39 protein-coding genes are annotated in these 45,851 nt (G+C 72.5%); 21 read left to right on the top strand and 18 right to left on the bottom strand.

Annotation, left to right across the window (positions count from 1 at the left end; genetic code table 11):
- Positions 1 to 255: 255 nt before the first annotated feature.
- Positions 256 to 1,401: a steroid 3-ketoacyl-CoA thiolase gene (locus tag LZ495_RS36930; RefSeq protein ID WP_235057539.1), complete on the top strand. Its 1,146-nt coding sequence runs from the start codon at positions 256 to 258 to the stop codon at positions 1,399 to 1,401.
- Between the two features lie 58 nt (positions 1,402 to 1,459).
- Here the strand turns inward: LZ495_RS36930 and LZ495_RS36925 are convergent, their stop codons facing one another.
- Positions 1,460 to 2,518: an MBL fold metallo-hydrolase gene (locus LZ495_RS36925; RefSeq protein WP_235057538.1), complete on the bottom strand. Its 1,059-nt coding sequence runs from the start codon at positions 2,516 to 2,518 to the stop codon at positions 1,460 to 1,462.
- A 276-nt stretch (positions 2,519 to 2,794) separates the two neighbouring features.
- On the opposite strand from LZ495_RS36925, the gene LZ495_RS36920 reads away from it, so the two are divergent.
- Together LZ495_RS36920 and LZ495_RS36915 are read left to right on the top strand one after the other, a co-directional pair.
- Positions 2,795 to 4,255, top strand: a complete 1,461-nt coding sequence (locus tag LZ495_RS36920; protein WP_235057537.1) for an aldehyde dehydrogenase — start codon at positions 2,795 to 2,797, stop codon at positions 4,253 to 4,255.
- Positions 4,256 to 4,359: 104 nt separating this feature from the next.
- The gene (locus LZ495_RS36915; RefSeq protein WP_235057536.1) at positions 4,360 to 4,590 is read left to right on the top strand and encodes a ferredoxin; all 231 of its coding nucleotides are present in this window, start codon (positions 4,360 to 4,362) and stop codon (positions 4,588 to 4,590) included.
- A 98-nt stretch (positions 4,591 to 4,688) separates the two neighbouring features.
- On the opposite strand, the gene LZ495_RS36910 is transcribed toward LZ495_RS36915, so the two are convergent.
- A complete protein-coding gene (locus LZ495_RS36910) occupies positions 4,689 to 5,363 on the bottom strand; it encodes a TetR family transcriptional regulator (protein ID WP_235057535.1) in 675 nt (224 codons plus the stop codon).
- A gap of 150 nt (positions 5,364 to 5,513) precedes the next feature.
- Between LZ495_RS36910 and LZ495_RS36905 the strand changes: the two genes are divergently transcribed.
- The 4 genes from LZ495_RS36905 to LZ495_RS36890 all read left to right on the top strand — a co-directional run bounded on the left by LZ495_RS36905 (position 5,514) and on the right by LZ495_RS36890 (position 9,826).
- Positions 5,514 to 6,860: a glycosyltransferase family 4 protein gene (locus LZ495_RS36905; RefSeq protein ID WP_235057534.1), complete on the top strand. Its 1,347-nt coding sequence runs from the start codon at positions 5,514 to 5,516 to the stop codon at positions 6,858 to 6,860.
- Between the two features lie 136 nt (positions 6,861 to 6,996).
- Positions 6,997 to 7,731 carry a class I SAM-dependent methyltransferase gene (locus tag LZ495_RS36900; protein ID WP_235057533.1) on the top strand — a complete coding sequence of 245 codons (735 nt, stop codon included), beginning with the start codon at positions 6,997 to 6,999 and terminating at the stop codon, positions 7,729 to 7,731.
- Complete coding sequence (locus LZ495_RS36895; protein WP_235057532.1) at positions 7,728 to 8,864, top strand: prenyltransferase/squalene oxidase repeat-containing protein; 1,137 nt, start codon at positions 7,728 to 7,730, stop codon at positions 8,862 to 8,864. The genes LZ495_RS36900 and LZ495_RS36895 overlap by 4 nt, the downstream gene beginning before the upstream one ends.
- A 179-nt stretch (positions 8,865 to 9,043) precedes the next feature.
- Complete coding sequence (locus tag LZ495_RS36890) at positions 9,044 to 9,826, top strand: maleylpyruvate isomerase family mycothiol-dependent enzyme (protein WP_235057531.1); 783 nt, start codon at positions 9,044 to 9,046, stop codon at positions 9,824 to 9,826.
- 179 nt (positions 9,827 to 10,005) lie between these two features.
- On the opposite strand, the gene LZ495_RS36885 is transcribed toward LZ495_RS36890, so the two are convergent.
- From LZ495_RS36885 to LZ495_RS36860, 6 genes are all read right to left on the bottom strand, one after another.
- Positions 10,006 to 11,022 carry an LLM class F420-dependent oxidoreductase gene (locus tag LZ495_RS36885; RefSeq protein WP_235057530.1) on the bottom strand — a complete coding sequence of 339 codons (1,017 nt, stop codon included), beginning with the start codon at positions 11,020 to 11,022 and terminating at the stop codon, positions 10,006 to 10,008.
- Positions 11,023 to 11,233: 211 nt separating this feature from the next.
- On the bottom strand, positions 11,234 to 12,010 hold the full coding sequence (locus LZ495_RS36880; RefSeq protein WP_235057529.1) for a DUF5336 domain-containing protein: 777 nt from the start codon (positions 12,008 to 12,010) through the stop codon (positions 11,234 to 11,236).
- A 219-nt stretch (positions 12,011 to 12,229) separates the two neighbouring features.
- On the bottom strand, positions 12,230 to 13,198 hold the full coding sequence (locus LZ495_RS36875; RefSeq protein WP_235057528.1) for a hypothetical protein: 969 nt from the start codon (positions 13,196 to 13,198) through the stop codon (positions 12,230 to 12,232).
- Positions 13,199 to 13,489: 291 nt separating this feature from the next.
- Positions 13,490 to 14,470: an N-acetylmuramoyl-L-alanine amidase gene (locus LZ495_RS36870; protein ID WP_235057527.1), complete on the bottom strand. Its 981-nt coding sequence runs from the start codon at positions 14,468 to 14,470 to the stop codon at positions 13,490 to 13,492.
- Between the two features lie 88 nt (positions 14,471 to 14,558).
- Positions 14,559 to 15,776 (bottom strand): hypothetical protein, encoded by a 1,218-nt coding sequence (locus LZ495_RS36865; RefSeq protein ID WP_235057526.1) that lies wholly within the window; start codon positions 15,774 to 15,776, stop codon positions 14,559 to 14,561.
- Positions 15,777 to 16,573: 797 nt separating this feature from the next.
- Complete coding sequence (locus LZ495_RS36860) at positions 16,574 to 17,230, bottom strand: class I SAM-dependent methyltransferase (RefSeq protein WP_235057525.1); 657 nt, start codon at positions 17,228 to 17,230, stop codon at positions 16,574 to 16,576.
- 231 nt (positions 17,231 to 17,461) lie between these two features.
- Between LZ495_RS36860 and LZ495_RS36855 the strand changes: the two genes are divergently transcribed.
- The 6 genes from LZ495_RS36855 to LZ495_RS36830 all read left to right on the top strand — a co-directional run bounded on the left by LZ495_RS36855 (position 17,462) and on the right by LZ495_RS36830 (position 24,119).
- Positions 17,462 to 19,663 (top strand): acyl-CoA dehydrogenase family protein, encoded by a 2,202-nt coding sequence (locus LZ495_RS36855; RefSeq protein WP_235057524.1) that lies wholly within the window; start codon positions 17,462 to 17,464, stop codon positions 19,661 to 19,663.
- Between the two features lie 47 nt (positions 19,664 to 19,710).
- Positions 19,711 to 20,910 (top strand): lipid-transfer protein, encoded by a 1,200-nt coding sequence (locus tag LZ495_RS36850; RefSeq protein WP_235057523.1) that lies wholly within the window; start codon positions 19,711 to 19,713, stop codon positions 20,908 to 20,910.
- A 301-nt stretch (positions 20,911 to 21,211) separates the two neighbouring features.
- Positions 21,212 to 21,667 (top strand): hypothetical protein, encoded by a 456-nt coding sequence (locus LZ495_RS36845; protein ID WP_235057522.1) that lies wholly within the window; start codon positions 21,212 to 21,214, stop codon positions 21,665 to 21,667.
- A 77-nt stretch (positions 21,668 to 21,744) separates the two neighbouring features.
- Positions 21,745 to 22,584: a pentapeptide repeat-containing protein gene (locus LZ495_RS36840; protein WP_308268697.1), complete on the top strand. Its 840-nt coding sequence runs from the start codon at positions 21,745 to 21,747 to the stop codon at positions 22,582 to 22,584.
- A 124-nt stretch (positions 22,585 to 22,708) separates the two neighbouring features.
- Complete coding sequence (locus LZ495_RS36835) at positions 22,709 to 23,179, top strand: hypothetical protein (protein ID WP_235057521.1); 471 nt, start codon at positions 22,709 to 22,711, stop codon at positions 23,177 to 23,179.
- A gap of 133 nt (positions 23,180 to 23,312) precedes the next feature.
- Positions 23,313 to 24,119: a DUF3592 domain-containing protein gene (locus LZ495_RS36830; protein WP_235057520.1), complete on the top strand. Its 807-nt coding sequence runs from the start codon at positions 23,313 to 23,315 to the stop codon at positions 24,117 to 24,119.
- Positions 24,120 to 24,123: 4 nt separating this feature from the next.
- Here LZ495_RS36830 and sigJ read toward each other — a convergent pair whose 3' ends face one another.
- Both sigJ and LZ495_RS36820 read right to left on the bottom strand, forming a co-directional pair.
- Entirely contained in the window at positions 24,124 to 25,008 is an 885-nt protein-coding gene (sigJ, locus tag LZ495_RS36825; protein WP_235057519.1) for an RNA polymerase sigma factor SigJ, read from the bottom strand.
- Positions 25,009 to 25,085: 77 nt separating this feature from the next.
- A complete protein-coding gene (locus LZ495_RS36820; RefSeq protein ID WP_235057518.1) occupies positions 25,086 to 25,631 on the bottom strand; it encodes a hypothetical protein in 546 nt (181 codons plus the stop codon).
- A 160-nt stretch (positions 25,632 to 25,791) separates the two neighbouring features.
- Between LZ495_RS36820 and LZ495_RS36815 the strand changes: the two genes are divergently transcribed.
- Positions 25,792 to 26,589, top strand: coding sequence for a ferritin-like domain-containing protein (locus LZ495_RS36815; protein WP_235057517.1), 798 nt, complete (start codon positions 25,792 to 25,794; stop codon positions 26,587 to 26,589).
- Between the two features lie 34 nt (positions 26,590 to 26,623).
- Here LZ495_RS36815 and LZ495_RS45120 read toward each other — a convergent pair whose 3' ends face one another.
- The gene (locus LZ495_RS45120) at positions 26,624 to 27,454 is read right to left on the bottom strand and encodes a GNAT family N-acetyltransferase (protein WP_235057516.1); all 831 of its coding nucleotides are present in this window, start codon (positions 27,452 to 27,454) and stop codon (positions 26,624 to 26,626) included.
- A 145-nt stretch (positions 27,455 to 27,599) separates the two neighbouring features.
- On the opposite strand from LZ495_RS45120, the gene LZ495_RS36805 reads away from it, so the two are divergent.
- Both LZ495_RS36805 and LZ495_RS36800 read left to right on the top strand, forming a co-directional pair.
- The gene (locus tag LZ495_RS36805; RefSeq protein WP_235057515.1) at positions 27,600 to 29,897 is read left to right on the top strand and encodes an outer membrane protein assembly factor BamB family protein; all 2,298 of its coding nucleotides are present in this window, start codon (positions 27,600 to 27,602) and stop codon (positions 29,895 to 29,897) included.
- Positions 29,898 to 29,986: 89 nt separating this feature from the next.
- A complete protein-coding gene (locus LZ495_RS36800; RefSeq protein WP_235057514.1) occupies positions 29,987 to 31,768 on the top strand; it encodes an arabinofuranosyltransferase AftB family protein in 1,782 nt (593 codons plus the stop codon).
- An 8-nt stretch (positions 31,769 to 31,776) separates the two neighbouring features.
- Here LZ495_RS36800 and LZ495_RS36795 read toward each other — a convergent pair whose 3' ends face one another.
- The 3 genes from LZ495_RS36795 to LZ495_RS36785 form a co-directional block, all read right to left on the bottom strand.
- On the bottom strand, positions 31,777 to 32,694 hold the full coding sequence (locus tag LZ495_RS36795) for an alpha/beta hydrolase (RefSeq protein ID WP_235057513.1): 918 nt from the start codon (positions 32,692 to 32,694) through the stop codon (positions 31,777 to 31,779).
- Between the two features lie 105 nt (positions 32,695 to 32,799).
- Positions 32,800 to 33,393: a hypothetical protein gene (locus LZ495_RS36790; protein WP_235057512.1), complete on the bottom strand. Its 594-nt coding sequence runs from the start codon at positions 33,391 to 33,393 to the stop codon at positions 32,800 to 32,802.
- Positions 33,394 to 33,629: 236 nt separating this feature from the next.
- Entirely contained in the window at positions 33,630 to 34,829 is a 1,200-nt protein-coding gene (locus tag LZ495_RS36785; RefSeq protein WP_235057511.1) for an MFS transporter, read from the bottom strand.
- 147 nt (positions 34,830 to 34,976) lie between these two features.
- Here LZ495_RS36785 and LZ495_RS36780 point away from each other — a divergent pair, with 147 nt between their 5' ends.
- Entirely contained in the window at positions 34,977 to 35,501 is a 525-nt protein-coding gene (locus LZ495_RS36780) for a hypothetical protein (RefSeq protein WP_235057510.1), read from the top strand.
- A 24-nt stretch (positions 35,502 to 35,525) separates the two neighbouring features.
- Here LZ495_RS36780 and LZ495_RS36775 read toward each other — a convergent pair whose 3' ends face one another.
- Both LZ495_RS36775 and LZ495_RS36770 read right to left on the bottom strand, forming a co-directional pair.
- Positions 35,526 to 36,182, bottom strand: a complete 657-nt coding sequence (locus LZ495_RS36775; RefSeq protein ID WP_235057509.1) for a response regulator transcription factor — start codon at positions 36,180 to 36,182, stop codon at positions 35,526 to 35,528.
- A 52-nt stretch (positions 36,183 to 36,234) separates the two neighbouring features.
- On the bottom strand, positions 36,235 to 37,581 hold the full coding sequence (locus LZ495_RS36770; protein WP_235057508.1) for a sensor histidine kinase: 1,347 nt from the start codon (positions 37,579 to 37,581) through the stop codon (positions 36,235 to 36,237).
- Positions 37,582 to 37,743: 162 nt separating this feature from the next.
- On the opposite strand from LZ495_RS36770, the gene LZ495_RS36765 reads away from it, so the two are divergent.
- Positions 37,744 to 39,438: a long-chain-fatty-acid--CoA ligase gene (locus LZ495_RS36765; RefSeq protein ID WP_235057507.1), complete on the top strand. Its 1,695-nt coding sequence runs from the start codon at positions 37,744 to 37,746 to the stop codon at positions 39,436 to 39,438.
- On the opposite strand, the gene rarD is transcribed toward LZ495_RS36765, so the two are convergent.
- Complete coding sequence (gene rarD, locus LZ495_RS36760) at positions 39,362 to 40,420, bottom strand: EamA family transporter RarD (protein ID WP_268823842.1); 1,059 nt, start codon at positions 40,418 to 40,420, stop codon at positions 39,362 to 39,364. The two genes, LZ495_RS36765 and rarD, sit on opposite strands and share 77 nt — an antisense overlap.
- 275 nt (positions 40,421 to 40,695) lie before the next feature.
- Between rarD and LZ495_RS36755 the strand changes: the two genes are divergently transcribed.
- Positions 40,696 to 41,895, top strand: coding sequence for a globin domain-containing protein (locus tag LZ495_RS36755; RefSeq protein WP_235057506.1), 1,200 nt, complete (start codon positions 40,696 to 40,698; stop codon positions 41,893 to 41,895).
- 203 nt (positions 41,896 to 42,098) lie between these two features.
- Positions 42,099 to 43,673 (top strand): ABC transporter substrate-binding protein, encoded by a 1,575-nt coding sequence (locus tag LZ495_RS36750; protein ID WP_235057505.1) that lies wholly within the window; start codon positions 42,099 to 42,101, stop codon positions 43,671 to 43,673.
- Positions 43,674 to 43,914: 241 nt separating this feature from the next.
- Here the strand turns inward: LZ495_RS36750 and LZ495_RS36745 are convergent, their stop codons facing one another.
- Entirely contained in the window at positions 43,915 to 44,646 is a 732-nt protein-coding gene (locus LZ495_RS36745) for a PaaI family thioesterase (RefSeq protein ID WP_235057504.1), read from the bottom strand.
- Between the two features lie 205 nt (positions 44,647 to 44,851).
- Here LZ495_RS36745 and chsH3 point away from each other — a divergent pair, with 205 nt between their 5' ends.
- A complete protein-coding gene (chsH3, locus tag LZ495_RS36740) occupies positions 44,852 to 45,712 on the top strand; it encodes an enoyl-CoA hydratase ChsH3 (protein WP_235057503.1) in 861 nt (286 codons plus the stop codon).
- Positions 45,713 to 45,851 lie beyond the last annotated feature (139 nt).

The raw sequence follows: 45,851 nt of genomic DNA, 5'->3' as shown, positions 1-45,851 counted from the left end.
GGCGGGGGCCCGCGGGCCGGGGGGCGGGGGGGCCCCCCCCCGGCCGCCCCCCCACCTCCGTGCGTTGCGGACTGCCTTGAGAGGCGGGGTTTCTGACGGATGGTCATTGACTCTGCCAAATGCCGCAAAGTGTGCGAATGGGGGAGTGGAATGCACTATTTGTGGTGATTTGGATATGACAGTTCGGAGCTTGTCAACCTCTTGTGCGGGTCGTCGGCGCGGAGTTAGAAACCCTCCACGAAGAAAGGACCTGTCATGGCCGAACCCGTCATCGTCGAGGCAGTACGCACCCCGGTGGGGAAGCGTGGGGGGACCCTTTCCCGGCTCCATCCGACCGAGCTGCTGGGGCAGACCCTGCGCGAGCTGCTGGACCGCTCCGGGGCCAAGGACGACATCGTCGAGCAGGTCGTCGGCGGCTGCGTGACGCAGGCCGGCGAGCAGAGCGCCAATGTGACGCGGAATGCGTGGTTGGCGGCCGGGCTGCCCTACGACACTGCGTCGACGACCGTCGACGCGCAGTGCGGGTCGGGGCAGCAGGCGGCGCACCTGGTGGCCGGGCTCATCGCGGGCGGCGTCATCGACGTGGGCGTGTCCTGCGGCGTGGAGTCGATGAGCCGCGTGCCGCTGGGGACCGCGAGCGGCGCGCAGGACGGCAGCCCGTACCCGGACGCGTGGGACATCGACCTGCCGAGCCAGTACGAGGCCGCCGAGCGCATCGCGCGGAAGTACGGGATCTCGCGGGAGGCCGCGGACGGCCTCGGGCTGCTCTCCCAGGAGCGCGCCCGGCAGGCCTGGAACAACCACCGCTTCAAGCACGAGACGTTCGGCGTGAAGGTCCCCGCGGGGGACGACGCCTGGCATCTGGTGGAGGAGGACGAGGGGGTCCGGGACACGTCGTTCGAGGCGCTCTCGGCACTGCGTCCGATCCTGCCGGGTGGTGTGCACACCGCGGGCACCGCGTCGCAGGTGTCGGATGGTGCGGCGGCGATCCTGTGGGCCTCGAAGAAGTCCGCGACCGCGCTGGGGATGCGCCCGCGGGCCAGGATCGCGGCGCAGGCGCTGGTGGGCTCGGACCCGTCGCTGAACCTGGACGGATCGATCGCCGCGACGCGCGCGGTGCTGGGGCGGTCCGGGCTGAGCCTGGACGACATCGACCTGGTCGAGGTCAACGAGGCGTTCGCCGCGGTGGTGCTGGCCTGGACGCGGACGTTCGCCGCCGACATGTCCAAGGTGAACGTGAACGGCGGCTCGATCGCCCTGGGGCACCCGGTGGGCGCCACCGGGGCCCGGCTGATCACCTCGGCGCTCCACGAACTGGAGCGGACCGACAAGGAGTTCGCTCTCATCGCGATGTGCGGGGGCGGCGGCCAGGCGTCCGCCACCATCATCCAGCGGATCTGATCGGCGGTGCGGTCCGGGGCGGGAGGGTTCGTGTGCCCTCCCGCCCCGGCCGTATGTGTCAGATTGCGCCGTAGCGGATCGGGTCGTCGGTGTTCACCGCGCCGGCCTGGCCGCGCTTGACGAGGTGGCGCAGGTGGGCGGCCGCCTCGCTCAGCGCGATCTGGCGGTTCTGCAGGCCGAGTTGCTCCCACGGGCGGTTCCAGTCCATGCCCACCGCGATCTCCCAGAGTGTCAGCGGCGTGGACAGGCGCGCGAGGAGCGTGCCGAGGCGCTGCTCGTGGAAGGCGACGATTTCGTCGACGCGCCCCGCGGCGTCGGTGAAGTTGTGCTTGTGGGCGGGCAGGACGCCGGTGACGGGGAGTGCCGCGACGCGGGCCAGGGAGGCGAGGAAGTCGCCCAGGGGGTCGGCTTCCTCGGTGTCGTCGTAGAGGCCGATATGCGGCGTGATGGACGGCAGCAGGTGGTCGCCGGAGAGGAGGCGGCCGGCGCGTCCGGGGCCGCTGCCGATGCCCTCTTCGAGGTGCAGGCAGACGTGCCCGGGGGTGTGGCCGGGCGTCCACACGATCCGCACGTCGCGGCCCGCCACGTCGGCCAGCTCGCCGTGCACCAGGAAGCGGTCCGGGGTGTGCAGGCGGAACTTGGGCTTGATGACCGCGGATTCCATGGACGGCTTGCGCATCTCGGCGAGGGCGTCGACGGCTTCCTGGGGGGCGCCCGCGGCGCGCAGTGCGCCGAGGTGGTGCTCGAGCCAGCGGGAGCGCGGCGCGGTGTTGATCAGGTGGACGTGGGCGGCGTCCGCCTCGTGCATGGCCACCCAGGCGCCGGACGCCTCGACCACGGCGTACGTCAGGCCGTGGTGGTCGGGGTGGTTGTGGGTGGCGATGACGCCGTGCACCGCGGAGAGCGAGCTGCCCATCGACTCCAGGCCCGAGGTGAGCGCGGCCAGCGAGGCCGGGTCGTCCCAGCCGGCGTCGACGAGGACCGGGCCCGCGGGGCTCTCCAGGGCGTAGACGTTGGTCCAGCCCAGCGGGTTGTCCGGGATCGGTACCGGGATGGTCCACACGCCGCCGCCGAGGTCGGTGGCCGCTACCGGGGTCGACGCCTGGTCAGAATCCATTGCCGTCATGGTCGTCCTCCCCGACTGGGTGCACGGTGCACGCTTCGCCTTCGCAATATAATTGACGCGGTCTAGCAATTTCGCCCGGGGCGAGCCGGGATCACCCGTACGAGGCGGGCGGGGCGCAGGGTCGGCGTGGGACTCCGGGTGAGACTCCAGTCTCATTCATGCGCCGATTCCGTTGTTACCGCCGCGTGCAACTGATATCTGTTCTACTCAGCAGACGCATGCACACGCGTCGGCGGACTACGAGGCCCGAGCCCTACGGAGAAGCAGGTGGCGGACGTGCTGGACTACGGTCAACTGTTCATCGGCGGGAACCTGGTCGACCCGCACGGGTCGGATGTCATCGAGGTCGTCTCGCCGCACACCGAGCAGGTCATCGGCCGCGTGCCGCACGCGTCCAAGGCCGACGTGGACGCCGCGGTCGCCGCGGCCCGCCGGGCCTTCGACGAGGGCCCGTGGCCGCGCATGGCCCTCGAGGAGCGCCTGGAGATAGTCGGGCGCATCAAGGACGCGTTCATGACGCGCTACGACGAGATCGCCAAGCTCATCAGCTCGGAGAACGGCTCGCCGTACTCCTGGAGCATCTTCGCCCAGTCGATGGGCGCCGGGATGCTGTACGACACGGCCATCAACACGGCCCGCGCCTACCAGTGGGAGGAGAGCCGGGCCGGCGTCCTCAACCCGCTGATCGTGCGCCGCGAGCCGGTCGGCGTCGTCGCGGCCGTGGTGCCGTGGAACGTCCCGCAGTTCGTCACCGCGGCCAAGCTCGGCCCGGCCTTCGCCGCGGGCTGCACGGTGGTCCTCAAGCCGTCCCCGGAGACCCCGCTCGACGCGTACATCCTCGCCGAGATCTGCAAGGACGCCGGGCTGCCGGACGGCGTGCTCAACATCGTCCCGGCGGACCGCGAGGTCAGCGAATACCTCGTCGGCCACCCGGACATCGACAAGGTCGCGTTCACCGGCTCGGTCAACGCCGGCAAGCGCATCATGGAGGTCGCGGCCCGCAACCTCACCCGCGTCACCCTCGAACTGGGCGGCAAGTCCGCGGCGATCATCCTGCCGGACGCCGACCTGGAGCACACGGTGCCCGGCCTGATGCCGAACGCCTTCATGAACAACGGCCAGGCGTGCGTCTCGCAGACCCGCATCCTGGTCCCGCGCAGCCGCTACGACGAGATCTCCGAGCGCATCGCCGCCTGGGTCTCCGAACTCGTGGTCGGCGACCCGCTGGACCCGGCCACCCAGGTCGGCCCGCTGGTCGCGGACCGGCAGCGGCAGCGCTCGCTGGACTACATCGCGATCGCCCAGGACGAGGGGGCCAAGCTGCTCGTCGGCGGCGGCCGCCCGGCGTCGCAGCCGACCGGCTGGTACGTCGAGCCCACACTGTTCGGCGACGTGGACAACTCCATGCGGGTGGCCCGCGAGGAGATCTTCGGCCCGGTCGTGTGCCTGCTGCCGTACGGCGACGAGTCCGAGGCCGTCAAGATCGCCAACGACTCGGAGTACGGCCTGTCCGGCAGCGTCTGGACCGAGGACGTCGAACGCGGTCTCGGCGTGGCCCGCCAGGTGCGCACCGGCACCTACTCGGTGAACACCTACGGGGTGGACTTCAACGGCCCGTTCGGCGGCTTCAAGAACTCCGGCATCGGCCGCGAGTTCGGCCTGGAGGGCCTGTCGGCGTACGTCGAGAGCAAGTCGATCGTCATGCCGAAGGGCTACGGCGAGGCCTGAGCCCGGCGCGCGGTCCGGCGCGGTCCGCGCCGGACCGCGAAGTGCCGTGCCGCAGCCGTGCAGTACAAGAACCGCGAACCGCGAACGAAGAGGTGACATCCCCCATGGGCGACAAGTGGCGCGTCGAGGTCGACCGCAGCGTCTGCATCGGCTCCGGCATGTGCATCGGCAGCGCGCCGGACGACTTCAAGCTCGACGCGGGCCGGCAGTCGCACCCGCGCCTGGAGATCCTGCCGTCCTCCGACGCGGTCATGGAGGCCGCGGAGAGCTGCCCGGTCGAGGCCATCTCCATCTTCGACGCGGAGACCGGCGCGACGCTGTTCCCGCCGGACTAGCCGGGCCGGCCGGACCGGCCGCAAACGCCGAGGGGCGGACCGCCGCGGGCCTCAGGCCCGGCGTTCCGCCCCTCGGCGCGCAGCCGATTCGACACGTGTCATGCGGAATGTTGCGTTTCGCCTGCTTCGTCCGCAGAGCCCGGCTCCTCGGGGATCAGCCGGGCGACCGTCTCGATGTCCAGGCGCACCTGGGCGATCGAGGCGCGGCCGTTCAGCCACGAGATCAGGGACGAGTGCCAGGTGTGCGTGATCACCCGGATCACCGCGAGCTCGGCCGGGCCGGGCTCGACCGTCAGGTCCTCGTGGATGGCCTCGTAGATCATCTGCGTGGTGATCCGGCTGACCCCGTCCACCTCGGCCGAGACCGAGCGGTCCGCGAACTGCAGGGCCCGCATCATGGCCTCGGTCAGGTGCGGCTCGCGCTGCATGCCGCGGAACGCGCGCAGCAGCGTGTCCACGACCCGGTCGCGCGGCGGCAGGCCCTTGTTGGGCTTGCGGCGCAGCTGCCCGCCCAGCTGCTCCAGCTGGTCGTACATGGTCGCGACCAGCAGGTGCACCTTGGACGGGAAGTAGCGGTACAGCGTGCCGAGCGCCACTTCGGACATCTCGGCCACCTCGCGCATCTGGACGGCGTCGTAGCCGCCCTGCGCGGCGAGCCGGGTCGTGGCCCGCAGGATCCTGCGTCTGCGGGCCTCCTGGCGCTCCGTGAGAGGCGCGCCGGCGCCCTTGGTGTACGTCGTCATCATCCGCCCGTCTGTCGTCGTCCTGGGCATGCCGGACACTGGAGTTCACCTGACTGCACTTCAGATACGGCCCCGGTGTGTGTTACGGGTCACGCGGGGGCCTGTGTGACCGGTGCCCGGCGGTATCTTGCAGTCTCCGACGGGCCAATATTGAAACTCGTTCTAGATTACGCGACTACTATGCTCCGCCAAGAGCGTCGAAGGGGGCCATTCGTGATACGGAAGACCGAGGAGGCCGCAGAAATCGGCGCCTCCGCCGCGCCTTCCTCTGCGGATCGGCCGCTCAGAATCGCCCTCCTGGCGTACCGCGGGGACCCGTTCTGCGGCGGCCAGGGCGTGTACGTCCGGCATCTGTCGCGTGAACTTGCCCGGCTCGGCCACCACGTCGAGGTCATCACCGGACCGCCCTACGCGGTCGTCGACGACGTCCCCGGCAACCCGGTGAAGCTCACCAAGCTTCCCAGCCTCGACCTGTACCGCGACCCGGACCCCTTCCGGCTGCCCCGGCCGCGCGAGTACCGCGACTGGATCGACGTGCTGGAGGTCGGCGGCATGCTGACCGCCGGCTTCCCCGAGCCCCTCACGTTCTCGCTGCGCGCCGCCCGGCACCTCAAGGCCCGCCGCGCCGAGTTCGACGTCGTGCACGACAACCAGACCCTGGGCTACGGCCAGCTCGCGCTGCCCCGCATGGGCTTCCCGCTGGTCACCACGATCCACCACCCGATCACCGTGGACCGGGCCCTGGAGATCGCCGAGGCCGCCACGCTGCGCCGCAAGCTCACGCTGCGCCGCTGGTACGGCTTCACCACCATGCAGAAGCGCGTCTCGGCCCGCCTCCCCGAGGTGGTCACCGTCTCCGGCTCCTCGAAGGCCGAGATCATCGAGCACCTCGGCGTCGCCCCGGACCGCATCAGCGTCATCCCGGTGGGCGCCGACACCGACCTGTTCTCGCCGAGCGACGCGATCGCCAAGGTGCCCGGCCGGATCGTCACCACGGCCAGCGCCGACGTCCCGCTCAAGGGCCTGATCTTCCTGGTCGAGGCGCTCGCCAAGCTGCGCACCGAGCGGGACGCCGAACTCGTGGTGGTCGGCAGGCCGCGCCCCGACGGGCCGGTCATGAAGGCCATCGACCGGCTCGGCCTGGCCGGTGCGGTCCGCTTCGTCAGCGACCTCACCGACGCCGAGCTCGTCGACCTGATCCGCAGCGCCGAAGTGGCCTGCGTCCCCTCGCTCTACGAGGGTTTCTCGCTGCCCGCCGCCGAGGCCATGGCCTGCGGCACCGCGCTGGTGGCCAGCACCGGCGGGGCCATACCCGAGGTGGCCGGCCCGGACGGGGAGACCTGCCTCGCGGTGCCGCCCGGCGACGCCGAGGCGCTGCGCAAGGCCATCGGACGGCTGCTCGACGAGCCCGCCCTGCGCGGCAGACTCGCCCGGAACGGCCGCGCCCGGGTGCTCGAACGCTTCACGTGGCGCAACGCGGCGGTGCAGACCGCCGAGCGCTACCGGGCGGCGATGCACGCCGGCTGACCCGGCGGCGCCCCGCACGGGCCCGCGGCCCGCACCCCGGGCCGCGCGCCGGAACCGCCGCACCGACCAGCTTTCCGCACCGCGTTTCGCACCGTGTTTCGCATCGCAGTACCGCACAGGAGACGGAGCCGCCGACTTGCTCACCGTGGATTTCTCACGCTTCCCGCTGGCGCCGGGAGACCGGGTCCTCGACCTGGGCGCCGGCGGCGGCCGTCACTCGTTCGAGGCCCTGCGGCGCGGTGCGCACGTGGTCGCGCTGGACCGCAGCGAGAAGGACATCGCCGAGGTCGGTGCGATGTTCGCGGCGATGGCCGAGGGCGGCGAGGTGCCGGCCGGTGCCACCGCGACCGCGCTGGTCGGCGATGCGCTCGCGCTGCCGTTCGAGGACGCCAGCTTCGACAAGGTGATCATCTCCGAGGTGCTGGAGCACATCCCGGACGACAAGGGCGTGCTCGCCGAGATCTTCCGGGTGCTCAAGCCGGGCGGCCTGGCCGCCATGACGGTGCCGCGCTACGGGCCCGAGAAGGTGTGCTGGGCGCTGTCCGACGCGTACCACGAGGTCGAGGGCGGGCACATCCGCATCTACAAGGGCCACGAGCTCGTGGAGCGCGTCGAGGCGGCCGGATTCGAGCCGTACGCGGACCACTTCACGCACGCGCTGCACTCGCCGTACTGGTGGATCAAGTGCGCGGTCGGCGTCGACAACGACAAGGCGCTGCCGGTGCGCATGTACCACAAGCTCCTGGTCTGGGACATCATGAAGGCGCCGCGCACCACGCGCTGGGCCGAGAAGGCGCTCAACCCGCTGATCGGCAAGAGCTTCGTGGTGTACGCGACCAAGCCCCGCGAGACCGCCGGGGCTGCGGCATGACGCGCCTTGGGGCCCACGGGGGCACAGGTCGGGAGTCGCTCGAACTCCTGGCACTGGACGGGGTCCTGACGGTCGATCAGATCGCCCGGACGATCGACGGCATCGCCTCGATCCAGCGTCCGGACGGGTCGATCCCGTGGTTCGTCGGCGGGCACCTGGACCCCTGGGACCACACCGAAGCCGCCATGGCCCTCGACCTCGCCGGCCGCCACGACCTGGCCGAACGCGCCTACCGCTGGCTGGCGTCCCGGCAGAACCCGGACGGGTCCTGGTACGCCGCGTACGTCGACGGCAAGGTCACCGACCACAACAAGGAGGCCAACTTCACCGCGTACCTCGCGGTCGGCCTCTGGCACCACCATCTGCTCACCGGCGACGAGGAGTTCCTCGTCCGCATGTGGCCGCACCTGAAGAGCGCCACGCAGTTCATCCTCGACCTGCAGGCGCCCGGCGGCGAGATCCGCTGGAAGCGCGAGGCGGACGGCACCGCGGTCCCCGACGCGCTGCTCACCGGCTCGTCCAGCATGTACCAGGCGCTGCGCTGCGCCCTCGCGGTCGCCGACCACCTCGGCGAACCGCAGCCGGACTGGGAGCTCGCCACCGGCCGCCTCGGCCACGCTGTCGTGTCGCACCCCGAGCGGTTCCTCGACAAGAACCGCTACTCGATGGACTGGTACTACCCGATACTCGGCACCGCGCTCCGCGGCGAGGCCGCCGAGCAGCGCATCGCCGACCACTGGGACACCTTCGTCGTCCCGGGGCTCGGCGCCCGCTGCGTCTCGGACCGCCCCTGGGTGACCGGTGCGGAGAGCTGCGAACTCGCCATCGCCCTGTGGGCGCTGGGGCAGAGCGACCGGGCCGTCGAGATCGTCTCGTGGGTGCAGCGGCTGCGCCACGATGACGGCCTCTACTGGACCGGCTACGTCTTCGAGGACGACGCGATCTGGCCCGAGGAGCGCACCGCGTGGACCGCGGGCGCGATGATCCTGGCCACCGCGGTGCTCGGCGGCGAGCCGGCCACCACCACGGTCTTCGGCGGCGAGAGCGGCTACGCGGAGACCGGCCTGCCGGTCGGCATGGCCCCCTCCGACGTCCGCTGCGGCTCCGACCTGTGCGTGGAGCCCCGCGGCTGAGCAGTGCGGGAAGAACGGCGGCGGGCGGTCCCGGTTTTCGGGCCCGCCCGCCGGTGCGTGCGGCCCCGTCCGAGCGTGTGGGGCGGCACATTGCGGCGCGTCCGACTGGCGGCCGCACGCCGCATGGGGTCGAATGCGGACGACGCAATCGCAGGCAGCACCCGGGACGGGGGAAGGCCATGGCAGAGCCGGACTACAGGTGGACGCACGACGAGTACTGCGAGCTGTTCGTCGCCGAGGCGGACCGGATCGCGGCGCTCCTGGCGGGGGCCGACCTCGGGACACCGGTGCCGACGTGCCCTGAATGGACGCTGGCCAAGCTGGCCAAGCACCTCGGGATCGCGCACGCCTGGTCGGCGGCGAACGTGAAGGCCGGGCCGGACGGCGGCCCGGTGGCGCCGCGTTCGCTCGACCTGGGGCTGCCCGCGGACCCGGCCGGGCTGCCGGAATGGCTGGCGGCCGGCGCGCGCCGCTCCGCGGACTTCCTGCGCGAGGCCGGACCCGACGCGCCCGCCTGGACGTTCGGGCCGGTGCCGCACGCCCGCTTCTGGGGCCGCCGCATGCTGCACGAGACGATGGTGCACCGGCTGGACACCGAAATCGCCCTCGGAATCGCTCCCGAGATCGCTCCGGAGACCGCGGTGGACGGCATCGACGAGCTGCTCACCATCCTCCCCGGGGTGGCCGGGCGCACGGTCGCGCCGGGCGGCGGCGAGACGCTGCACGTCCACACCTCGGGCGGCGACGTGCCCGGGGAGTGGACGGTCACGCTCGCCCCGGAGGGCTACCGCTGGGAGCGCGGCCACGCCAAGGGCGACGCGGCACTGCGCGGCCCGGCGGCGGACGTGTTGCTGGTGATGACCCGGCGCCGGGATGCGGGCGCTGCGCTGGCCGCGGGCGCGGTCGAACTCTTCGGCGACCGCGCCGTATTGGACAAGTGGCTGGCCGCCAGCGCGCTTTAGCGGGACGAGCAGAACGAGCAGCCGAGCAGGACGTGCAGCCGAGTGGGCGGAGCCGCCCGCCGGTCGCCCCTGGACGTGTCCCTGGTGTCCGGGGCGCACGGTGCCGCAGATGTGCCGAGGGCCCGCCCCTCCCGCCGTTCGGCGGGTGGGCGGGCCCTCGGGAAACCGCAGCGGCCGGCTCAGTCGTTCGCGAGGTCGGCGAGCAGCTTCAGCGCCGTCAGGTCGCGGGTCGTCACGATCATGTCGGTGACGTGCTCGTCGTCCTTCCAGGCCTGGAAGCGCTCGCGGATCCGGTCCGCCGGGCCGACCAGCGCGATCTCGTCGACGAACTCGCTCGGCACCGCGGCGATCGCCTCGTCGCGCTTGCCCTCGAAGAACAGGTCCTGGATGCGGTCCGCGGCCTCGGCGTAGCCGAAGCGCCGCATCAGGTCGGCGTGGAAGTTCTTGGACTTCGCGCCCATGCCGCCGACGTAGAAGCCCATCGCGGCCTTGATCGGGAACATCGCCTGCTCGACGTCGTCGCCCATCGCGACCTGCACCATCGGGGCGATCCGGAAGCCCTCGGGCTTGTCGCGCAGCGACTCGGCGTACACCGCGGGGTTGAACGGCGACCAGTGCAGCGGCAGCCAGCCGTCCGCGACCTGGGTGGTCAGGTGCACGTTCTTGGGGCCTTCGGCGCCCAGGAAGACCGGCAGGTCGGCGCGCAGCGGGTGGGTGATGGGCTTGAGCGGCTTGCCGAGCCCGGTGCCGTCCTCGCCGCGGTAGGGGTGCTGCGCGTAGCGGCCCTCCAGCGCGACCGGGCCCTCGCGGCGCAGGACCTGCCGGATGACGTCGACGTACTCGCGGGTGAAGGTCAGCGGGCTCTTCGGGAACGGCCGCCCGTACCAGCCCTCCACGACCTGCGGGCCGGACAGGCCCAGGCCGAGCAGCATGCGGCCGCCGGACAGGTGGTCCAGGGTCAGCGCGTGCATCGCGGTCGCGGTGGGCGTGCGCGCGGTCATCTGGGTGACCGCGGTGCCCAGGTTGATGCGCGAGGTGTTCGCGGCGATCCAGGTGAGCGGGGTGAACGCGTCCGAGCCCCAGGACTCCGCGGTCCACACCGAGTCGAAGCCGAGGCGCTCGGCCTCCTGGGCGAGTTCGACGAACCCGGCCGAAGGGCCGCGGCCCCAGTATCCGAACGTCAGACCGAGCCGCATCGCGTTTCTCCTCGAGGCCGGGGGACCGTCCTTGACAGGACGTCAGCTTCCGCCTGGCACTGTAGAACACGTTTTACTTTGCTGGCCATGGGGGCCGCACGGATCACACGCGGGACGCCGTCGCGCCGCACCGCGCGCAGCCGCCGGAACGCCGAGAGGGCGTCCACCGCCTTCGCGGTGGACGCCCTCTCGGGAGTGCTGCAGCGGAGCGTCAGGCGGACTTCTGGATGCCCGTGACGTTCCACAGGACGCCGCGGACGCCGTCGACCTCGACCATGATGCCCTGGCCGTGGTTCGCGACCGCGAGGTACCAGACGCCCGGGTTCAGCGACGCGGTCGGCGCGTTGGTGTTCGCGTCCACCAGCTGGCGCTGGTCCGGCACCGAGAACCAGTACGGCTGGAACGACGGGTCGCCGCCGGCCGGCGCAGCGGCCGGAGCGGCACCGCCGTACGGGGTCGGCTGCGGGGCCGCACCGTAACCGCCGGGCTGCGCCGGGGCACCGTACGCGCCGCCGGGCTGGCCGTAGCCGCCGACCTGCTGCGGCTGCCGGCCGGCGCCGCCGCCGATGCCCAGCGGGGCCTTCAGCGCGGGCACGAACTCGGCCGTGATGACGACCGCGGCCAGCAGGAACGCGAGCAGCACGAGGAAGATGCCGCCGACCGCCAGGTCGATGCCCTCCGGGCCGCCGATGAGGACCCAGAAGGCGTTCAGTGCGCCGATGGCGGACAGCGGGAGGCCCCACTGCTTGAGGTTCAGGCCGGCGAACTGGATGTGCGGCAGCAGGCTGCCCAGGACGTACAGGGCCGCACCGATGATCGGGGTCAGCACGAGCGCCGACGTGAGCGGCGCCCAGTCCGAGGCCCAGGCGTTCCACGAGTCACCGCCCGGCACGTCGACTTCGTAGTACTTCAAGAACGAGAAAATGAAGGTGAGCAGCGCGATGCCGGCCGCAGCCGCATCGACGCGGGTGATCTTGCTGATGTCCACTAGGGGTCTCCTCCCGAGGGGGTGGGCGCCGCCAGGGTACGGGGGCGACCCGAATTGCCGCGCCGACCGCGCCCCCGCGCGCTGCCGGTGCCTATGGGGTTGATGTCTTCCGGTCGGACACTGTGCCAGATCCGGTCGGGGGCGGGTGGACCGCCGGTCGGGGGGCGACGCGGCGGTACCCGGCTTACCAGGGAAAGTTCATCTTGTGTCGGTGCGCCATTACTCTCCGCGCTGGATGCCGGATGTGTTCCACAGCACACCCCGCACCCCGTCCACCTCCACCACGAGCCCGTCGCCGGCCGGTTCGACCGCCAGGTACCAGCTGCCCGGAACCAGGGTCGCCACCGGCGTCTTGTCCAGGCCGCCCAGCGGCAGCAGCGGGCGCTCTTCGGGGACGGCCAGCCAGAACTGCGCGAACTCGGCGGCCGGCGCCGGGGCGGGCGCCGCAGCGGGTGCGGCCACCGGGGTGCCCGACGCGGGGGTGACCGGCGGCGGCATCTGCGACACCGGGGTACCGGGCGGGACGCTCGGCTGCGCGTACGCACCCGTCCCGTAGCCGGGCAGGCCGGAGTTGCCGGGCTGCCCGGGCTGGCCGGGGCCGGGCTGGCCCGGCTGCGCCGGGATGTAGCCGGTCTGCGGGTACTGCGGCGGCGTCACGAACAGCGGGTACGCGAGGCCGGGCACCCGGTCGATGATGATCAGCAGCACCGCGAGGATCAGCGTGAACGGCAGGATGACGAACGCGCCGAACGCATGCTCGCTCTCGTAGCCCATCTGCTCCAGCGGGATGTCGGCGTTGCCGAACACATTGCCGCCGAGCGACCACAGGGCACTCCACGCGGCCACCACGCCGAGCGCCGTGGCCCACTGACGCAGCGTCAGGCCGCCGACCGGGCGCTGGTCGGCGTTGATCATGTAGCGGTACATGACCAGGAGCAGGAAGGAGAGCAGCGGCAGCAGGATCACCACGGCCATCAGAGGCCAGTGGTCCTGGGCCCAGGCGTTGACGGACAGCGTGTCCCCGTCGCTCGACGAGCGGCTGTCGCTGTCGCCGTCGCCGAAGCCGAAACCGCGGCCCCCGCCGTCGATCGGCTTGCCCTCGAAGTACGGGGCGAACGACATGCCGAAGATCAGAGCCACACAGACGAAGACCAGGCCGTCTCCCCGTGTCAGGCCTCTCTGGTTCACGATGCTCCTCTGGGTCGCGATGGGGACGTGGACGCGAACGGTTCCGGAAACACCCCGCGGCGGCCCGTACGGCGGTCGAACGCATGCCGTGCCGATACTGCGGAGCCGGGACGCGGCCGAAGTGCGGTCGGCCGTGTGCGGCGGGGCAGGTCCGGGCGCCCGGGATTGCGATGGTGCTGCGATGCCGTGTGCTGCGGTGCCGGGTGCTGTACCGCCGCGGTGCGGCGGGGCAGCGCCCCTGCGCGCGGTGCGCAGGGGCGGTGGTGCGCCGGACAAGGGAAGAAGTGGCGGTCAGGTCCCCTTCGTCAGGTGGTCGCGGATGCCGTTCGCGATGCCCTCGGCGGCCTTCTGGCGCCAGGCCGGGTCCGACATGCGGGCCGCGTCGACCGAGTTGCGCATGTTGCCGCACTCGATGAAGACCTTGGGCACCGTGGACAGATTGAGGCCGCCCAGGTCGCCCCGGACGTCGATGCCGTTCTGCCCGACGTAGTTCGCCGGACGGGCCCCGGTGGCCTGCGCGAACGCCTGGGCCAGCGCATCGCCCAGGGCCCGCGACGGAGCCATGATCGGCCGGGTGTCCGTGCCGCCGCTGCGCACCTCGGACGGGACGATCACGTGGAAGCCGGTGCCGCTCGCCGAGGCGCCGTCGCCGTGGATGGACACCACGGCATCGGCCTTGGCGGCGTTGCCGATCCGGGCCCGCTCGTCCACGCAGGGCCCGTAGGCCCGGTCGCCGTCCCAGGTGAAGAGCACCCGGGCGCCCATCGCGGTCAGCGCCTCGCGGGCCCGGGCCGCGACGTCCAGGGTGAACTTCGCCTCGCTGTACCCGGCGTTGGTCTCGGTCCCGGTCGTGTCGCATTCCTTCTTGAAGCCGCCCGCCTCGACCTGCCGGTTGATCTCGGCGGTGTGCCGGGTGTTGCCCGGGTTGTGCCCGGGGTCGATGACCACGGTCTTCCCGGTCAGCGGCTTGGTCCCCGTGCCCGGCGGTACGGCACGGGTCGTGGCGGTACCCGGTGTGGCCCCGCCGACGTCCGAACCGGGGCCGACCGCGGTGGCGGGCGGTCCGGGGAGCGGCGCGGTGGCGCCGCCGCCGGTGGGCAGGATCTCCGCGGTCGGGCCGGTGCCGGTCCCCGGGCCGGTGCCGGGACCGGCCGCGGACCCGTCCGCCGAACTGCTGCCTGCGGACGTGATGCTCGTCCCGCCGCCGTCCGGCCAGCCGACCGCGACCGCGGTGCCGGCGAGCAGCGCCAGGACGCCGAGCGCGACCGCCACGGTCGTGCGGGTACGCCGCCGGTCCGCGTCTTGCTGCGCGCGGTCCCGCCGCCTGGGGGCAGGCGGGCTGTCCCATGGCTCCCACGGATCAGATGGCAAGCTCGGTCCTCGTCGGCAGTGCGAAGTCGGTCGCGACCGGGTTCCAGGCCCGGACGAACGCCTGCTTGGCGGCCGTCGCCCGGCCGCTCGCGAGGTCGCCCGCGGCCTTGAACGAATCCCCGGCGCCGCAGCCGTCCGAGGCCTGCGCCGCGGCCCACTTGGCGTACTCGTCGTCCGCGCTTGCGGACTCCCGCCAGGCGGTCCGCAGTTGCTCGAGCGCGGGCGACAGGTTCGGCAGCGCGTCGAAGCGTAGCGTGTCCAGTTCGGTGAGCAACGCCCTACGGGCGTCTCCGGCACGCACCAGGGCGTCGTGTGCGGCGGTCAGCGAGCTGCAGCCTTCCGCCGCGTTGACCGCGTCGATGACCGACTGCCGCGAAGTGCCGCTGCGGCCCAGCAGGTTGCTGAGCGCACCGGCCTGGGTGGCCGGATCGGCACTGGGCGAGGCGGACGGGGAGGCGGTCGCGGATGCCGAACCGCCGGTGCCGGACGGTGTTCCGCCGCCCGGCGCGAGACCGGCGCTCGTCGGGTTCGCCCCTGGGGTGGTCCGGCCGGTCGGCCCGGGGACAGGCGGTGACGAGTCGGCGACCTTTGCGGTGTTGTCCTTGTGCCAGGGGCGCATCACGACGACGGTCGCGGCGGCGGCGAGCAGCACCACGATCGCGGTGATCAAGGCAAGGGTGCGGAGCCGCCCGTCGTCGGATTCGCCTGCCCCACGGGCGGGTTGGTGGATGCCGGGTCCGGCCGGGGGGATCGGCGCCCACACGCCGGGTGCCGCGGGCATCCGCGCGGCGGTCGCCTGGCCGGGGGCGGAGAACGCACCCGGGGTGCCGTGCGGGGGAGTGAAGGGGCCGGGTGTGCCGTGCGGCGGGGTGAACGGACCGGGCGTCCCGTGGGCGGGAGTTCCCGAGCGCGGCGGGCCGGTCGGCGCGCCGGGACCCGAGGGGGTGCCGCGCGGCGGGGTGCGCGGGCCTGCCGCGGCGTCCGCGAAGGTCGCCCCGCGCGGCATGCGCGGCGGCTCCTGGCTGCGCGCGAACCAGCCGGGCGCCATTTCGTCGCCGCTGCCGTCCGCGACATCGCCGGGTATGAGAGGACCGGGTGCCCCGCCTGCACCGGAGGGCAGCGCCAACGGCCCGGGGGCGCCGGGGCCGAGGGCGGGCTTGGCGGCGCGCTGGTCGATCGCGCGCGGTGCGGTGGGCCGGTCGTGCACGCCGGGAGCGCCGCCGGGTGGAGGCCCGGACTGCGGCTGCCGGGGCCCGTGCGGACCCTGCGGAGCCGCGGGACCCTGCGGACCCGAGGGGCGCAGCTCGGTGGGTTGCCCGTGCACTCCGGAAGGGCCGCCCGCGGGCGGTGCCGCGGATCCCGGACCGGGGCCGGTTTGCGGGGACCGGGGCGGGATCGGCGCCGGGGCGTTTGCCGGACGCGGGTTCTGCGGGGTGCCGCCGGCTGCCGGGGCGTGCGGCGTCAGGCGGGTGGGCGCGAGGTGCACGTCAGGGGCGTGCGCCGGGCGCGGAGGAGGACCGCCCGGGGCCCGCGGCCCGGCGGGCGGGGTGCCCGGGGCGGGCGGGCGGCCGGACCCGCCGGGGGCACCCGGGTTGCTCGGGTTGCTCGGCGGGCGCGGTGCAAAGGGGTTGGGCAGTTCGTCCGGATCACCGTGCGCGGCGCCCGGGACCGCCGGGTCCGCGGGGCCTGCCTGGGTCGGCGCTTCGGCCGTCGGCTGGTCCGCGGTCGGTCGGTCGGGAGCCGGACGGGTCACCCAGCGACGGGTCGCCGGGTCCCAGACCCGCTCGTTGTGTTCGCCCTCGGCCATTTCGGATCCCCGTCAGATACGGACCTCGTCGGGGCACATAGTTTCCCGCTTCCGACCGGGCCGTGTCACTGGCTTAGTTGATGTTTGCGGCACTTCCCTCGCCGCCCGTCGACATACCGCCAAGCGGCGGCAGGACGGAATGTCGACGTGGCGACGAGGCAGTGGTGGTGCAGTGGCGGTGCAGGGGTGACGCGGGCTCAGATCCCGTCGCCGGTGCGCCGCAGCACGCGCAGCGATCCGTGCCCGGCGGCCTCGGTGAAGGCACCGGACGCGAGTGCGCGCAGGTAGACGCGGTACGGCGCCTGGCCGCCGTCCGCCGGGTCGGGGAAGACGTCGTGGATCACCAGCAGACCGCCCTTGGCGACGTGCGGAGCCCAGCCCTCGTAGTCGCCGCTCGCGTGCTCGTCGGTGTGGCCGCCGTCGATGAACACCATGCCGACCGGGGTGTTCCACAGCGGCGCGACGGTGCGCGAGTGGCCGACGAGCGCGACCACGTGGTCTTCGAGGCCGGCCTTGTACAGCGTGCGCCGGAACGTCGGCAGGGTGTCCATCACGCCGACCTCGGCGTCGACCAGCGTCGGGTCGTGGTACTCCCAGCCCGGCTGCTGCTCCTCGGAGCCGCGGTGGTGGTCCAGCGTCACCACGACGGTCCCGGCGTCCCGGGCGACCGCGGCCAGCAGGATCGTCGAGCGGCCGCAGTACGTGCCCAGTTCGAGCAGCGGGCCGACCTTCGCGGCCTCCACGGCCGCCGCGTACAGCGCCGCGCCCTCGTCGGCGGGCATGAAGCCGACCGCGGAGTCGAAGGCGTCCAGTACCTGCGGGTCGATGGCGCCGTTCGTGGTGCGGTCCGTCATGCGCGTCCCCTGCTCTGAGCCCTCGGCGCCCCTGTCTTCTTCGGGGCGTGTGGGCGATCATCCTGCCGCAGCGGGGGAGCGGCTGCCGTGTCGAGGGCCACATCCGGCGTGCGGAGGACTTCCGGCACTCCCCAACAAGTGAAACGCGTTCTACTATCGCGACGACGGTCAGGCATTTTCAGGACGCCTCGCAGGTACGCACGTGCAGCGAGAGCAAGTGGAGAGGGCACCATGGCGATCGGTATCACGGAGGAGCACCGGGCACTCGAGGAGTCGGTGCGCGGGTGGGTGCAACGCGTTTCACCGATCGGCGAGGTACGCCGCGCCCTGGAGGCGGAGGCCGAGCAGCGTCCCGCGTACTGGGCGGGCCTGGCCGAGCAGGGCCTGCTGGGCATGCACATCGCCGAGGAGCACGGCGGCGCCGGCTACGGCCTGGTGGAGGCCGCGGTCGCGCTGGAGCAGGCCGGCCAGGGCATACTCCCCGGCCCGTTCCTGCCGACCGTGCTGGCCTCCGCGGTCATCGGCGCCTCGTCGTCCGCGGAGCTCGCCAAGGAACTGCTGCCCGGCATCGCGGAGGGCGCCGCCATCGCCGCCATCGCGCTGGAGCCCGGCAGCCTCACCGCGGCCGCCGCGGACGGCGGTTTCACCGTCTCCGGCGCCGCCAAGCCGGTGCTCGGCGCCACGAACGCCGACCTGCTGGTGCTGACGGCCCGCCAGGAAGACGGTCCGGACCTGTGGTTCGTGCTGGACGCCGCGGACGCGGCGATCGGCGAGCTCAAGAGCGTCGACCCGACGCGCCGCAGCGCGCAGGTCGCGCTGGAGGGCGTCACCGTCCCCGCCTCGCGCGTCCTGGCCGTGGACACCGCTCTGGTCCGCGACTACGCCTCCGTCCTGCTGTCCGCCGAGGCCGTCGGCGTGGCCACCTGGGCGCTCGAGTGCGCGACCGAGTACGCGAAGGTGCGCGAGCAGTTCGGCCGGCCGATCGGGCAGTTCCAGGCCGTCAAGCACATGTGCGCCGACATGCTGGTCCGCGTCGAGCAGTCCCGCGCGGTCACCTGGGACGCCGCCCGCGCGATCGGCGAGGACCCGGCCACCCGCGGGCTGGCCGCCGCCATCGCCGCGACGTACGCCATCGAGGCCGCGTTCACCACCACCAAGGACTGCGTGCAGATCCTCGGCGGCATCGGCTTCACCTGGGAACACGACGCGCACATCTACCTGCGCCGGGCCATGACGCTGCGCCAGTACGCCGGCCCGGGCAGCGCGCACAAGCTGCGGGTCACCGAACTGGCGGTCCAGGGGGCGCGCCGCGAGCTGGTCCTCGACCTGCCGGAAGGCGCCGACGCGCTGCGCGAGCGGATCCGCGAGGGCATCGCCCCCGCGGTCGGCAAGAACGCCGACGAGGCGCGCATCGCGCTGGCCCCGACCGGCTACGCGGCGCCGTACCTGCCCGCGCCGTACGGCCTGGGCGCCGGCCCCATCGAGCAGTTGGTCATCCAGCAGGAGATGAAGGCCGCCGGGGTGCGCCTGAAGGACATCACGATGGGCAACTGGGTGCTGCCCTCGGTCCTCGCGTACGGCACTCCCGAGCAGCAGGAGAAGTTCGCGCTCACCACGCTGCGCGGCGACTTCCAGTGGTGCCAGATGTTCTCCGAGCCGGGCGCCGGCTCCGACCTGGCGTCGCTGTCCACCCGGGCCACCAAGGTCGAGGGCGGCTGGCTGATCAACGGCCAGAAGGTGTGGACCTCGCGGGCCAAGGAGTCCGAGTGGGGCATCCTGCTGGCCCGCACCTCGCCGGAGAAGCCGAAGCACGACGGCCTGACCTACTTCATCGTCGACATGTCCTCGCCCGGCCTGGACATCCGCGGGCTGAAGGAGATCAGCGGCCTGGCGATGTTCAACGAGATCTTCATCGAGGACCTGTTCGTCCCGGACTCGATGGTGGTCGGCGAGGTCGACGGCGGCTGGCAGGTGGCCCGCAACACGCTGGGCAACGAGCGCGTGCACATGGGCGCCGACTCGTCGTTCGGCGCGGGCATCGAGAACCTGGTCGCGGCGGTGGCCGGCCCTGCGGGCGAGTTCGTGGACGGCGGCTACCGCGAGCGCCTCGGCGCGCTGATCGCGGAGGCGTCCTCGCTCGCGCTGATCGGGCTGCGCACCACGATGGCGCAGATCTCCGGCCTGGAGGCCGGCCCGGGCGCCTCGGTCCGCAAGCTGGTCGGCACGCCGCACCAGCAGCGCGAGTCGGAGCTCAGCCTGGAGATCCTCGGCGCGCTCGGCGCGGTGGACGAAGGGGCGGGCGCGAAGGCGTCGTTCGGCTTCCTGATGAGCCGCTGCCTGACCATCGCGGGGGGCACCACGCAGGTGCAGCTCAACGTCGTCGGCGAGCGGATTCTGGGGCTGCCCCGTGACCCTGCGCCGTCCGAGAAGTAACTTGATCGTGTCTAGGAATTTGACCATCGGTACCGGAGGGCAGCGCAGTGTCTGACAAGGTCTTCATCGTCGGCGTCGGCATGACCAAGTTCGAGAAGCCGGAAAGCAAGGACTGGCAGTACTACGACATGGCCAAGGAGGCCGGCGAGAAGGCGCTGGCCGACGCGGGCATCGCGTACGACCTGGTCGAGCAGGCTGCGGTCGGCTACTGCTTCGGGCCGTCCACCCAGGGCCAGCGCGCCGTGTACGAGCTGGGCCTGAGCGGCATCCCGGTCTACAACGTCAACAACAACTGCGCGACCGGCTCGTCGGCGCTGATGATGGCCCGTCAGTTCGTGCAGGGCGGCCTCAACGACTGCGTGCTCGCGCTTGGCTTCGAGAAGATGACCAAGGGCGCCATGGGCGGCGACGCGGGCGCCGGCGGCTTCGCCACCAGCCCGGTCGGCCGGCACTACGGCATCATGGCCGCGAAGTACCCCTTCGTGATGGCCCCGCCCACCGCGCAGATCTTCGGCAACGCGGGCCGCGAGCACATGGAGCGCTACGGCAGCACCGAGGAGCAGTTCGCGCTCGTCGCGGTCAAGAACCACAAGCACTCGGTGAACAACCCGTACGCGCAGTTCCAGGACGAGTACTCGCTCGAGGAGATCCTGGGCGCCCGCCAGATCCACGAGCCGCTCACCAAGTTCCAGTGCTCGCCCACCTCGGACGGCGCCGCCGCGGCCATCGTGTGCAGCGAGCGCTTCGTGATCGAGCACGGCCTGCAGGACCAGGCCGTCGAGATCGTCGCCCAGACGATGACCACCGACACCGCCGAGGCCTTCGACGGCTCGGTGATCAACGTGGTCGGCAAGCCGATGTCGCGCCTCGCCGGCGAGCAGGTCTTCGCCGCGTCCGGGCTGACCATCGACGACGTCGACGTCATCGAGCTGCACGACTGCTTCTCGGTCAACGAGATCCTCACCTACGAGGCGCTCGGCATGGCTCCGGACGGCGAGGGCGGCAAGCTCATCGCCGAAGGCGCCACCACCTACGGCGGCAAGTGGGTCGTCAACCCGTCCGGCGGCCTGATCTCCAAGGGCCACCCGCTGGGCGCCACCGGCCTCGCCCAGGCCGCCGAGATCAGCTGGCAGCTGCGCGGTCTCGCGGACGCCCGCCAGGTCGCGGACGCCAAGATCGGCCTGACCCACAACATCGGCCTCGGCGGCGCCGCGGTCGTGGGCCTGTACCGGCGCGGCCAGTTCTGATCCGGCCGTACCGCGGACAGTCCTCCACCCCGGCGGATGTGAGGGTCTCCCGGGGCGGATGCCGAGGGTTGTGAGGGCCTGAGGCGAGAAGGAAGGGGTGTGCGGCTCCGGCCGCGCACCCCTTTCTCTTGCCGATTTCCTGCTCTTCTCTTGCCTTCTCCGGTCTGTGTACCGGCCCTGTTCCGCCGGGACGCCCGGGGCGGATGTCCCGGCCCCGAGCCGGGTCGGTCGGCTCAGGACGGCGGGACATCCCGTGCGCAACAGTCGTCTGCGTCCACAGCCCGACGACCTTGGAGCCCTGATGTCCCGCAGGATCCGCCGTGCGCTGCTCGGCGCGCTGCTCTCGCTCTCCGCGACCTTCGGCCTGGTGGCCGGCACGGCCGCCCCCGCGCACGCCGAGGACGCGACCGTCTACGCCGTGCAGCTCAGGTGGTACATCGTGCTCGCCACCCAGGACAACAACGACGTCGACGAGGTCTACATCAAGGTCGACGGCACGACCGTGTGGGGTCCGTACGACTCGCACCGCAACCACTGGATCAACCTGGAGGTCCGCACCCCGGTCTTCTACTTCGACTCGGTCGGCGCACCGATGTACATCGAGATGTGGGACCGCGACCCGGGCCGCAACGACAAGGTCGGCGGCTTCCACGTCAACACCGCGACGTGGGGTCCGCCGCTCGGCGACCGCACCCAGCGGCTCAGCGGCAACGACGGCATCTACGACCTGGAGTACCGGGTCTGGCGGGTCAACTAAAGGTCCGGACCTTCGGTGACCGGGGTGTACGGTTTCGGCCGTACACCCCTCTCGTCCGGAACCGAGTACCCAGCACCGTGCCCCAGCAAGACCCCGCGCTTCCGCCCCGCCCCCTCCTCGCCGACCTGCGCGCCGACTGCGGCAACTGCTTCGCGCTCTGCTGCGTGGCCCTCCCGTTCGCCAGGTCCGCGGACTTCGCCGCCGACAAGCCCGCCGGGCGCCCCTGCACCAACCTGGCCGCCGACTACCTGTGCACGATCCACACGGACCTGCGCGGCAAGGGCTTCTCCGGCTGCACCGTCTTCGACTGCTTCGGGGCCGGCCAGAAGATCTCCCAGGACACTTTCGGCGGCCGCTCCTGGCGCGGCGATGCCGACACCGCCCGCCGCATGTTCGCCGCCTTCCCGGTCATGCGGCAGCTGCACGAGCTCCTCTGGTACCTGACCGAGGCGCTCACCCTCCCGGCGGCCCGCCGACTGCATCCCGAACTGCGCCGCGTACGCGACGAGATCGACGCCCTGACCCGCGGCGACGCCGAGGCGCTCACCGCCCTCGACGTCCCCTCCCGCCGGGCCGTCGTCGGCGAACTCCTCGGCCGCACCAGCGAACTCGTCCGCGCCACGCTCGGCCGCAAGACCCGCAACCACCGCGGTGCGGACCTCGCCGGCAAGAAGCTCAAGGGCGCCGACCTGCGCGGGGCCAATCTCCGCGGCGCCCTTCTGCTCGCCGCCGACCTCCGCGGCGCGGACCTCCGCCAAGCCGACCTGCTCGGCGCGGACTTCCGCGACGCGGACATCAGCGGCGCCGACCTCACCGGCGCCCTCTTCCTCACCCGGCCCCAGGCCAATGCCGCCCGCGGCGACGCCCGCACCCGCCTCCCGGCGGCCCTGGAGCGGCCGTCGCACTGGCCGTCCTGAACCGGACCTGCAAAACCGGCAAGCGGTATAGCCAAAGTTTGGCTATACCGCTTGCCGCTTTCCTGCGTGCTGGCTAACTTCGCTTTCAGGCAAGCAAGTTGGCTGCAACCGAACGGAGCCTTCGATGCTCTTCGACTCCGCGTTCGACAACCCCGACATCGCTCCGGACTTCGACCCCGACGATCTCGAAGGCTGCGTACCGAGCTACACGTGCGAGGGCGAACAGGTAGGCGACGCCTGGCACGTCACGGTGCGCGGACTTCCCGGCGGCGCCGAGGTCCACGTCCAGGGCAAGACCTGGCGCAAGGCGAAGCGGCACACCATCGACGCCGTGCAGAAGGCCCTCGGCCCGGACAGCGGCGTGTACGGCCTGCAGTTCGTCCCGGCCGACCCGGAGGCCGCCGAAGCCGTCGACGCGTACTACGAAGCCCGCCAAGCCCTCTGCTTCGCCGAGCAGAAACTGCGCGACACCGCCCGAGAGGCCGCCCGCACGCTCACCGCCCAGGGCTGGTCGAATCGCGACACTGGAAGCGTCCTCATGATGTCCCACCAGCGGATCTCCCAACTCGCCCCGCGGGACGCCCGGCAGGAGTGACAGACCGCCTTCCGGTAAGGGCGGCAACTTGTTGTTGTGCCAAGGCTGTTCGTCTGGGAATCCGGGTATGGCTCGGCTACCTTGAGGGCCCATGGTGGACCGGAATCGGGCTTCGGTGCCTCGTGAGGCATCAGTGGTTTTCCGGGGGCGGGGGACCGATGCGCGTCTGGATGGCGACGACCTGTTGCTGGTCGGGCGGCGCGAGACGATGCGGATCCCGCTCCCGGCGGTGGACTCGGTGGACCGGGACGAGGGATCGGTCGACGTCGTGCTGCGCGACGGGAGCCGCTTCCGGCTGCGGTCCGGAAACCCCTTGGCGGCCGACGCGTTCGTCCTGTCGTGCCGGCAGCGCATCCAGGCGGTACGCCGGCTTCCCGGCGTGCCGCGCCAGGTGACCGTCACCCCCAACCCGGTGCAGCCCGGCCGGGATTGGCGGGTCCGGGAGTGGAACTGGTGGGTGCTCGGCCTGCTCGCGGCCTACCTTGCGGCGTCGGTCACGCTCGGCATCCGGTACGGCACGCCCGCCGTGGTGACGGCGCTGCTCGGCTGGCTGCTGCCGGTGTTCGGGATCAAGGGCATCCACGACAGTCTGCGCAACCTGCGGCGGCGGCGCGTGCTGCGCCGCCGGGGCATCACAGTGCAGGCCGAACCGGTCCGGAACGACCGGGTCCGGCAGGACGACGGGCGCCGCGTCATCGTCCCCGTCTACCGCTTTCCACTGATGAACGGACAGATCCACGAAGCCCGTTCCGTCTTCGGTGCGGCGGCGGTGGCGATCGCTCCCGGACGGCCCGTCGACGTCACGTACGACCCGCAGAACCCCGATGTGGTGACCGGCCCGGTCAAGACCGGCGCCCTGGCCGCCACGGTGGCCGCGCTGATCGGCTCGGTCGGGTTGCTGGCGGCGTTCGCCGCGGTCTGGGCGGCCATCGTCACCTGATCCGTCAGGCGTCCAGGAATTCGAAGTCGAGGCGGGCCAGGCGGTCGGGGTCGGCGAGGATGTCCATCTCGGCGATGCGGCCGTCCACGATGGTGAATCCGGTGACGGAGACGGGCTTGCCCTCCGGGGCACTCACGCTGCCGATGCTGCCGTTCACCAGGACCAGGATGCCGGTGCTCGCGAAGCGCTGGAACATCAGCGCCTGCCGGGCCACGGCCTCGGCGCCGCGCAGCACCTGGTTGATGCCGAGCTTGCCCGCCCCCACGTCGGCGCGCAGCACGACGTCCGGGTCGAGCAGTTTCACGAGCGCCTCGAAGTCGCCGTCGCGGGCCGCCGCGAAGAAGGCGTCCACGACCTCGCGCTGCTTCGCGCGGTCCGCCTCGGGCTCGGGGGCCAGACCCCGGACCCGCCGCCGCGCCCGGCTGGCCAACTGCCGCGCGGCGGCGGGGGTCCGGCCCACGATCGGGCCGATCTCGTCGAACGGCACCGCGAACATGTCGTGCAGCACGAACGCGAGGCGCTCCGCGGGCGGCAGCGTCTCCAGCACCACGAGCAGGGCCAGCCCGACCGAGTCGGCCTGCACCGAGGCGAACTCCGGGTCGCCGTCCGCACTGCTCACGATGGGGTCCGGCACGTGCGGGGTGTCGAGCGGGCTCTCGCGGCGCGAACTGCGGGTGCGCAGCATGTCGAGGCAGACGCGGCCGACCACGGTGGTGAGCCAGCCGCCGAGGTTCTCCACCTCGCTGCGGTCCGAGCGGGTCAGCTTGAACCAGGCCTCCTGCACCGCGTCCTCGGCCTCGGCCAGCGAGCCCAGCATGCGGTACGCCACCGCGCGCAGGTGGGCGCGGTTCTCCTCGAAGCGCTGGGCCAGGAATTCCTTCTCGTCCACGGGCGTGCCTCCTTGTCGCGGTCCGTCGAAGCACTGACGGACCGGCGCCGGGAAGTGTGACAAGGCCGCCCGAGGAGTCAGCGGGCGTCGCCCTCGAAGACATCCGCAGCCCAGGCGGCAAGCCGCTCCGGCATCGGACCGCTGCCGTCCAGCACGCTGCGGGCGAACGCGGTCCGCTCGTGGGCGAGCACATCCGCCTCCCAGACGCAGGGTGCGAGGCCGGTGCGGCCCGGGCGCAGTTCGGCGGGCCGACCGGCCGGGCCCAGGAAGACCGCGAGGTCGGACATGTAGCCCTCGATCCAGCTGTGCACGATCACGTAGTCGCCGTCGCCCCCGGCGTGCATCAGGAGCACGGCCAATCCCAGCGTCCCGCGGGCGCGGCCCCCGGCCAGGTGCGCGCCGGCGAGGTCCAGCGCGGCGGCTTCGTCCTCCGCGGTGACGCTGCGGCCCGGCGCCTCGATCACGTACGCCTTCACCAAGTGCCCGGCGACGTCGTGCACTCCGGCAGCCCGCACCCCGCGGGCGTGGAACTCGCCGGCCAGGGCCGCAAGCGCCGCGGTGTCGACCCGGGCGGGCAGTGCGGCGGTGCCGGTCGTTCCTGTCGCGCCAGTCATGTCCGTCATGCCGCCATCATGCAAGCTCCCGGACTCCAGGGTGCTTCCCGCGACGGACGAGCGATCCCGGAGAGTGTCCGAATCGCTACCTTACGCCGCGATGTGTGCCGCGGATGCCGCCTTTACTATGGATTTGTCGGTGTTCTACCTGTGCGGAAGGTGGTCTGCCTTGCTCAGCGCACGCGGCATTTTTCGGGAGATCCACGCGGACGACGACGCGTTCCGCCTGTTCTGCAGCATCGCGGCCAAAGGCGAAAGCCAAGGGGGCTGGGAGAACGCCCGCATCGCCGCACTCGTCGCGGACCGCGACCTGGCGCCCAAGGTCGCCCGGCACGGCGCCGACGAGGAGAAGCACGGGCGCATCTTCAACGCCATGCTGCACCGCCGCGGCCTCGACCCCGTCGACGTCCCGCCGGAGACCGACTACTGCATGCTCCTCGAACGCCGCGGCATCGGGCTCGCACACGACCGGCTGCGCCGCGACGAGCCCATGACCGACGCCGACGTCGTCGAGTACTTCGTGCACAGCCGCGTCACCGAGCAGCGCGCCGCGGAGGACATGCGCCTGCTGCGCCGCTACCTCGGCGACGACCCCGACATCGGCCGCAGCATCCGGATGATCTGCGACGACGAGGAGAACCACCTCGCGTACTGCCACGAGGAACTGCTGCGCCTGTCCGGCGGATCCCGTCCGTCCGACGAGGTCCGGCAGGCCCTGCGCAAGACGGCGGCGGCGGAGATCCGGGTGAACCGCGACGTCAGCCTGGCCGTGATGGCCCGGATGGGCGAGATCCTGCGCTGGTCCCGCACCCGCCGCGCGCTGCTCAGGGCCGGCATCCACGCCGCCTACGCGTACGACCGGGTCTGGGGCACCCGCCGCATGGTCCGCCTGCGCCCGCCCACCCGCCGCGACGCGATGGGCCCGCGCCCCGACGTCCACCGCCACCCCGCCCCCGAACCCGGCTGACCCGACGGGCCGCCGACCGCCTGACGGTGGCCGGTCAGCCGGTGACCAGGCAGAACTCGTTGCCCTCCGGGTCCAGGAGGATCTGGAAGGCGCCCAGGGCGTCGCGGACGATCTTGCCTTCGCGGGCCGCGCCGATGAGTTCGAGCGCCTCGGTGGCCGCCGGGATGTCGGTGACCAGGACGTCCAGGTGCAGGCGGTTGCGGCCCGGCTGCTTGGGTTCGGGGACGCGCTGGAAGGCGAGGCGGGGGCGATTCGGGGCATCGACGTATGCCCAGGCCGGGTCGCGGTCCACGGGTTCGCCGCCGAGCACGCGGGACCAGAAGACGGCCAGCGGGTACGGCTCGGCGCAGTTGACGACGATCTCGTCGAGTGCGGCGGCGAACCGGTCCAGGCCGGGGCGGTGGCCCATGACCACCAGCTCGGTCGGGGTGCCGTCGGCCTCGGTGAACGGGGCGGTCTCGGTGTGCTCGTCGGCGAAGCCCTCGGAGATGTAGAGGCCGTGCGCACGGTCGTTGCCGGGCTTCACATCCAGCCATACGCGCCGCGCGCGGTGCACCGTGTAGGCGCGGGCGACCAGTTCGCGCAGCAGCGCGCGGCCGTGTCCGCGGCCCGTGTGCTCTTCGGCGATCGCGATGCGGCGTACCTCGAGGGCCTTGTCGTCGCGGTGCAGGCCGGCCAGGACGCCGAAGCCGACGACTGTGCCGTCCGGGTCGACTGCCAGGACGTGCTCCTGGGCGGGGTCGACGAAGGCGAGGACGTGCCAGTTGCGGCCGGTCTCGCAGAGCCAGCGGGCGGTCTCGGGGGCGGTCTCGATGGCGGTCACGGTGGCGAGGTCGGCATCGGTTCCGAGGCGAAAGCTGAGCACGTGGGCACATTACCCGCATAGAGCAGGCGGGTTCGGTCCCGCGGGGCGGCGAATGTCCGGTTCGGCGGCGGCGAAGATCGTGCCGGATCGCCGGACTGCCCTGAGCCGGGTGTGCCGCGCTCGGCCTTGGGCTAGCGTCGTCACCATGCGTGAGCTGGAGCCCGGGGATCCGCGCCGCCTGGGAGACCACGAGTTGGTCGGGGTCCTCGGCACGGGCGGCCTCGGACGCGTGTACGCGGCCCGGGCACCGCACGGCAAGCGCCTCGCGGTGAAGCTGACACATCCCCAGGTGGTCCGTGCCGCACCGGACTTCGCGGACCGCTTCGGCGCGGTCATGGGAGATCTTGCGCGCGTCCGCAATCTCGGCGCCGGGCGGATCGTGCAGTGGGACGTCGAGGGCGGCCGGCCCTGGTACTCGCGGCGGTACGTGCCCGGCGCCGCGCTCACCGAGATCCTTGCGCTGTGCCGTTCGGTGCCCGGTGCCGCCGCGGCGATCGTCGGCGGCGTCGCCCGCGGGCTCGCGGCCATGCACGACGCGGAGTTGGCGCACGGTGCCGTGGTGCCGGGCAATGTGCTGCTCAGCGCCTCCAGCGCGCAGCTCGTCGACGGCGGACTGGTGCGCATGCTCGGCCCGGGACCGCCGCTGTCCGGCACGGCGTTCGCGGCCCCCGAGGGCGGCACGAGCATGGCCGCCGATCTGTACGGGCTGGGCGTGCTGTTCGGCCTGTGCACGTTCGGATGGCCGCCGCCCGGCGCCGACGAGGCCCCCGGCGTACCCGCGGACCACATCGCGCTGGTTCGCGCGCTGCTGAGCCGCGACCCCGCGGCGCGCCCGCCGGCCGCCGAAGTGGCCGCGCAACTGCGCGGCAGCGGCCGCAACCTGGAGCACTTACTCCCGTCCGCCGCCCGGCAGGCGATCGCCCGCTACACGCGGCTCCCGGCGCAGGCGTCGGTCCCCTCAGTACGGCACGACGTCTTCGGGGCCGACGGGTACGCCGGACTACTGGCCTCGATGGCGGCGATCGGCGGGGCGGAGGCCGGCGGCGATGCAGCGGGCGGGCCGCGTACGCCCGGTGCGGAGAGCGGGGCCGCGGCTCAGGAAACCGTGCCCGGAGCGCGTGTTCCGGAGAGTGCGCGCGAGCCGGCCGCGGTCGGCAGCGCGGGAGTGTCCGGTGCTGCGAACGGCACGCCGCGGCGCGTGGCGACCACCGCGGCCGCCGCAGGCACCGCGGCCAAGGCCGATGCCGGCAGTTGGCCGGACGCGGGGACGATGGCCCGCAACCTCTGGTCCGCGCGGCTGCCCGGCGTGCAGAACCTCTATGCGGTCGACGGCTATCTCTACGCCGACGGCGACACTTTCGCCGTGCTCGACGCGGCGACCGGCGAGACGCTGTGGTCCCGCCCCGGCTGGCGCATGGTCGCCCCGCCGCGCGAGGACCGCGTGTACCTGGCCCAGGGCACCCGCATCGTGCGGGTGAACGCGCGCACCGGCGCCGAGAGTTGGCGTACCGATATCGCCGTGGCCCGCGGCCTGTGGGCCCGCAGCGCGGGGCGGTTGGCGCGGGCCGAGCGGGCCTTCCGGGTGCATGCCGTGCACGAGCCGGTCCCCGGCGTGCTCACCGCGATCGGCGGGCACACCGAGCTCTTCGGCCTCGACCCGGAGACCGGCGAACTGCTGTGGAACCGCCGGGAGCCGCGCCGCAGCGCGTTCACCTGCGACGGGGCGGGGGCCATCCACCTGAGCGGCGACGGCCGCGAACCGGCGCGGGCGCTGGCCGCGGAGAGCGGCGAACTGCTGTGGCAGGACGACGCCGACGACTCGATCGTGATGGCCGTCGACCAGGGCTGGGTGCTGTGCGGGCGCTTCGTGCGCGGCACCGCGGAGGTCGGCGAGTATGTGGTGCGGGCGGCGGCGTCCGGCGATCTCGTGCTGCGCGACCGGACGCCCGGGGAGGTCGCGCTGCTCGGCGGCGGCGTGCTCTACGTGCTGGGCAACGGGCGGCTGCGGGCCCTGCGGCCGTGCGGCGGCAAGGAACTGTGGGACGTCTCCTGGGCGGACGCGGGCGCGGGCATGTACCTGGCCCCGGCCGGATCCGAGGCGTACCTGCGCGGTGAGGACCGCCGGGTCCGGGCCGTCGACCTGGAGGACGGCTCGGTGCGCTGGGCGAGCGGGCCGATTCCGGCGCGCGAGCCGATGGACGCCGTCGGCGGCCAACTGGATCGCGCGCTTCCTGTCCTGGCCGAGGACGACGTCGTCTGCGTACGGTCGCACAGTGACTCGGTTTTGATCGTTCTCGACCGCTCCGACGGCAGCGAACGCTGGTGGTGGCGGGCCTCGCACGGCACGCTCACCATGGTCGCGCCCGTGGTGGCGGGCCGGTGCGTGTACGTCGTGGACGGGGACGTGGTCCGGGCGCTGACGGGGCGGAACTACGAGGGATGAGTGGCACGGACATGGTCGTACCTCCCGAAACGCGGTCCACTGGCGAACGGAAGGACGAGGCGACCAGGCCGGCCCGGACGCGGAGGCGGGTGCGGCGCGCCGACCTCGTCGCGATGGCGATCCCGACGCTGGTCCTCGCCGGGTGGGGCTGGCAGCGCCGGTGGATGACCGACGACGGCCTCATCTTCACGCGCGTCGTCCGGCAGATCGCGGCCGGGAACGGCCCGGTGTACAACGTCGGCGAGCGCGCCGAGACGTCGACCAGCACCGCGTGGCAATGGCTCCTCGTCGCGGCGCACTACTTGAGCCCCCTGTCGGACGCCGAGAACGCGGTGTACCTGGGACTCCTCCTGTCGGTGGCCGGCTTCTGGCTGGCGCTCGACGCCACGCGCCGGATCATGCGCGGGCTCGGGGTGCAGCGGCTGCTGCTCCCGGCCGGGGCCGCGGTGTTCGCGGTACTGCCGCCGGTGTGGGACTTCATGACGGCCGGCATGGAGATCGGCTTGATCCTGTTCTGGATCGGCGGGTCCTGGGCGCTGCTGGTCCGGGTGTGGGAACGCCGGGTGGTCGGCGCGGGCCGGCTCGCCGCGCTCGGCGTGTGGTTCGGGATCGGCCCGATGATCCGCCCCGATCTCGGCATCACCACCGTGGTGTTCTTCGCCGCGGTCCTGCTGATCGCGCGGCCGGGGTGGCGGCGTGCGGCCGCCGCGGTGGCGGCCGGGGTGTTCCTGCCCGCGGCGTACGAGATCTTCCGGATGGGCTACTACGGGGTCGTCTTCCCGATGCCCGGCGTGACCAAGGAGGCCGGTGCCTCGCAGTGGGGGCGCGGCTGGGACTACGTCCTCGACTTCAACGGCCCGTACCAGCTGTGGATCCCGCTGCTGTGCCTGGCCGTCGCCGGGATCCTGCTGCTGCGCGCCGGTGCCGGGCGCGGCGGCGTACCGGCGTCCGGGCTCGGCCCGTTCGCGGAGCCGTACCGGATCGTCGTCGCGGCACCGGCCCTGGCTGCCGCGCTGCAGACGTTCTACCTGGTCAAGGTGGGCGGCGACTTCATGCACGGGCGGCTGTGGGTACCGCTGCTGCTGCTCGCCCTCCTGCCCGCGCTGCTCGTCCCGCTGCACCGGCCGGTCGCCACGGCCGCCGTCGCGGCGGTCCTGGTGTGGTCGGTGGTCTGCGTCGCGGTCCTGCGGCCCAGCGGCGGCGCCACGACCAAGCCGCCGGTGCCGAACGCGGGCGGCATGAACCAGGTCTGGAACGAACGCGGCGTCACCACCCGGGCGACCGGGCAGCACAACCCCGTCACCGCGGACGCGCACGTGGCGTACAACCGGGTGATGACCGGGCTGCTGGTCCGGGCGCACGAGGACGGCCGGCGCGTCCTCATGCTCGACCCGCGCTACGGCGCGGTGTTCGGCCTGCCGCCGGACTTCGCGCTGCCGCTGCGCCCGGACATCCCCAACACCGCGGCGCTGGTGATCGGCAAGCTCGGCGCGGGCGGCGCGATGATGCCGCTGGACGGCCTGCTCGCCGACGTGTGGGGGCTGTCCAGCACGCTCGGCGCGCATCTGGAGCAGACCCACTTCATCGCGTCGGGGCACCAGAAACTCCTGGCCCCGGCCTGGAACATCGCGCTGTACGCCGACCCTTCGTCGTTCGCGTCGGTACCGTCCGGCCTGGCCGCGCAGGAGGACATCCAGGCGGCGTACCGCACCACGCAGTGCGGCGCGGTCGCCGAACTCCTCGCCTCGGTGAGCCAGCCGATGAGCTGGGACCGGTTCTGGTCGAACCTGACCGGGGCGTACGACCGCACCAAGCTCCGCATCCCGGCCGACCCCAAGGCCGCCGAGCGCAAGTTCTGCGGCACGGACTGACCGGCCCGTCAGGACTTCAGGATCGCGTCCAGGCTCTTGGCCAGGTCGTGCAGCGCCTCGTCGGCGGCCGGCAGCACGCCGGCCATGACCTGGAACACGTGCCACAGGTCCGGGTATTCGGTGTGGTCGACGGAGGCGCCGGCGGCCCGGGCCCGCTCCACGAAGGCGGCGCCTTCCGGGGCGAGCAGGTCGTCGGTGCCGTTCTGCACGATGGTCGGCGGCAGCACGGACAGGTCGGCGTTGCGGGCCGGGGCGAGCGTCTCGCGGTCGGTGCCGGCCGCGTACATGTCGGCGCACCGGCTCAGCCATGCGGTGTGCAGGACCGGGTCCTGGTGGTAGATCGGCTCGTACGCCCAGGGCCGGAGCGGGTCCAGCCACGGCGAGATCAGCACCGCGGCGTCCGGGCGGCGCTCGGCGGGGGAGCGCAGGGCCTCCGGGACCGCCGCGAGGTCGAGGGCCAGGGTGAGCGCGAGACCGCCGCCCGCGGAGTCCCCGGCGACGACCAGGGGCGTGTCCGGGGCCCGCTGCGCGTCCTCGGCGATCGCCCGCCAGGCCGCCCGGGCGTCTTCGAGCGCCGCGGGGTACGGGTGTTCGGGCGCAAGCCGGTAGTCGAGCACGTACACCGTCGACCGCGTGGCCCGGGCCAGATGCGCGGCCCAGGCGAGGTACGAGCGCGACGACCCCACGACGTATGCGCCGCCATGCAGGTACAGCATCGTGCGCTCCGGGACGGTGGGCCCCACCGAGACCCTGCGGGCCGGGACGCCGCCCGGCGCGCGGCGGAGGACGTGCGTACCGGGCGGCAGCACACCGGGGTTCAGCTCCAGCAGCGCACGCTGCACGGCGACCGGGACGCGCGGGTGCAGGAAGCGCCGCACGGTGTTGCGGACCAGGCTGCGGGCCATCGGGACGGTGAGTTCGGGCACGTCGGTCCTCCTCGTGGGAACGTCGCGCAGTACTCCCGGGCGCACGAGTCGGCGGGGCTGCGGCCTTGCGGACCTTGCGGGGCGTGACTGTCAGATTGCTCCCGATCACGACGCCACGTCCAGCTTTTGCCGGACCGGGCGTGCCGCATTCCGCCGTTTCCAGTAAGCCGCGGTCAGCGCGCCCAGCATCGGACCCCACAGCAGAAGCGGAGCGTAGGAGATATAGAAGTAGGCGCTCTCCCAGCCGCCCGCCTGCGAGGGGAAGTCCTCGGGGATCGGGTCGCCGTTGATCTTGGTCTGCGTCACCTCGGTCGCGAACCCGATGACCGTCCACATCAAGGTGAGCACGAAGGCCCCGATGGCGCCCGGCACCGCGGCGGCGGCCGGCGGCACCCGCCGACCGCCCAGGACCGGCATCCACCGCGGGAAGACCTCTCCCCAGCGTGCGATCAGCCCGACCGCGGTGAACGCGAGCAGCTCGGACAGGATCGACAGCGACACGATGTAGCCGTTCATGACCCACTCCGGGAGCATGCCGCTGCGCTTGTCGTCGGTGAAGATCACGCCGAGACGCCAGATGCTCGATGGCAGGACCACCAGCGGCACGGCGTACGCAGTGCGCCGCGCCCACGTGGGCACACCCGCGACGGGCTCGTGTGCGACGCGCCAGGCCTGGCGCACGGTCGCGGTCTTGGACATCGGTGTTCCTCCCCTTCGCGGACCGGCGGTCCGACACGTCCCAAGATCGCAGCGGACGCCCCGCACCCGGATCGCACGCCAGGCGGAACTTCCCTCCCCACCACGGCGGATCGCGCCACCCCGCCACCCTGCGCCGCAGGACGGACCACCCCGCCGGCCGACTCGTCCCCGAGCCCCCGGCCCGCCTGCTTCCGCCGGAGTACGAACCACCGGGCGCTACTCCGCGGCAGGGGCCTTCAGCCGGTGCGGATGGGGACGGGACGGGATGGGCGGCGGGTCTTGGTGGCGATGGCGAAGGCGGCGGCTGCGGTGAGGGAGAGGGCGGCGGAGGTGATGAGGGCTCCGCGGAGGGACCAGGTGGCGATCGGGCCGGCCAGGGCGGCGCCGAGGGCGAAGCCGGTGATCTTGAGGCTGGCGCCGGTGGTGAAGACCTGGCCGCGGAGGCGTTCCGGGGCCTCGCGGTGGCGTATCGCGAAGAGGGCGGTCATCTGCGGGCCTTCGCCGATTCCGACGAGCACCGCGGCGGCGATCAGCCAGCCGACGCCGCCGACCGCGCAGAGCAGCAGGGCGCCGGCGAGGACCAGGTCGCTGACCCAGATCACGGTGTCCGGGCGCATCCAGTGCGGGCGCCGGGCCAGGGCGGCGTTCGCGGCCAGGGCCGCGGCGGCGACCACGGAGAGGAGCAGGGCGCCGTTCTCCGCGCTGCCGAGGGACTGCTCGCCGAGGAGGGGAGTGCAGGCGATCAGCATGCCTTCGGCGGCGCAGACGATCACGGATGCGATGGTGGCGCGGGCGAGAAGGCGGGTGCCGAAGATGGCGCGGAAGCCGACGCCGAGGTCGGCGGCCACCGAAGTATGAGGCTGCTCGGCGGACTTGGTGCGGGACGGCAGCGTCCAGGCCCGGGGCAGGGAGCAGCAGATGAGGCCGACCGCGGCGGCGACGCCGACCGGGCCGCCGGACAGGCCGACCACGAGCGCGGCCAGCGCCGGGCCGACCAGGCTGGAGAAGTTGTACGTCATCGCGTCGTACGCGGTGGCCCGCGGCATCGTCTTCGCGTCGACGAGGAGGGGCATCTGGGCCGTCCACCCGCCGGAGAGCGCGGGCCCCACCAGGCCGCCGAGCACGGCGATCAGGACGACGAAAGGGATCGGCAGCTTGCCGAGGCACGCGACGATGACGCCCAGCGCCGCGGCGTACGACGCGATCGCGGCGGCCAGCAGGCGGCCCGGCCGGGCCGAGCGGTCGAGCAGGACGCCGAACAGCGGCCCGCCGACGGCCGCCGAGATGGTGAGCCCGGCGAGCAGCGCGGACGCCGAAGCCGCTGAGCCGGTGGCCGCCAGACCCGCCAGCAGCAGCGCGGGCCCGGACATCTCGTTGCCGGTGCGAGCCGCGAGCACGCCGCCGAGATAGGACCACAGCGCGAAGCGCTTCTGCATCCGCTCACCGTACGCACGGCACTTGCCGGCAGGGTATGGGGCCGGGCACAGAGGTCGTGGGACCCAGGCGGACCATGACGTTCCGCCCGTGCGGACCGGACCGCGGACCCGCCGCGCGAGGCTGTGCGCGGAGGTACGTTCGGAAGCATGTCTGATACCGAAGCTGATGCCATCGCCGGGCTCGCCGGTGCCGGAAGTGTCGCCGCGGATTACCGCCACCAATCGAAGCTGACGACCGCCGCCGCCGACCTCGCGGTCCGCGGCGCCTACCTGAAGTGGTACGACCTGCGCGTCCCCGACCGCGAGGTCACCGACGAAGTACGCGACGAGGCAAGGGCCCTGGTCGTCGCACAGGCGGCCTCGGGCGGGCTCGACCTGCACGACGAACTGGGGTTCGCGATCCTGCACCTGTGCGGGGACGCGGTGCGCCTGCTGCTCGTGTGCACCTGGCGCAACGAGAACGAACTGTGGGAGACGGTCTACGCCAAGCAGGGCGACGGCCCGTACGAACTGGTCGCTCCCACGTCGCACAAGGGCACCTACTGCGTGTGGGAGCTGGGTGCGGTGTGGCACGAGCAGCAGGCCTGGACGCGCTACCTCTACTCGGCGCGCGACGACAAGGCGCGCCAGGCGTATGTCGCCGAGGACCGCATGGAGGGTCTCGTCGGCTGACCCGGGCCGGGCTGCCGCGGGAGCTCAGGCGGTGCCGCGCAGCCAGGCCAGCACGGCCAGTACGCGCCGGTGGTCGTCGGCCGACGGGGGCAGGGCGAGCTTGTCGAAGATCGACGAGATGTGCTTCTCGACCGTCCCGGCGCTGAGGCCGAGGATGCGGCATATCGCGCTGTTGCGCCGGCCCTCGGCCATCAGGCCCAGCACTTCCTGCTCGCGCGGGCTGAGCGCCTCCAGCGGGTCGGCGCGGCGGCGCCGGCTGAACAGCGCGGAGACGACCTCGGCGTCCAGCACCGTGCCGCCGGCCGCCACCCGGGCCAGGGCGTCGGAGAGTTCGGTGAGCTTCGAGACGCGGTCCTTGAGCAGGTAGCCGACCCCGCTGCTCTCGTTGCCGGTGGCCAGCAGGTCTCCGGCGTACGACTCTTCGACGTACTGCGAGAGCACCAGGATCGCCGTCTCGGGGGCGTCGCGGCGCAACTGCAGGGCAGCGCGCAGTCCTTCGTCCGTGAAGGTCGGGGGCATGCGGACGTCGACCACCGCGACGTCCGGCCGGTGCTCGGCGACCGCCGCGACGAGCGACGGGCCGTCGCCCACCGCTGCGACGACCTCTGCGCCCGCCTCGTCGAACAGCCGGACCAGGCCCTCCCGGAGGAGGACCGAGTCCTCGGCCAGCACAATCCGCATCCCGCGACTCCCGGTTCGGTCCCGTCGGCCTGACAGGCAAGCAAGCCCCGTGTCAGTGCAGTTCGTCGTCGCCCAGGCCCCGCAGCGGAATCTCCGCGGCCACCACCGTCGGGCCGCCCGCGGGGCTGGACAGGTTCATCCTGCCCTCCACCGCCGCCAGCCGGTCGGACAGCCCCACCAACCCGTGCCCCTTGCCCAGGTGCGCGCCGCCGTGGCCGTCGTCGCGTATCTCCAGGTGCAGCGTCAGCGGGTCCATCCGCACGGTGACCGTGCAGCGGGTCGCCGCAGCGTGCTTGGCGACGTTGGTGAGCGCCTCGGTGGCCACGAAGTACGCGGTGTTCTCCACCGCGGCCGCGAAGCGCTGCCCCTCGGGCAGGTCGGTGGCCAGCGTGACCGGCACCGGGCAGCGCGCCGCCGCGGCGGCCAGCGCCGGTCCGAGCCCGCGGTCCGCGAGGATCGGCGGCGCGATCCCCCGGGACAGTGCCCGCAGTTCGTCCAGCGCCTCGCGGGTCTGCGCGATCATCTCGTCGACCAGCGGCCGGGCCCGGTCGGGCTCGTCGGCGTCCAGCCGCCGGCCCATCGCCTCCAGGTCCATGGTCAGGCGCACGAGGCGCTGCTGCGGGCCGTCGTGCAGGTCGCGCTCCAGGCGGCGCAGGGTCTGCGCCTCGGCGGCCACCGCGCTGCGGCGGCCCGCCGCGAGCTGCTCGGTACGCGCCAGCAGAGCGGCTTTCTCGTTGGAGAGCAGTGCTCGCGACGTGGCGGTCTGGATCCGGGCCAGCAGGCGCACCACCGGCATCGCGGTGGCCAGCAGCAGGACGCCGATGCCGGTGTGGAACAGATTGTCGGCGGCGATCGAGTCGACGTCGAACATGAGGTCGAGGAGCCCGGTGGTGCCGTCGTCGCGCGGGATGGACCACGACCAGGTGACGTAGAGGAGTTCGCCGAGTCCGCCGAGCGTCCAGGTGAGCGCGATGCAGAACCCGACGATCCGCAGTGGGAACGCGATCATCACGTGGGCCACGTCGCGCCACGACTGCGGGTCCAGCAGCGCGCTCAGCCACTCCTGCGGCTTCCGGCTCTGCGCCGGGGCCATGTAGTGGTGCGGCGGCAGCGGGCGCCCGGTGACCGCCTCGACCCGGCTCCGCTCGCCGCGGGCGAACGCCCGGGCCATGACCAGGGACTCGACCAGGATCGGCAGCCCCACGAACAGCGCCAGCATGCCGAAGCCGACACTCAGTGCGACGCTCAGTGCGACGAAGGTGACGACGGCGTACGGGAGTCCGAGGAGCAGGTAGGCGAGTTCGCGGCCGAACCGGGCGAACCGCGAGGCGGAACCGGAGGATCCCGAGGCGGCGGCACGGACCGGCGAGGCCTCGGCGGGAACTGTCGTCTCGAACATGCCTCTACCTTGCCGTCCGGCGCGGGACCGCCCAAGACGGCAAGCCTTTACGCGCGGGGTAGGGCAAACCCCCAGCCCGATGCGCCGTCGATCTTCCCCCTTGCCCGGGTTGCGGCTAGCTTGCGTCCCGTCACAACGGAGAGTCAGCACGCGGGAGTACGCATGGCAAGCCGCTGGTCCGTCACCATGAACGAGCTGGTCCGGCGCCGCGCCGGCGACCCGGGCACCGCCGTGCGCGTCAGCGGGCGGTCCTGGACCTGGGACGAGCACGTCCGGCTGTCCGCCCAGCGCGCCGCGTTCCTGGAGGCCGAGCGGGCCGAGGGCAAGCCGTTCCACATCGGCGTCATGCTGGAGAACGTCCCCGAGTTCTCGTTCCTCCTCGGTGCCGCGGCGGTGTCCGGCGCCGTGATCGTCGGCCTGAACCCGACCCGGCAGGGCAGCGAACTCGCCCGCGACGTCGAGCACACCGACTGCACGATGGTCATCACCGGCGACGCGCACGCCGCGCAGCTGCGCGAGGCGCTGCCGGACTTCCCGGCGGACCGCGTCTGGAACGTCGACGACGAGTCCTGGGCGGCCGCACTCGCCCCCCACGAGGGCGCCGAGCTGCCGGACACGGCCCCCGCGCCCGACGACCCGTTCATGCTGATCCTCACCTCGGGCACGACCGGCCACCCCAAGGCGGTGATCTGCTCGCAGGGCAAGATCGCCTCGCAGGGCGGGGCGATCGTCATGATGCAGCAGCTGACCGCCGACGACGTCGTGTACTGCGCGATGCCGCTGTTCCACTCCAACGCGATGGTCACCTGCTGGTCGCCCGCGCTCTCGGCGGGCTCGGCCCTGGTGCTGCGCCGCCGGTTCTCGGCCTCCGGATTCCTGCCGGACGTGCGCGAGTACGGCGTGACCTACGCCAACTACGTGGGCAAGCCGCTGTCCTACATCCTGGCCACCCCGGAGCAGCCCGACGACGCCGACAACACCCTGACCCGGGTGTTCGGCAACGAGGGCGGTCCGCAGGACGTCGAGCGGTTCGCCCGCCGGTTCGGCTGCTCGGTGCGCGACGGCTTCGGGTCGACCGAAGGCGGCCTGTCCTTCACACCGGTGCCCGGCATGCCGCCCGGGGCGCTCGGCAAGGCCAGCGGCGACATCCGCGTCCTCGACCCGGAGACGCGCGAGGAGTGCCCGCCGGGCCGCTTCGACGCGTCCGGGCGGCTGCTCAACGCCGACGAGGCGGTCGGCGAACTGGTCAACCTGGACGGCGCGGGCACCTTCGAGGGCTACTGGAACAACGCCGCGGCGACCGCGGACCGGCTGCGCGAAGGCTGGTACTGGAGCGGCGACCTGGCGTACCGGGACGGCGACGGCATGTTCTTCTTCGCGGGCCGCAGCGGCGAGTGGGTGCGGGTCGGCGGCGAGAACTTCGGCTCCGCGCCGGTCGCGCGCATCCTGGCCCGGCATCCCGACGTGGTGCTGGCCTCGGTGTACGGGGTGCCCGACGAGGCCGCGGGCGACCAGGCGATGGCCGCGCTCGTGCTGCGCGAGGGCGCGGAGTTCGACCCCGCGGAGTTCGCCGCGTGGCAGGAGGCGCAGCCGGACCTGTCGCCCACTTGGCGGCCGCGCTACGTGCGGGTCGCCGACGAACTGCCGCACACCCAGACCAACAAGGTGCTGGTGCGGGTGCTGTCCCGGCAGGCCTGGTACTCCGGCGGCGGGCAGGCCGGCGCGGTGTGGTGGCGGCCCGGCAAGGACGGCGCCTACGAGCCGTTCGGGGACGCCGAGGTCAAGGCGTTGGAGACCCGCTTCGCGGAGCACGGGCGCGCGCATGTGCTGGATCTGCTGGAGCGTCCGACGGCGTAGCCGCACCGGCGGTGCCGGGTCCGCCCGGCACCGCCGCGGCCGCGGCCGCGGGGACCGGGGCGGGCGTGCCGGCCGGGTTCGCGGCCAGGTCGCGGCGCGTGCGGCGGGCCTGCCGCAGCGCGTCGTACGACAGCACCGCCAGCGCGCCCCAGATCAGGCCGAAGCCCGCCCAGCGGGAAGCCGGCATCGCCTCGTGGTAGACCCACACGCCGACCCCGAACTGCAGGATCGGGCCCAGGTACTGCAGCATGCCGATGGTGGACAGCGGGATGCGGATCGTCGCGGCGCCGAAGCACAGCAGCGGTATCGCGGTGATCACGCCGGTGCCGAGCAGCAGCAGGGTGTGCCCGAACGAGATGGTGCCGAGCGTGCCTTCGCCGGTCCACGCCAGGTACGCGAGGTAGCCGGCGGTGGGCAGGAACATCACCGCGGTCTCGGCGGTCAGCGACTCGGTGGGGGCGAGCCCGACGGTCTTCTTGACGTAGCCGTAGATGGTGAAGCTGGCCGCGAGCACCAGCGCGAGCCAGGGCAGCCGCCCGTACGCGACGGTCAGCACCAGCACCGCGGCCAGGCCCAGCCCGACCGCCACCCACTGGGCGGCGCGCAGCCGTTCGCCGAGCACCAGCACGCCGATCGCGATGAACAGCAGCGGGTTGATGAAGTAGCCGAGCGAGGTCTCCACGACCTGGTCGCTGTTGACGCCCCAGATGTACAGGCCCCAGTTGGCGGTGATCACCACGCCGGCCACGGTGATCTTGGCGAGCCGGACCGGGTTGCGCAGCAGTTCGCGGACCCACGTCCAGCGCTTCAGGACGGCCAGCACGACGAGCATGAAGACGAGCGACCAGACCATGCGGTGGGCGAGGATCTCGACCGCGCCCGCAGGCTTGAGATGCGGCCAGTACAGCGGGAACAGGCCCCACATCACGTACGCCGCCACGCCGAGCCACAGCCCGCGCCGCTGTTCCGTCACTTCACGCAAATCGCCCACGGCGGGACCGTAGTCGCAGACCCGCCGCCATGTCCCGGGCCAATCGGCACCGAGTGGACTGGACCAACGGCTCTGGCAAGCCACCGTGCGGCCCGTCGAGAATCGGCCGCGCAGGCCGAAAAACGCCCGGCCATCGATCGGTTTTCGGCCTCTGACCTGCGTGCTTGATAGCGTCCCGGGGTTGCTCGGCAAGTCCCGTCAGGCGCAACAGGCGCATAGCTCACTTCAGCCGCACCAGCCGCATCAGCCACGTCAGGAGCCCGCTCTTGCTGTCCACCGAGTCCGCGAACGTCGTCCGCGCCACGCTGCCCGCCGTCGGCGGCGCGATCGGCGAGATCACCACGCTGTTCTACGCCAAGCTCTTCGCGGCGCATCCCGAGCTGCAGACCAGGCTGTTCAACCGGGGCAACCAGGAGACCGGCGCGCAGCAGCAGGCGCTGGCCGGCTCGGTCGCGGCGTTCGCCTCGATGCTCGTCGCGCAGCCGGACGCCCGGCCCGACGCGCTGCTGTCCCGGATAGCCAACAAGCACGCCTCGCTCGGCGTCACCGAGGCGCAGTACCAGGTCGTGCACACCCACCTGTTCGCGGCCATCGTCGAGGTGCTCGGCGACGCCGTCACCGCGGAGGTCGCGGCGGCCTGGGACGAGGTCTACTGGCTGATGGCGAACGCGCTGATCGCGATCGAGAAGCGGCTGTACGACGAGGCCGGCATCGAGGCGGGCGAGTCGTGGCGGCCGTGGACCGTGGTGGCGCGCACCGAGGAGACCGCCGAGGTCGCGTCGTTCGAGCTCGCCCCCGCGGACGGGGCCCCCGCGCCCGCGTTCAAGGCCGGCCAGTACGTCAGCGTCGCGGTGGAACTCCCCGACGGCGCGCGGCAGATCCGCCAGTACAGCCTGTCCTCCGCGGCCTCGGGTGCGACCCGCCGCATCTCGGTCAAGCGCATCGCGGGCGCCGACGCAGCGCCGTCCGGCGAGGTCTCGAACCGGCTGCACGCCGACGTCGCGGTCGGCGACGTGCTGACCGTCGGCGCGCCGTTCGGCGACCTGGTGCTCGACGACTCCGACGGGCCGCTCGTGCTGGCCTCGGCGGGCATCGGCATCACGCCGATCGTCGGCATCCTGGAGCACCTGGTGGCGGCCGGATCCGCGCGCCGCGTCGTGGTCGTGCACGCGGACCGCTCGGCCGAGACCCACCCGCTGCGCGCCGACCTGGACAAGCTGGTCGCGCAGCTGCCGGAGGCCACCGCGCACGTCTGGTACGAGGTGCCGGGGGCCGGGCACCCGGAGGACCGGGTCGGCTACGCGGACCTCGGCGCGCTCGACCTGCCGTCCGGTGCGCAGGCGTACCTGTGCGGTCCGCTGCCCTTCATGAAGCTCGTTCGCGGCCAGCTCATCGCCGCCGGCGTGCCCGCCGCGGACGTGCACTACGAGGTGTTCGGACCGGACCTGTGGCAGGGCGCTGCGTAACGGTCGGTGACCGCAACTGGGCCTGCCCCTTTCGCTGCTGACGTACATTCAGTAACGGAAGGGGCAAGTCCTTATGGTGTCGAATCGTTATTTGACGATCCGTCAGATCCGGCGGGGATCGTTGCTAAGTTGACTGGATCCACCATCCCGGTCGCCAGCCAGGAGCAGTTTTGCGTCACGAACGACCCCGTACCCCCAGGACCATGGCAGCGGTCGCAGGCGCCGCTGCCCTCGCCCTCACGCTCGCCGCCTGCGGCGGCGACGACAAGAAGGACGGCGGCAGCAGCCCGTCCGGCGCGGCCGCGCCCGGCGGTGCGGGCAGCAGCGGGGACCTCACGGTCCTGATCACCCAGGAGACCCGCGGCATAGACCCGGCCGTCTCCACCATCTCGTCGCTCAACGGCGGCACCCAGGCCGCGGCCATCTTCGATGTGCTGTTCTGGATCGACCCGAAGACCGGCAAGGCCGAGCCGCAGCTCGCCGAGAGCGCCACCGCCGCCGAGAACGGCAAGGTCTGGACGATCAAGCTGCGGCCGAACGTGAAGTTCACCGACGGCACGCCGCTGGACGCCGACGCGGTCAAGTTCAACTGGGAGCGCCACCAGAACCCGGAGACCCGCTCGGTCGCGATGGCCGCCGCCCGCGGTCTGACCCTCGAGGCCACCGACGCGACCACGCTCAAGGTCACGCTGCCCGCGCCCAACATCCACTTCGACAAGCTGGTGGCGCACAACCTCGCGTTCATCGGCTCGCCGACCGCGATCAAGGCCGACCCCAAGGGCTTCATGGCCAAGCCGGTCGGCGCGGGCCCCTTCAAGCTGAAGTCGTGGACACGTGACAGCGAGCTCAAGCTGGAGCGCAACACGGACTACTGGGCGAAGGACAAGCCGCTGCTGAGCGAGGTCACCTTCAAGCCGGTCATGGACCAGAACCAGCGCCTCAACTCGCTGGCCTCGGGCTCGGCCGACCTGGTGACCACCGCCAACTTCAAGATGGTCGACGAGGGCAAGAGCAAGGGCCTGACCGTCGCCTTCGAGGAGAAGAACGGCGGCTTCATGACCATGTTCAAGACCGACCGGGCGCCGTTCGACGACCCCCGGGCGCGTCGCGCCTACGCGCTGATCATGGACCCGGCGGCCCGCAACAAGACCATCCAGGGCCCGAACGGCGCCGACGAGACGCTCAAGACGTTCCTCGCCCCGTCCTCGCCGTACGTCGACCCGACCGCGGTCATGCCCTCGAACAACAAGGCCGAGGCGCAGGCGCTCCTGGACCAGCTGGCCGCCGAGGGCAAGCCGCTGAAGTTCACGTACACGACGAACAGCAGCGCCGCGGCGCGTGCGTCGGGCGAGTACTGGCTGACCCAGACCAAGGGCATGAAGAACATCGAGATGATCACGGAGTACGTGGACGGTCCCACGTACGCCAGCAAGGTCATGATCTCGAAGGACTTCCAGGCCGCCGAGTTCGCGGTGACCTTCGACGACCCGGAGCCGACGCTCTACAACGTCCTGCACTCCAAGGGCGCGGAGAACCGCACCGGGTACAACAACCCGAAGGTCGACGCGGCGCTCGACCAGGCCCGCAACACCACCGACGAGGGCGTGCGCAAGGCGCAGTACGCCATCGTCCAGCAGGAGCTCGTCAAGGACCTGCCGTTCTGGTCCTACGAGAAGTCCTTCGCCGCCGCGATCCAGGGCAAGAAGGGCAAGATCGAGGGCCTGACGCTCTTCGAGGACGGCCTGATCCTCTTCGACCGCGTCAGCGTCAAGAAGTAGCCGGCACGGCAGCGGGGCGGTCCGGCGGTCGGCGCCGGGTCGCCCCGTGCCGCGCTGTGCGGCTCCGTGCGGCTCTGTGCCGCGCTGTACCGCTCCACGCCGTGACGGACCGTCATGAGCGGGCGGCGGACGGGGTGTCGACCCCCCCCGCGGGGGGGGGGGGGGGGCGGGGGCCCCCCCCCCCCCCCCCCCCCCCCGCTCGTGCGCTTTCCGTGCGGGCCCGGGCGGCGGGCCGGGGGCCTCAGGCCTCCCCGGCGGCCCGGGCCTCGTCCTGCAGCACCAGGGCTCGGGGCCGGACGAACAGCCCCTCGGCGTCCGCGACCAGCACCCCGCCGGCGTACGAGCGGGCCGTGACCCACGCCTTGCGGCCCTCCACGCGCGTGACCTCCGCCTCGTAGTCGACGCGCTCGTGCAGCGGTGTGCTGCGCTTCATGCGGACCGTGAGGTACGCGGTCATGCCCAGGCGCCCGGAGCCCGACTGGGCGACGCCCATGACCTCGTCGAACGCCGCCGCCACGTAGCCGCCGTGCACGCGCCCCAGAGGGCCCTCGTAGGCCGCGTTGAAGACCGCGTGGGCGCGGATGACCGGGCCGTCCGCCTCGAGCTCCATGGGCGGCGCCAGCGGGTTCGCGGCGCCCACCAGGGGGCTGCGCTCGTGCAGCTGGAGGTCCGCGAGGTTCGGCTCGCGGTCCCGCAGGGAGGGCAGCGCGGCGATCCGGGCTGCCAGATCTGATACATCGTCAGCTACGCTCTGGAGCGCGTCCGCGTCGCCCTCGGCGTCGGCCAGCTTGACCGCCTCGACCAGGCGGCGGGCGGCCTCGGCGAGCCGGTGGCGGGCGGCCCGCCCCGGGCCGTCCGGTGCGGGGCGCGGCGTCCAGGTGCTGCGCAGCTCGGCCAGGACGTCGGCGGGCACCTCGGGTACGCCCGGGGACGCCTCGGAGGACTTGTCGGGCAGCGGTTCGATGGTGGACATGCGACCCCCAGGTCGTTCGCGCACTCGGGTGCACTGCGCGCTGATGCGCACGGTCGGGCCCGGATGCGCACAAGCGGAGTGGTGCGGTTTCGGTCACAGACGTGGCCGATCATTGCACCTAAATGAAAACAAGTTCTAGTTTGTGAGCGCTGCCGGACGCACCGGAGCGCAACACGGACTCGATCACCACCAGGGAGGAGACGTCATGCCCATCGACGTCGCAGTGGCCACCGGCGCCGAACCCCGCAAGGGCGAGATCAGCTGGACGCACAAGGATGTGATCCTCTACCACCTGGGCGTGGGTGCGGGCACCCCGGCGACCGGCGCCGACGAGCTCCGCTACACGTACGAGAAGAACCTCCAGGTCCTGCCGACCTTCGCGACCGTGGCCGGCACCAAGGTGGGCGGCAGTCTGTCCGCGCTGCCCGGCATCGACATCAACCTGCGCGCCGTGCTGCACGGCGGCCAGGAGGTCGTGATCCACAACCCGCTGCCCGCCAAGGCCAAGAACATCCAGGCCACCAGCCGGGTCGCGGACGTGTGGGACAAGGGCAAGGCCGCGGTCATCGTGCTGGAGTCCTCGGCCACCCTGGAGGACGGCACCCCGCTGTACGACTCGCGCGCCGAGATCTTCGTGCGCGGCGAGGGCGGCTTCGGCGGCGAGCGCGGCCCGGTCACCAAGATCGACACCCCGGAGCGCGAGGCCGACCACGTGATCGAGGTCGCCACCCGCGAGGACCAGGCGCTGCTGTACCGCCTGTCCGGCGACTGGAACCCGCTGCACGCCGACCCGGACTTCGCCAAGGCGGCCGGCTTCGACACCCCGATCCTGCACGGCCTGTGCTCGTACGGCCTGACCCTCAAGGCGGTCGTCGACACGGTGCTGGGCGGCGACGTGGCGCGCGTCAAGCGCTACCGCACCAAGTTCGCCGGCATCTTCTTCCCGGGCGAGACCATGCGCATCCGCGTGTGGGACGAGGACGGCAAGCTGTTCGTCCAGACCTCCTCGGTCGAGCGCGACGACGCGATCGTGCTCTCCGACACGGTGGTCGAGTACTCGGCCTGACGCACGGCACGCCCGGTACGCGGGATGTGACGGATCGTCATCCCGAGTCCGGCGGCAACGCACAAAAGCGGGTGGGCCCCTGACGCCAGGTCCGGGGCCCACCCGGGGGCGGGGGCCGGTGGTGGGGGGGTGTGCGCCG

Source organism: Yinghuangia soli (assembly GCF_021502675.1).
GTDB classification, from domain to species: domain Bacteria; phylum Actinomycetota; class Actinomycetes; order Streptomycetales; family Streptomycetaceae; genus Yinghuangia; species Yinghuangia soli.
The sequence above is the reverse complement of the archived record's forward strand: the minus strand, read 5'-3'. Positions and strand labels throughout refer to the sequence as shown.

What these genes read in the sequence shown, in the direction of transcription:
- LZ495_RS36930 (WP_235057539.1), top strand. Translation starts at nt 256, where the DNA reads ATGGCCGAACCCGTCATCGTCGAGGCAGTACGCACCCCGGTGGGGAAG.
- LZ495_RS36925 (WP_235057538.1), bottom strand. Translation starts at nt 2,518, where the DNA reads ATGGATTCTGACCAGGCGTCGACCCCGGTAGCGGCCACCGACCTCGGC.
- LZ495_RS36915 (WP_235057536.1), top strand. Translation starts at nt 4,360, where the DNA reads ATGGGCGACAAGTGGCGCGTCGAGGTCGACCGCAGCGTCTGCATCGGC.
- LZ495_RS36910 (WP_235057535.1), bottom strand. Translation starts at nt 5,363, where the DNA reads ATGCCCAGGACGACGACAGACGGGCGGATGATGACGACGTACACCAAG.
- LZ495_RS36905 (WP_235057534.1), top strand. Translation starts at nt 5,514, where the DNA reads ATGCTCCGCCAAGAGCGTCGAAGGGGGCCATTCGTGATACGGAAGACC.
- LZ495_RS36895 (WP_235057532.1), top strand. Translation starts at nt 7,728, where the DNA reads ATGACGCGCCTTGGGGCCCACGGGGGCACAGGTCGGGAGTCGCTCGAA.
- LZ495_RS36890 (WP_235057531.1), top strand. Translation starts at nt 9,044, where the DNA reads ATGGCAGAGCCGGACTACAGGTGGACGCACGACGAGTACTGCGAGCTG.
- LZ495_RS36885 (WP_235057530.1), bottom strand. Translation starts at nt 11,022, where the DNA reads ATGCGGCTCGGTCTGACGTTCGGATACTGGGGCCGCGGCCCTTCGGCC.
- LZ495_RS36860 (WP_235057525.1), bottom strand. Translation starts at nt 17,230, where the DNA reads ATGACGGACCGCACCACGAACGGCGCCATCGACCCGCAGGTACTGGAC.
- LZ495_RS36855 (WP_235057524.1), top strand. Translation starts at nt 17,462, where the DNA reads ATGGCGATCGGTATCACGGAGGAGCACCGGGCACTCGAGGAGTCGGTG.
- LZ495_RS36845 (WP_235057522.1), top strand. Translation starts at nt 21,212, where the DNA reads ATGTCCCGCAGGATCCGCCGTGCGCTGCTCGGCGCGCTGCTCTCGCTC.
- LZ495_RS36835 (WP_235057521.1), top strand. Translation starts at nt 22,709, where the DNA reads ATGCTCTTCGACTCCGCGTTCGACAACCCCGACATCGCTCCGGACTTC.
- LZ495_RS36820 (WP_235057518.1), bottom strand. Translation starts at nt 25,631, where the DNA reads ATGACGGACATGACTGGCGCGACAGGAACGACCGGCACCGCCGCACTG.
- LZ495_RS36805 (WP_235057515.1), top strand. Translation starts at nt 27,600, where the DNA reads ATGCGTGAGCTGGAGCCCGGGGATCCGCGCCGCCTGGGAGACCACGAG.
- LZ495_RS36790 (WP_235057512.1), bottom strand. Translation starts at nt 33,393, where the DNA reads ATGTCCAAGACCGCGACCGTGCGCCAGGCCTGGCGCGTCGCACACGAG.
- LZ495_RS36785 (WP_235057511.1), bottom strand. Translation starts at nt 34,829, where the DNA reads ATGCAGAAGCGCTTCGCGCTGTGGTCCTATCTCGGCGGCGTGCTCGCG.
- LZ495_RS36780 (WP_235057510.1), top strand. Translation starts at nt 34,977, where the DNA reads ATGTCTGATACCGAAGCTGATGCCATCGCCGGGCTCGCCGGTGCCGGA.
- LZ495_RS36775 (WP_235057509.1), bottom strand. Translation starts at nt 36,182, where the DNA reads ATGCGGATTGTGCTGGCCGAGGACTCGGTCCTCCTCCGGGAGGGCCTG.
- LZ495_RS36770 (WP_235057508.1), bottom strand. Translation starts at nt 37,581, where the DNA reads ATGTTCGAGACGACAGTTCCCGCCGAGGCCTCGCCGGTCCGTGCCGCC.
- LZ495_RS36765 (WP_235057507.1), top strand. Translation starts at nt 37,744, where the DNA reads ATGGCAAGCCGCTGGTCCGTCACCATGAACGAGCTGGTCCGGCGCCGC.
- LZ495_RS36750 (WP_235057505.1), top strand. Translation starts at nt 42,099, where the DNA reads ATGGCAGCGGTCGCAGGCGCCGCTGCCCTCGCCCTCACGCTCGCCGCC.
- LZ495_RS36745 (WP_235057504.1), bottom strand. Translation starts at nt 44,646, where the DNA reads ATGTCCACCATCGAACCGCTGCCCGACAAGTCCTCCGAGGCGTCCCCG.
- chsH3 (WP_235057503.1), top strand. Translation starts at nt 44,852, where the DNA reads ATGCCCATCGACGTCGCAGTGGCCACCGGCGCCGAACCCCGCAAGGGC.